This is a genomic window from Novosphingobium organovorum, from assembly GCF_022832435.1.
In the GTDB taxonomy this organism is placed as follows: domain Bacteria; phylum Pseudomonadota; class Alphaproteobacteria; order Sphingomonadales; family Sphingomonadaceae; genus Novosphingobium; species Novosphingobium organovorum.
In genome coordinates, this window is the sequence record NZ_JALHLF010000018.1 from 1 (window position 1) to 54,033 (window position 54,033).

General features: G+C 64.9%; 39 protein-coding genes, 4 tRNA genes and 1 pseudogene. 18 read left to right on the top strand and 26 right to left on the bottom strand.

The window, feature by feature from the left end; genetic code table 11:
* The first annotated feature begins 219 nt into the window (after positions 1-219).
* On the top strand, positions 220-2,961 hold the full coding sequence (gene secA / locus MTR62_RS07140; protein WP_244018433.1) for a preprotein translocase subunit SecA: 2,742 nt from the start codon (positions 220-222) through the stop codon (positions 2,959-2,961).
* A 158-nt stretch (positions 2,962-3,119) separates the two neighbouring features.
* Here secA and MTR62_RS07145 read toward each other — a convergent pair whose 3' ends face one another.
* On the bottom strand, positions 3,120-3,704 hold the full coding sequence (locus MTR62_RS07145; RefSeq protein WP_244018435.1) for a hypothetical protein: 585 nt from the start codon (positions 3,702-3,704) through the stop codon (positions 3,120-3,122).
* Between the two features lie 1,650 nt (positions 3,705-5,354).
* Here MTR62_RS07145 and MTR62_RS07155 point away from each other — a divergent pair.
* Positions 5,355-8,075: a TonB-dependent receptor gene (locus tag MTR62_RS07155; RefSeq protein WP_244018437.1), complete on the top strand. Its 2,721-nt coding sequence runs from the start codon at positions 5,355-5,357 to the stop codon at positions 8,073-8,075.
* Between the two features lie 191 nt (positions 8,076-8,266).
* Positions 8,267-8,788, top strand: a pseudogene (locus MTR62_RS07160) (transposase); the annotation flags it as partial.
* Positions 8,789-9,133: 345 nt separating this feature from the next.
* Here the strand turns inward: MTR62_RS07160 and MTR62_RS07165 are convergent.
* Positions 9,134-9,208, bottom strand: a tRNA-Asn gene (locus MTR62_RS07165).
* Positions 9,209-9,342: 134 nt separating this feature from the next.
* The gene (locus tag MTR62_RS07170) at positions 9,343-10,152 is read right to left on the bottom strand and encodes an NAD kinase (RefSeq protein ID WP_244018439.1); all 810 of its coding nucleotides are present in this window, start codon (positions 10,150-10,152) and stop codon (positions 9,343-9,345) included.
* A 122-nt stretch (positions 10,153-10,274) separates the two neighbouring features.
* Between MTR62_RS07170 and MTR62_RS07175 the strand changes: the two genes are divergently transcribed.
* Positions 10,275-11,624: an EAL domain-containing protein gene (locus MTR62_RS07175; protein WP_244018441.1), complete on the top strand. Its 1,350-nt coding sequence runs from the start codon at positions 10,275-10,277 to the stop codon at positions 11,622-11,624.
* A gap of 75 nt (positions 11,625-11,699) precedes the next feature.
* Here the strand turns inward: MTR62_RS07175 and MTR62_RS07180 are convergent, their stop codons facing one another.
* The 3 genes from MTR62_RS07180 to MTR62_RS07190 all read right to left on the bottom strand — a co-directional run bounded on the left by MTR62_RS07180 (position 11,700) and on the right by MTR62_RS07190 (position 17,193).
* Positions 11,700-13,262, bottom strand: a complete 1,563-nt coding sequence (locus MTR62_RS07180; protein ID WP_244018443.1) for a S10 family peptidase — start codon at positions 13,260-13,262, stop codon at positions 11,700-11,702.
* 108 nt (positions 13,263-13,370) lie between these two features.
* The gene (mfd, locus tag MTR62_RS07185) at positions 13,371-16,844 is read right to left on the bottom strand and encodes a transcription-repair coupling factor (protein WP_244018446.1); all 3,474 of its coding nucleotides are present in this window, start codon (positions 16,842-16,844) and stop codon (positions 13,371-13,373) included.
* Positions 16,845-16,923: 79 nt separating this feature from the next.
* A complete protein-coding gene (locus MTR62_RS07190; protein WP_244018448.1) occupies positions 16,924-17,193 on the bottom strand; it encodes a succinate dehydrogenase assembly factor 2 in 270 nt (89 codons plus the stop codon).
* A 113-nt stretch (positions 17,194-17,306) separates the two neighbouring features.
* Here MTR62_RS07190 and recG point away from each other — a divergent pair, with 113 nt between their 5' ends.
* A complete protein-coding gene (recG, locus tag MTR62_RS07195) occupies positions 17,307-19,364 on the top strand; it encodes an ATP-dependent DNA helicase RecG (protein ID WP_244018450.1) in 2,058 nt (685 codons plus the stop codon).
* 173 nt (positions 19,365-19,537) lie between these two features.
* On the opposite strand, the gene MTR62_RS07200 is transcribed toward recG, so the two are convergent.
* The 7 genes from MTR62_RS07200 to MTR62_RS07230 all read right to left on the bottom strand — a co-directional run bounded on the left by MTR62_RS07200 (position 19,538) and on the right by MTR62_RS07230 (position 30,146).
* Complete coding sequence (locus MTR62_RS07200) at positions 19,538-20,140, bottom strand: hypothetical protein (RefSeq protein WP_244018452.1); 603 nt, start codon at positions 20,138-20,140, stop codon at positions 19,538-19,540.
* Positions 20,137-20,364 carry a hypothetical protein gene (locus tag MTR62_RS07205; RefSeq protein WP_244018453.1) on the bottom strand — a complete coding sequence of 76 codons (228 nt, stop codon included), beginning with the start codon at positions 20,362-20,364 and terminating at the stop codon, positions 20,137-20,139. The genes MTR62_RS07200 and MTR62_RS07205 overlap by 4 nt, the downstream gene beginning before the upstream one ends.
* Positions 20,361-21,152: an N-acetylmuramoyl-L-alanine amidase gene (locus MTR62_RS07210; protein WP_244018455.1), complete on the bottom strand. Its 792-nt coding sequence runs from the start codon at positions 21,150-21,152 to the stop codon at positions 20,361-20,363. The genes MTR62_RS07205 and MTR62_RS07210 overlap by 4 nt, the downstream gene beginning before the upstream one ends.
* A 376-nt stretch (positions 21,153-21,528) precedes the next feature.
* Complete coding sequence (locus MTR62_RS07215; protein WP_244018457.1) at positions 21,529-22,227, bottom strand: pirin family protein; 699 nt, start codon at positions 22,225-22,227, stop codon at positions 21,529-21,531.
* Between the two features lie 502 nt (positions 22,228-22,729).
* A complete protein-coding gene (locus MTR62_RS07220; protein WP_327194388.1) occupies positions 22,730-25,924 on the bottom strand; it encodes a glycosyltransferase in 3,195 nt (1,064 codons plus the stop codon).
* 1,099 nt (positions 25,925-27,023) lie between these two features.
* Positions 27,024-28,628 (bottom strand): GMC family oxidoreductase, encoded by a 1,605-nt coding sequence (locus tag MTR62_RS07225; protein WP_244018461.1) that lies wholly within the window; start codon positions 28,626-28,628, stop codon positions 27,024-27,026.
* Between the two features lie 36 nt (positions 28,629-28,664).
* Positions 28,665-30,146, bottom strand: coding sequence for a benzaldehyde dehydrogenase (locus tag MTR62_RS07230; protein ID WP_244018463.1), 1,482 nt, complete (start codon positions 30,144-30,146; stop codon positions 28,665-28,667).
* A 159-nt stretch (positions 30,147-30,305) separates the two neighbouring features.
* Here MTR62_RS07230 and MTR62_RS07235 point away from each other — a divergent pair, with 159 nt between their 5' ends.
* On the top strand, positions 30,306-31,229 hold the full coding sequence (locus tag MTR62_RS07235; RefSeq protein ID WP_244018465.1) for a LysR family transcriptional regulator: 924 nt from the start codon (positions 30,306-30,308) through the stop codon (positions 31,227-31,229).
* Here MTR62_RS07235 and MTR62_RS21585 read toward each other — a convergent pair.
* The 5 genes from MTR62_RS21585 to MTR62_RS07255 all read right to left on the bottom strand — a co-directional run bounded on the left by MTR62_RS21585 (position 31,143) and on the right by MTR62_RS07255 (position 35,322).
* Complete coding sequence (locus MTR62_RS21585) at positions 31,143-31,550, bottom strand: Arm DNA-binding domain-containing protein (protein ID WP_407672632.1); 408 nt, start codon at positions 31,548-31,550, stop codon at positions 31,143-31,145. The two genes, MTR62_RS07235 and MTR62_RS21585, sit on opposite strands and share 87 nt — an antisense overlap.
* 213 nt (positions 31,551-31,763) lie before the next feature.
* A tRNA-Pro gene (locus MTR62_RS07240) sits at positions 31,764-31,840 on the bottom strand.
* A gap of 51 nt (positions 31,841-31,891) precedes the next feature.
* Positions 31,892-31,967, bottom strand: a tRNA-Ile gene (locus tag MTR62_RS07245).
* A gap of 163 nt (positions 31,968-32,130) precedes the next feature.
* Positions 32,131-33,135 carry a polysaccharide deacetylase family protein gene (locus MTR62_RS07250; protein ID WP_244018467.1) on the bottom strand — a complete coding sequence of 335 codons (1,005 nt, stop codon included), beginning with the start codon at positions 33,133-33,135 and terminating at the stop codon, positions 32,131-32,133.
* A 57-nt stretch (positions 33,136-33,192) separates the two neighbouring features.
* Positions 33,193-35,322, bottom strand: a complete 2,130-nt coding sequence (locus MTR62_RS07255) for a histidine kinase (RefSeq protein WP_244018469.1) — start codon at positions 35,320-35,322, stop codon at positions 33,193-33,195.
* Positions 35,323-35,582: 260 nt separating this feature from the next.
* Here MTR62_RS07255 and MTR62_RS07260 point away from each other — a divergent pair, with 260 nt between their 5' ends.
* Complete coding sequence (locus MTR62_RS07260) at positions 35,583-36,050, top strand: Lrp/AsnC family transcriptional regulator (protein WP_244018471.1); 468 nt, start codon at positions 35,583-35,585, stop codon at positions 36,048-36,050.
* Positions 36,051-36,060: 10 nt separating this feature from the next.
* Positions 36,061-36,585 carry a hypothetical protein gene (locus MTR62_RS07265; RefSeq protein WP_244018473.1) on the top strand — a complete coding sequence of 175 codons (525 nt, stop codon included), beginning with the start codon at positions 36,061-36,063 and terminating at the stop codon, positions 36,583-36,585.
* Here the strand turns inward: MTR62_RS07265 and aroQ are convergent.
* From aroQ to MTR62_RS07280, 3 genes are all read right to left on the bottom strand, one after another.
* Positions 36,549-36,986, bottom strand: a complete 438-nt coding sequence (gene aroQ / locus MTR62_RS07270; RefSeq protein ID WP_244018475.1) for a type II 3-dehydroquinate dehydratase — start codon at positions 36,984-36,986, stop codon at positions 36,549-36,551. The genes MTR62_RS07265 and aroQ overlap by 37 nt on opposite strands.
* A 208-nt stretch (positions 36,987-37,194) precedes the next feature.
* Positions 37,195-37,533, bottom strand: a complete 339-nt coding sequence (locus MTR62_RS07275; RefSeq protein WP_244018477.1) for a hypothetical protein — start codon at positions 37,531-37,533, stop codon at positions 37,195-37,197.
* A 278-nt stretch (positions 37,534-37,811) separates the two neighbouring features.
* Positions 37,812-37,888 (bottom strand) — tRNA-Pro (locus MTR62_RS07280).
* A 329-nt stretch (positions 37,889-38,217) separates the two neighbouring features.
* Between MTR62_RS07280 and yajC the strand changes: the two genes are divergently transcribed.
* The 3 genes from yajC (at position 38,218) to secF (ending at position 41,264) form a co-directional block, all read left to right on the top strand.
* On the top strand, positions 38,218-38,550 hold the full coding sequence (gene yajC / locus MTR62_RS07285; protein ID WP_244018479.1) for a preprotein translocase subunit YajC: 333 nt from the start codon (positions 38,218-38,220) through the stop codon (positions 38,548-38,550).
* Positions 38,551-38,655: 105 nt separating this feature from the next.
* Positions 38,656-40,266 carry a protein translocase subunit SecD gene (secD, locus tag MTR62_RS07290; protein WP_244018481.1) on the top strand — a complete coding sequence of 537 codons (1,611 nt, stop codon included), beginning with the start codon at positions 38,656-38,658 and terminating at the stop codon, positions 40,264-40,266.
* Between the two features lie 11 nt (positions 40,267-40,277).
* The gene (gene secF, locus MTR62_RS07295; protein ID WP_244018483.1) at positions 40,278-41,264 is read left to right on the top strand and encodes a protein translocase subunit SecF; all 987 of its coding nucleotides are present in this window, start codon (positions 40,278-40,280) and stop codon (positions 41,262-41,264) included.
* A 177-nt stretch (positions 41,265-41,441) separates the two neighbouring features.
* Here the strand turns inward: secF and MTR62_RS07300 are convergent, their stop codons facing one another.
* Together MTR62_RS07300 and MTR62_RS07305 are read right to left on the bottom strand one after the other, a co-directional pair.
* Positions 41,442-42,650, bottom strand: coding sequence for a glycosyltransferase (locus MTR62_RS07300; RefSeq protein ID WP_244018485.1), 1,209 nt, complete (start codon positions 42,648-42,650; stop codon positions 41,442-41,444).
* Positions 42,651-42,711: 61 nt separating this feature from the next.
* Complete coding sequence (locus tag MTR62_RS07305) at positions 42,712-44,508, bottom strand: ABC-F family ATP-binding cassette domain-containing protein (protein WP_244018487.1); 1,797 nt, start codon at positions 44,506-44,508, stop codon at positions 42,712-42,714.
* A 207-nt stretch (positions 44,509-44,715) separates the two neighbouring features.
* On the opposite strand from MTR62_RS07305, the gene MTR62_RS07310 reads away from it, so the two are divergent.
* The 4 genes from MTR62_RS07310 to MTR62_RS07325 all read left to right on the top strand — a co-directional run bounded on the left by MTR62_RS07310 (position 44,716) and on the right by MTR62_RS07325 (position 47,718).
* Positions 44,716-45,039 carry a PepSY domain-containing protein gene (locus MTR62_RS07310; RefSeq protein ID WP_244018505.1) on the top strand — a complete coding sequence of 108 codons (324 nt, stop codon included), beginning with the start codon at positions 44,716-44,718 and terminating at the stop codon, positions 45,037-45,039.
* Positions 45,040-45,193: 154 nt separating this feature from the next.
* Positions 45,194-45,871: a response regulator transcription factor gene (locus MTR62_RS07315; protein ID WP_244018490.1), complete on the top strand. Its 678-nt coding sequence runs from the start codon at positions 45,194-45,196 to the stop codon at positions 45,869-45,871.
* Complete coding sequence (locus tag MTR62_RS07320; protein ID WP_456152707.1) at positions 45,804-47,276, top strand: sensor histidine kinase; 1,473 nt, start codon at positions 45,804-45,806, stop codon at positions 47,274-47,276. The genes MTR62_RS07315 and MTR62_RS07320 overlap by 68 nt, the downstream gene beginning before the upstream one ends.
* Before the next feature lie 235 nt (positions 47,277-47,511).
* Complete coding sequence (locus tag MTR62_RS07325; protein ID WP_244018492.1) at positions 47,512-47,718, top strand: hypothetical protein; 207 nt, start codon at positions 47,512-47,514, stop codon at positions 47,716-47,718.
* A 3-nt stretch (positions 47,719-47,721) separates the two neighbouring features.
* Here the strand turns inward: MTR62_RS07325 and MTR62_RS07330 are convergent, their stop codons facing one another.
* Positions 47,722-48,477, bottom strand: coding sequence for a hypothetical protein (locus tag MTR62_RS07330; RefSeq protein ID WP_244018494.1), 756 nt, complete (start codon positions 48,475-48,477; stop codon positions 47,722-47,724).
* Entirely contained in the window at positions 48,474-48,776 is a 303-nt protein-coding gene (locus MTR62_RS07335; RefSeq protein ID WP_244018496.1) for a chorismate mutase, read from the bottom strand. The genes MTR62_RS07330 and MTR62_RS07335 overlap by 4 nt, the downstream gene beginning before the upstream one ends.
* A gap of 109 nt (positions 48,777-48,885) precedes the next feature.
* Here MTR62_RS07335 and MTR62_RS07340 point away from each other — a divergent pair, with 109 nt between their 5' ends.
* Together MTR62_RS07340 and MTR62_RS07345 are read left to right on the top strand one after the other, a co-directional pair.
* Entirely contained in the window at positions 48,886-49,902 is a 1,017-nt protein-coding gene (locus MTR62_RS07340; protein WP_244018498.1) for a polyprenyl synthetase family protein, read from the top strand.
* A gap of 123 nt (positions 49,903-50,025) precedes the next feature.
* Positions 50,026-50,805: an energy transducer TonB gene (locus MTR62_RS07345; protein ID WP_244018499.1), complete on the top strand. Its 780-nt coding sequence runs from the start codon at positions 50,026-50,028 to the stop codon at positions 50,803-50,805.
* Between the two features lie 180 nt (positions 50,806-50,985).
* On the opposite strand, the gene MTR62_RS07350 is transcribed toward MTR62_RS07345, so the two are convergent.
* Positions 50,986-52,887 (bottom strand): putative bifunctional diguanylate cyclase/phosphodiesterase, encoded by a 1,902-nt coding sequence (locus MTR62_RS07350; protein WP_244018501.1) that lies wholly within the window; start codon positions 52,885-52,887, stop codon positions 50,986-50,988.
* 274 nt (positions 52,888-53,161) lie between these two features.
* Between MTR62_RS07350 and MTR62_RS07355 the strand changes: the two genes are divergently transcribed.
* A partial coding sequence (locus tag MTR62_RS07355; protein WP_244018503.1) for a DEAD/DEAH box helicase occupies positions 53,162-54,033 on the top strand: 872 nt, incomplete at its 3' end.

Genomic DNA, 54,033 nt, shown 5'->3' on the forward strand with positions numbered 1-54,033 from the left:
GCGCGCACCGACGCGCCGCTCGCGCCGCGTGTTGCGGCCGCGCTCACCGGGATCGACCGCGCGCGCGAATAGCGCCCCTCAGCAACCCCATCCGCGTCCGCGCGTTCTGGCGCAGCGGACGACGAAGGCCGTCGCGGCCTTTTCGCGTGTTCGCCCCATCGGCCCGGACGCGTCTGCCACACACACTCGTATAATCACGAAAAAACAGGGATTCCCGCCATGCTCGGCGCACTCGTCAAGAACTTCTTCGGTTCGTCCAACGAACGTTACATCAAGTCGGTCCGCAAGGTCGTTGATCAGATCGCCGCTTTCGAGCCCGCCATCGAAGCCATGAGCGACGAGGACCTGTCGGCCCAGACCGCACGTTTTCGCGAACGCCTGGCCAATGGCGAGACGCTCGACGACTTGCTGCCCGAAGCCTTCGCCACCGTGCGCGAAGCCTCGCGCCGGGTCTTTGGGATGCGCCACTTCGACGTGCAGATGATCGGTGGCATCGTGCTCCACCGCGGCGAGATCGCCGAAATGCGCACCGGTGAAGGCAAGACGCTGGTGGCGACCACCGCGACCTACCTCAATGCGCTCGAAGGCAAGGGCGTCCACGTCATCACCGTGAACGACTACCTCGCCAGCCGCGACGCGCAGGAGATGGGCCGCCTGCACAATTTCCTGGGGCTCACCGTCGGCGTGATCGTCCCCAACCTCGACGAATTCCAGCGCCGCGAAGCCTATGCCGCCGACATCACTTACGGCACCAACAACGAGTTCGGCTTCGACTACCTGCGTGACAACATGAAGCACGAGCGCAGCCAGATGGTGCAGCGCCCGTTCAATTTCGCGATCGTCGACGAGGTCGATTCGATCCTGATCGACGAAGCGCGCACCCCGCTCATCATTTCGGGTCCCACCGACGACAAGTCCGAGCTCTACATCGCGGTCGACGCGATCGTGAAGCAGCTGGTCGAGGAGGACTACGAAAAGGACGAGAAGACCAAGAACATCACGCTGACCGAGGACGGCGTCGAGAAGGCCGAGCGCATGCTCGAGGACGCCGGGTTGCTGGTCGGCTCGAACCTCTACGATGTCGAGAACACGCAGGTCGTCCACCATCTCGACCAGGCGCTCAAGGCCGTGGTCATGTTCAAGCGCGACACCGATTACATCGTCAAGGACGGCAAGGTCGTCATCATCGACGAGTTCACCGGCCGCATGATGGACGGGCGCCGCTGGTCGAACGGCCTGCACCAAGCCGCCGAGGCCAAGGAAGGCGTCAACATCGAGCCCGAGAACCAGACGCTCGCCTCGATCACCTTCCAGAACTACTTCCGCATGTACCCCAAGCTTTCGGGCATGACCGGTACGGCGGCGACCGAAGCGGCCGAATTCTACGACATCTACAAGATGAACGTGGTGACCATCCCCACCAACAAGCCGATCCAGCGCATCGACGAGGAAGACGAGTTCTACAAGAACACGCTCGACAAGTTCGCCGCGATCGCCAAGCTGATTCGCGAGAAGCACGAGATCGGCCAGCCGGTGCTGGTGGGCACGGTCTCGATCGAGAAGTCGGAACTGCTGTCGGACTTCCTCAACAAGGAAGGCGTCAAGCACTCGGTGCTCAACGCGCGCTTCCACGAGATGGAAGCGCACATCGTGGCGCAGGCGGGCCGCCTTGGCGCGGTGACGATCGCCACCAACATGGCGGGGCGCGGCACCGACATCCAGCTGGGCGGTAACGTGGAATTCCGCGTCGACGCGGAACTCGCCGAACTGCCCGAGGGGCCCGAGCGCGACACCGCGATCGAGCGGATCAAGGCTGAAGTGCGCGCCGAAAAGGATCAGGTGCTGGCCGCGGGCGGTCTGTGCGTGATCGGCACCGAGCGCCACGAAAGCCGCCGCATCGACAACCAGCTGCGCGGCCGTTCGGGCCGCCAGGGCGATCCGGGCCTGTCCAAGTTCTACTTGTGCCTCGAGGATGACCTGCTGCGCATCTTCGGTCCCGACACGCTGTTCGCCAAGATGATGAACTCGAACCTCGCCGATGGCGAGGCGATCGGTTCGAAGTGGCTGTCCAAGGCCATCCAGACCGCGCAGCGCAAGGTCGAGGAGCGCAACTACGAGGTGCGCAAGCAGGTCGTTGAATACGACGACGTGATGAACGACCAGCGCAAGGTGATCTACGAGCAGCGCTCGGACATCATGGACGCCGAGATGCTCGACGACGTGGTGCTCGACATGCGCCACGACACCGTCAATACGCTGGTTGCCGAGGCGTGCCCGGCAGGCTCGTACCCCGAGCACTGGAACGTGGAAGGCCTCAAGGAGCGCGCGCGCGACATTCTCGGCATCGACGTGCCGGTCGAGGCGTGGATCGAGGAGGACGGGCTCGATCCCGAAGGCCTCGAGGAACGTATGGCCGAAATGGCCGACGCGCACATGGCCGCCAAGATGGCCAACGATGATCCTGAAATCTGGCGCCAGGTCGAAAAGTCGGTCCTGCTCGATCGTCTCGACTTCCACTGGAAGGATCACCTCGCCACGCTCGACGCGCTGCGCCAGGTGGTGTTCCTGCGCGCCTACGCGCAGAAGACCCCGATCAACGAATACAAGCAGGAAGCCTTCGGTCTGTTCGAGCGTATGCTCGAGGCGATCCGCGAGGATGTGACGCGCATTCTGGCGATCAGCGAACTGCGCATGCCCGAGCCGATCGAACTGCCCGAGCTGCCCGCGTTCCTGACCGGGCACATCGATCCGCTGACCGGGCTCGACGATTCGAACGACGGCGACGGTTCGGCGCTCAACCCGGCGCTGTTCGGTTCGCTGGCGGGCAGCCCGCAGGCTCCGGCCAGCCCCGGCGGCGCGGCGGGCGAGGACCCCTACGCGCACATGAACATCAGCCGCAACGCGCTGTGCCCGTGCGGTTCGGGCAACAAGTACAAGCACTGCCACGGTGCGCTGGTGTAATGTTCCTGGTCTGATGCCCCCGATGCGGTCCGCATCGGGCTGGTGAGATGCAAAAAGCCCGGTCCGATCATCGCTGATCGGGCCGGGCTTTTCGTTTGGCCCCCGCGCGCTGCAACGCGCGCGGTACAGGGCCTGGGGGTTTGGGGCCGGGAGTGGGTTCAGGCGGCAATGTCGACGAAGGTTCCCGGTGTCATGTGAAACAGGTAGCTTTCGGCGTCGTCCTGGCCGTAGGCGCTGGCGATGAGCGGCTCGGGCGGGGTGTTGGGGGCCATGGTGTAGGAGACCTGGGTTTCGCTGCTGCCATCGTCGTAGACGATCACCGTGGTCTTGATGCCGTTTGCGATGGTTTCCGAGCGCGAGACCTCGGTTTTTTCCGATTCGCCGCCCGAGCCGCCGCCACCGCCGCTCGGCGCTGCCACGGTGTTGGCTGCCTGCGTGCCGCTGCTTGCTTCTGTCTCGTCGCTGGCGGTGTCGGTGCCGTCTTCGCTGGTCAGGCCGAGCGCCTGCTTGACCTTGGCGGCCTCGCTCTCGCTCAGCTGGCCCGAGGCGACATCCTCGTCGATCCTTGCGGAAAGCGCGGCCTGGAAGGTCGCGGTGTCGAGCGTTCGGGCCGAGACGGTCGAGCCGCTCTGGGTGATTTCCTCGATATCGTCGGAGACGACCGCCAGCGTGCTGAGCGAAAGGCTGGCGCCGCGCAGCAGGCTCGTGACGTCGGTGGAGGCTCCAATGGCACTGATGCTCATGACTCACATCCCTGTCTCTCTCGAACAGGCATAGTGCACCGCAAAAACATTGCGATGTCGCTAGCGCGCGCCTCCGCATATCGGCGGAAGGGTGGCGTCCAGGGGGAGAGCAATTTTCTGGGAGTAGCCCGAGGGCGATGAAGGGAGCGGTACTTCCCTTGAGCCGCTGCTTCCTCGTCAGGCCGTTGGCAGGCTGGAAGGAAGCGGCTCCGAACAGGATTATGACGAATAGAATGTATCATATTGAAATGAATTATTAAAAGTTAAAAATATTCATCAAGAATATGGCATATTCCCCCGGAAATTCCTTCCCTCGGGGGCGGAATGGGGCGAATGCCGCTGGATGACAATACGCCGGGCAAAATTTTCAGCCATGCCATCTTTTGTCCGCGATGCGCCGTGTTTGGACCTCGGCTACTCGCGGCATCTCGTCGAACCATCGATTGTGTTGCGTCCCGGGCTCTTGGCTCCGTGGTAAGCATCATCGGAGGCATCAATGGCACATTCAATCGGTTTGGACGTGTCAAAGAAGACCAGGGCGATCTGCGTGGTCGATACCGAAGGGCGGCGGGGTTGGAGAGGAAGCTGGCCAACGGATCACGCTTCGATTTCGAAGCTCATCTCCAGCTATGGTGGTGCTGACGCGACGCTAGGCGTCGAAACTGGAGCGACGACGCCCTGGCTTGTACACGGCCTGCGTGCCAGCCAGGGCCGGGATGGAAGCCTGCTCCTCAGCGCATCGTTGCGCGCGCGAGGAGGGGGGCGGGCTTTGCATATCAGTATCGGCGATGACTGATTTAATCGCATCCACCGTATCGGAAAGCATGGTCGCTTAACCCAGGTTAAGCTTCGGAAACCTGACAAGATTTGCGTCGTTGTTTGGAGAACGGGGGAAAGCGTCCGGGTAAATGCTCGGCCCTTGATCAAGCGAGGCTCAACCTGGGGTCTGCGCCTATCGCTTTGCTGGTGAAAAGGAGTACGAGGAGGCCTATCTGCACGCCTACGCTTGTGTCAGCGAAGTGCGCAGTTCGATCGGCCGGTACCTGGGCTTCTGCAACGCCCGTAGACCTCACGCGAGCCTCGGTGGGGGTACGCCCGACGAAACCTATTCTGACAATCTGTGGCAGGCCGTGGCCGCGTGAACTGGCCGCGACTTGCGGGGTGTCACACCGGCCGGCCTACGCCCGCCCTTCATGACGCCCCGCAAGCAGCAGTTTGAACAACCAAACCGCAGACGATCAACTGATCAAACGGCAAAGGCTGTTCAGACGAACCGGGCTACCTCTGGAGGCGACCCGAGACAATTTCAACGTAGCTTGGAAAGACTTTTGCCTCTCCTTCGATAGTACCGGCATGAGGCCAGAAAAGCATTGTTCGACGCCGTTGGAAGGGCCTGCCAACCGCATCATTTTACCTTCCAATTCGTAAGCATTCGCATCGGTTTCTGCATTAAAAGTAAGTTATTTCATAAGCTTAAGTTATAATTCTGGGCTGGCAAAATTTATGTAGACAAGGTGCCTCACTTTGGTCAGCATAGGTCCTATCGATGGTTCCTCATTGGTTTCGTACCAGATAAGAAAAAATATCGTACCATTGTGGAGGCAATTTTTGCGTCTCAAGGCGCAGCCTATAGTGGGGGTTTGACAAAAGATGGCGATCGTTCGTTCCGCATTTTTGACCACGACGGCACTTTTTGTGCTTTCTACACCAGCTATTGCCCAGGATGTGGCATCGGCCGACCAGAAGAACGGCGCCGGTAACGAGACGACGTCCGCAGGTGCGGCAAAGGACGACCATGAAATTGTCGTCAGCGGTATTCGCGCGTCGCTGGAGAACGCGCTCAACGTGAAGCGCAACCTGAATGCGGTGGTCGACGTCATTTCGGCCGAAGGCATCGGCAAGTTCCCGGATCGCAACGTTGCTGAATCGCTGGCCCATATTCCGGGCGTAAGCGTGGACCACCAGTTCGGCATCGGCGAGCGGGTGTCGATCCAGGGCACCGATCCCGCGCTCAACCGCATCCTCGTCGATGGTCACGCCATCGCGTCCGCCGACTGGGGTGGCAACTCGGGCGACGTCACCGGACGCACGTTCAACTATTCGCTCCTGGCTCCCGAAGTCGTCGATCGTATCGAGGTCTACAAGTCTCCCGAACCTTGGATCGACGAGGGTTCGCTGGGAGGTACGGTGATCGTACGCACGCGCATGCCGCTTGACCTCAAGGCCAATACACTGAGCGGCTCGATCGGGTACAATTACAACGATCGTTCGAAGATCGGCAATCCGCGCGGTTCGCTGATGTACAGTTGGAAGAACGATTCGGGCACGTTCGGTATCCTCGTCGCGGGAACGTACGACAAGGACTCGCTGGCCCGCGCGGGCATCGAATACTTCGGCTATTCCACCGGCGCCGATTTTCTCACCACGGATGCCGACGGTAACTACGTTCTGAAGAATTCCGCCGCCACGATCAGCGGGGGCAGCCTCGACGACCTTGCCTCGGCCCGTTATCCGGTCGGCATCAACCACGCCTACTTCAAGCAGACGCGCGAGCGTATCGGGGGGCAGTTCGCGGTGCAGTGGGCCCCCACCACCGACTTCGAACTCGCTCTGACCGGCATGCACATTCAGGGCAAGTACAACAACTTCAGTCAATCCGAATTCATCTATCCCGGTTGGGCGACGAGTTCTCTGACCTCCGCAACCATCTCCAACGGCCTCATCTCCAGTGCCACTTTCGCCGACAGCGATTCGACGCAGGCCGAACTGGACATGAACTACCGCAAGACCAAGGTCACGAACGACAGCTACAACCTGTCCACGACCTGGCACGCCAGCGACAACTTCACGCTCTCGGCAAACGGCGGCTGGACGAAGGCGACCGGCGGCAAGAACCCCGAATATCTCATGACGCTGTATTCGACCGGCGGCTACAGCTTGGGCTACAACGGAACATCGACCAATGTTTCGTATAACACCGTCCCGACCGACACCAGCAGCTGGGGCCGCTCCAGCAGTTCGACCATCACCCTTGCTGACGGCAGCACCATCGATGGTTACCAGATCGGGGGCATCGCGAAGGCGCTGCAGAAGGACGAGGAATTCTACGGCCAGGTCGATGGCAAGTGGGACATCGCCGATTCGTTCATTACTGCCGTGCGCATGGGCGTAAAAGCCTCGTCGCACGTCAACAGCCTGATGACCTACGGGTCCAACGTCTATTACACATCCGCGACCACGCTGTCGGACTTTGATACCCATTCGACGCCGTCGGGCTTGTTTTCGGGGCTCAACGACAGCGGCAATGCCAACGTCTTTCAAACCCTCACCGCGCAAGGCGTCATCGATGCCCTCGAGAACGGTATCTACGTCGACACCGGCCTCGACGAAAGTTCCAGCTTTCGGGTTCGCGAGAAGACCGCCGATGCCTATGTCCAGGTTGATTTCGAGAGCGGCCCCATCCGTGGCAACGTGGGCTATCGCATGGCCTATACGCGGGACATTTCACACTATTACCTGACCACGGATAGCGGCTCGACCTACACCCCCACCATCGCCGACAAGGATTATCTCAAAGCTCTTCCGAGCATCAACGTAAGCTGGGACATCACCGATACGCTCAAACTGCGCGGATCGATCGCCGAGGTAATAGCCCGACCGCGCTACGGCCAGTTGGCGGGCGCTTACAGCCGCGACGACACCACTCTTACCGCGAGCACGGGCAACCCGGATCTCGACCCCTACCAGTCGACGAACTACGAACTGTCCGCCGAATGGTATTTCCGTCCAGGCGCAATGTTCTCGGTCGAATATTTCCGGCGCGAACTGTCCTCCTACATCGTCACCAAGACCGTGGAAGAGTACCTGACGGGAACCAGTTCGAGCACGGCGCAGCTCTACTCTGTCAGCAAGCCCGTCAATGCGTCGGGCGCGACGGTTAACGGCATCTCGGCCAATTTCCAGACACCGATCTGGGGTGGGTTTGGTATCCAGACGAACTACACTTACGCGAACGCCAGCGCGGGTACGGACTCCGATGGTGACGTGCTCAACCTGCCTTATCTCTCGAAGCATACCATCAACGTCATACCTTACTTCGAGAGTGGGCCGTTCCAAGCCCGCGTGAGCTGGAATTACCGTTCGCATTACTTCACCGGCATCGGACGGCTCAATTCCGTCGATTCGACCGCCGGCTATCACCAGCTTGATGCTTCGGTGTCCTATAATATCAACGACAATTTCACCCTGCATGTAAACGCGCAGAATCTTCTCGATTACACCTATTATTCCTACAGCGGAAGCAAGTCGGCTCCGACCGCCTTTTACAAAAATGGCAGGGTATTCTCCGCGACATTGCAATTCAATTTCTGATTTTGACGCTGCAGTGGCGTACTTACTCTCCCAAATGTACGCCAAATTGCGCGCCTGCCGTGTCATCCCTGGGACACGGCAGGCGCTTGTTTCGCTCATCTCCGCCGCGCATCTCGATCCCTTCGGCGTGGCTTTGTTGCGCAAATGCCCGAGGGATTCCGTTTGTGAATTCAGGTGGTTAAGGGGCGGAGCTGAGCAAACCGCGCAGGGCCTGCTACCGCACGACAAACTGGAAGTTCTATAACGCAGCGCTGGCGCAGAGAGGTTTGCTTCGGGTTTGGTTTGATCCGGGAATGCAGTGGTTGTCCGCGCCGACCGGCAAGCGGGGGCGACGGCCTATGTTCTGGGATGCCGCGATCCAGGCCTTCCAGCCCCGTTCCGGGCCGTTGCATCGGCTGATCGACAGCACGGGCATCAAGGCCGTTGGAGACGGGGAATGGTGCAGGCGCAAGCATGGTGCGTCCAAACGCCGCCAGTGGCGAAAGGTCGACCTGGGTGTGGACGACGGGTCGCTTGAAATCCACGCCATCGAAGGGACCGGGAGCCGGGTTGGCGATGCGCCCATGCTTCCCGAACGGCTGGCGCAGATACCACCCGACCAAGCGATCGCGACCGTCAGCGCCGATGGCGCTTTTGACACCAAGGCCTGTCACGAAGCCATTGCCGCCCGCAATGAAATCGTTCGCTCAAACCGGCGCTTCGGCAGGGCGATGCTCGGAAGGCCCCAGACTCAGCGGGTCGCGTGATCAATGCCATCAAAGGCCAACTGCTACCCTGTGGTCGATTTGCGCAACAAAGCCGCGCCTGATCTGTTGGCGGTCCTTTTGGGCGGTGCGGCAAATAAGTTTGCGGTAAAGCTTGGATTTCCCAGGAGTACTGGTGCCCGCGCGGTGCGAAGATTGCGGCTTGCCGCAAATGGCCCGAGTGCTGATGCTCTGCACTTTGAGCGCCCATTGGCCGCTGCCAATTGCGTAAAAATATCTGTGGGATCAAATGTGGGGTCGGTTGCGGTATGACCTCACTATCTGCCTGATATTCCTTCCATTTTTGGAAGGAAGTGGCTCCCCGAGTAGGATTCGAACCTACGACAACTCGATTAACAGTCGAGGGCTCTACCGCTGAGCTATCGGGGAGCAGCCAGTCAGTGTTTCCACCGCCGCGGCAGGAGTGCGCCTATACGCAGGGGTTTTTGGGTTGGCAACCCGCTCTGTGAAAAAAGTTCGAAAAAATTTGCGCTGGTGGCTCAGGTCCTTGTTTTTGCGGGTCTTCAGACCTGGAACTGTTCGGCGAAGATGCGTTCCTCAAGCGTGAAGCCGGGATCGAACAGCAGCGTGAGCTCGCGCTCGCGCGAGGCCGAGATGCGCACCGTGGACACGTCGCGCACTTCCTTCTGGTCGGCGACCGCGGCCACCGGGCGCTTGCCCGGCTCGCGGATGCGAAATTCGACTTCGGCGCTCTCGGGCAGGATCGCCCCCTTCCATCGGCGCGGGCGGAACGGGCTGATCGGGGTCAGCGCGAGCATGTTGCAGCCCAGCGGCAGGATCGGTCCGTTGGCCGAGAGGTTGTACGCGGTCGAGCCCACCGGGGTCGCCAGCAGGATGCCGTCGCCCGCCAGTTCGCCCATGCGCACGCGCCCGTTGATGCGAATCTCCAGCTTGGCGGTCTGGCGCGTCTCGCGCAGCAGCGAGACTTCGTTGATCGCGTAGTAGCGGAATTTTTCGCCCGACTGGGTGGTGGCGTGCATGCTGAGCGGGCGGAAGGGCACGTGGCGGGCGCGGGTGATGCGATCGGCGATTGAAACCTCGCCGTGCAGGCCGTTCATCAGGAAGCCCACGGTGCCCAGGTTGATGCCGTAGCAGGGCTTGGAAATCCCGGCATCGAGCATTTCGTGCAGGACGTGGAGCATGAACCCGTCGCCCCCTACGACGACGTAGATGTCGGCGTCCTCGGGCTCGACCCAGCCGTAGGCGCTGCGCAGTTCGTCGGCGCGGTCCTGCGCCTGCGCGCTGTCCGAGATGATGAGAGCCAGACGCAGGTCTCGCGGGGTCGTCCGGTTCGGGGTGGCGGTGTCGCTCATGGCTGCCTTCGTTTGCGCGTGCGGTGTGTACCCGAACGGGACAGCTGTCCCGGTCCGGGCATTTGGGCTGGTAAATTTTGAACCGTTTGGCAAGGGATTTGGGATAAGGAGCAGTAATGGTCGTGACGCATACTTCAGGGCAGGGACACGGGCCGGGGCCGGCTCATGCGAAAGGACTGGAAGACCGCCTGACCGGTATTGCGGGGCTCGAGAGCGTCCACGAGCGCATGGCCGAATGGCGCAGCGGCGCCGCGCAAAACCTTGCGCCAGTGCATGTCCATGCGATGCTCGTCGGGCTCAAGCGGCTCGATGCGATCAACATGGCCTATGGCGCCGCGGCGGGTGATGGCGCGCTGGAGGAAGTGGCCGCGCGCGCAAGCCACTACGCGGCGCAGGAACTCGATGCGCCCTGGGTGCTGGTGCGTGCGGGCGGCGGCCGTTTCCTGCTCGTGGCCAATGTCGCCTGCAGCCGCGAGCGCTGGCAGCTGCTGGCCGACCAGCTGGCCGACATTCTTGCGCGCCCGATTGCGGTGCCTTCAGGCCTGATCCGGCTTTCGCCGCGTTTTGCGTTGATCCGCACGCTGACCGGCGAAGCGGTCGAATCGATGCTCGAGCGGCTCGCCCACGCGCTTCAGACCGCGAGCGAGCAGCAAGGCCAGCGCATGGTCTGGGCCGATGGCGAGGCGATCCTGCCCGGCGTGCCGACCGCCAAGCTCGAGGCGGACCTGCTCGGCGCGATCGACCGCGATGAGATCGAGATCCTGTTCCAGCCGCAGTTCAGCCTGGCCGACGATCGCCTGACGGGGGCGGAGGCGCTGGCGCGCTGGGATCACCCGGAACTCGGCCGGATCGGCGCGGGCGCGCTGTTCAACCTGGCCGAGCGGGCCGATCACGTCGGGCCGCTGTCGCGCCACATCGCGCAAAAGGCGCTTGCCGCCGCGCGGGACTGGCCGGGGAACTTGCGCCTCTCGATCAACGTCACGCCCGAGGATCTGGCGTTCGACAGCTACACCCGCCAGATGCTCGATCTCGTGCGCGAGAGCGGCTTTCCGCTGCGCCGCCTGACGCTGGAGATCACCGAGCAGTCGTTGATCGGGGATGTCGCCGGGGCGGCGCAGATCATGGCGGAATTTTCGGCGCAAGGCATCCGGATCGCGCTCGACGATTTCGGGGCGGGGTTCTGCAACTTCCGCTATCTCAAGGTGCTGCCGATCCATTACATCAAGCTCGATCGCTCGATGATCGAGGGGATCACCACCGACAAGCGCGACCTGGCCGTGCTGCGCGCGATCGTGGCGATGGCGGGCGCGCTCGACCTCGAGGTGATCGCCGAGGGCATCGAGACGGCCGAACAGCGCGACGCCGCCGCGCGCGAGCACTGCCTCTACTATCAGGGTTTCCTGCGCGCCCAGCCGATGAGCACCGCGCTGTTCGACAAGCTGGCGCGCACCGAGCAGTCCCGGCTAGCCTGAGCATCGCTCTTTTGCGCATGAAAAAGGCGCGGATGGAACGATCTATCCGCGCCTTTTCGTGTGCCGTGAACGGGCTCAGTTATGCACGCCCTGGGCGTAGTAGGCCTGAAGGTCGAGCCGCATCTGGTGCAGCGCCTCGGGGTTCAGGTAGATCATGTGTCCCGCCGGGTAATACTTGAATTCGAGGTTGGGGCGCAGCTTCTCGGGCAGCATCATGTGCTTGAGGTCGCGCTCGGTCGAGTGGAACGGGGTGGCCATGTCGAAATAGCCGTTGAGCGAAAGCACGCGCATGTACGGGTTGGTGCGCATGGCGCGGCTGAGGTCGGCGGTGACGTCGACAAGGTTCTGCTGGCTCGAATAGCCGTAGCCGGGCGCGTGGTGCGACCAGTCCCAATCGAACTTGCCGCCCTCGCGCGCGGACTGGCGGTAGGTGAGGTCGGTGTCGTAACCGAAGGTCTTGTGCAGCTGGTCGAGGAAGCTGGAGATGTACAGCCCGCTGATCCCGGTGCTCGAGGGATCGTATTCGGGGCCTTCGCCGGCGGCATCGGCATCGGTGCCGACGTAGCGCGAATCGAAGCGGCCCAGCGTCTCGCGCTCGTCGCGCATCAGTTCCTTGCGGAAGCGGCTGAGATCGACGCGCAGGTTCGCTTCCTTGATGTAGTCGACCGAAAGGCCGGTAAAGCGGCTCATCTCGCGCGCGACGGCGTCTTCCTCGGCGGGGCTCAGGTCTTGTCCCTTGGCGAGCGCGGTGGCGTAGGCACCGTTGGCGAACTGGCGCGCCTGCTCGACGAAATCGGCCAGTGAGGCGGGGCGGTTGGCGATCTTGTTGTGGTACCAGGCGGTGGCCGCGTAGCTCGGCAGATAGCCGATGTAGATCGCATCGAAGCCCGACTGGCGGATGCCGTAGTTCATGATCGAGGAGAGCAGGACGACGCCGTTAAGCGCCATGCCGCGTTCTTCCATTTCCTCGGCCAGCGCGCCCGAACGGGTGGTGCCGTAGCTTTCGCCGAAAATGTACTTGGGATCGCCCCAGCGCCCGTTCTTGGTGATGTAGCGCTGGATCGCGTCGGCAAAGGCGCCCACGTCCTGGTCGACGCCGTAGAAGCTCTCCGGCTTGGTGTCGCCCAGCGCGCGCGAATAGCCCGAGCCCGGCGCATCGAGGAAGACCATGTCGGTCGAACCGATCAGGCTGTCGGGGTTGGGGCCGACCTTGTAGGGGGCGGGCGCGACCGCGACCGGATCGGTGGTCGTCACCTTGGTGGGGGCGAAGCTGCCCATGCGCAGCCACAGGCTCGCCGAACCGGGGCCGCCGTTGTAGAAGAAGGTGACTGGGCGGTTCTTACCGGGCGCGGTGTAGGCGGTGTAGAAGATGCTCGCGGTGGGCTTGCCCTGCGGGTCACGGATGGTCAGCGTGCCCGCGGTCGCGGTGTAGGCGATGGCGCGTCCGTCCACGGTGACCGAACCGCTCGCGGTCTTCGCCACTTCCTGCACGGGCGCGCTGGCCCAGCCCTTGGCGACCGCTTCGGCGGTATCCTTGGCGTGCTGCTGCTGGGCGTCGGGCGCGCCATCCTTCTGCGCCAGCGCGGGCTGCGCGAGCGCGAGGATCGACACGGCGGCGAGCGTCGCGAAAGTCTTCATGGTAGTCCTTGTACGATGGAATTTTCCCTGTCCACTCAGTGTGAGCGGTCACAGGTTCCAATGCAAGGATATATTATATCCCATTCGCGCGATTTTGTGTCCGCGCGCTTACCCCGCCTTGCGCGCGACCGCCGCAAGCCCCTTGGTCAGCTGGAGCAGCCCGTTGAGCCGTGAGCGCGGATCGCCCCAGGCGCGCGCCAGCACCAGCTTGTTATCGGGCCTGAGCTTGATCGTGCCCTGCAGGCGATCGGCATAGGCGATGAGCCCCATCGGGTTGGGGAAATGGTCGTTGTGGAAGCTGACCAGCGTGCCGCGCGGGCCGACGTCGATCTTGGCGATGTGCGCCTGGATCGCCTGGCGCTTGATCTGGATGAGCTGGATGAGGTTGGCGGTCGGCTGGGGCAGGGGGCCGAAGCGGTCGATCATCTCGGCCGAGAGCGATTCCAGCTCGTCCTGCGTTTCCGCGTCGTTGAGGCGGCGATAGAGCGCCATGCGCACCGCAAGGTCGGGCACATAATCGTCGGGGATCATGATCGGGGCTTCGACCGTGATCGCAGGCGAAAGGCCCGAGGTGTCCTTCTCCAGCCCCACGCCGCCCGCGCGCGCGGCCATGATCGCGTCCTCGAGCATCGACTGGTAGAGTTCGAAGCCGACCTCGCGGATATGGCCGGACTGTTCGTCGCCGAGCAGGTTGCCCGCGCCGCGAATGTCGAGATCGTGGCTGGCAAGCTGGAAGCCCGCGCCCAGACTGTCGAGATCGCCGAGCACCTTGAGCCGCTTTTGCGAGACTTCGCTGAGCGCCTGACCGGGAGGCGTGGTGAGATAGGCGTAGGCGCGCAGTTTCGAGCGGCCCACACGTCCGCGCAGCTGGTAGAGCTGGGCCAGGCCGAAGCGGTCGGCGCGGTGAATGATGATGGTGTTGGCGCGCGGAATGTCGATCCCGCTTTCAACGATGGTGGTCGAAAGCAGCACTTCGTACTTGCCTTCGTAGAACGCGCTCATGCGCTCCTCGACCTCGCTCGCCGACATCTGGCCGTGGGCGGAGATCACCTTGACCTCGGGCACGTGTTTGGCGAGCCAGGCCTCGGTCTCGGCCATGTCCGAGATGCGCGGCACGACGATGAAGCTCTGCCCGCCGCGATGGTGTTCGCGCAGCAGCGCCTCGCGCATCACCATGTCGTCCCATTCCATGACGTAGGTGCGCACCGCCAGGCGGTCGACCGGCGGGGTCTGGATGGTGGACAGTTCGCGCAGGCCCGACATCGCCATCTGCAAGGTGCGCGGGATCGGCGTGGCGGTGAGGGTGAGGACGTGGACGTCGGCGCGCAGCTGCTTGAGCTTTTCCTTGTGGTTGACCCCGAAGCGCTGTTCCTCGTCGACGATGACGAGCCCGAGCCGCTTGAAGTCGACCGACTTGGCGAGGATCGCGTGGGTGCCGCAAACGACGTCGACGGTGCCGCTCGCCAGCCCTTCGCGCGTGGTGCGCGCTTCCTTTTCGGGGACGAGCCGCGAGAGGCGCCCGACTTCGAGCGGGAAGCCCGCGAAACGCTCGGCAAAACCGGCGTAGTGCTGGCGCGCGAGCAGGGTGGTGGGGGCGACCACGGCGACCTGTTGCCCGGCCATCGCGGCGACGAAGGCCGCGCGCAGCGCCACCTCGGTCTTGCCGAAGCCGACATCGCCGCAGACCAGCCGGTCCATCGGCTTGCCCGAGGACAGATCGTCGAGCACGTCGGCGATGGCGTGCTCCTGGTCCTCGGTCTCCTGCCAGGGGAACCGGTCGACGAACTGGTTGAAGGCCGATTCCTCGGGCAGCAGCGCGGGTGCCCGGCGCAGCGCGCGTTCGGCCGCGGTCTTCATCAGTTCGCCCGCGATTTCGCGGATGCGCTCCTTGAGCCTGGCGCGGCGCTTCTGCCAGGCCTCGCCGCCCAGCTTGTCGAGCTGGACGCCTTCGGCCTCGCTGCCGTAGCGCGAGAGCACGTCGAGGTTCTCGACCGGAATGTAGAGCTTGTCGCCGCCCGCATAGGTCAGCATCACGCAGTCGTGCGGGCTCTTGCCGACGGGGATCGACTGGAGCCCTTCGTAGCGCCCGATGCCGTGGTCCATGTGGACGATGAGATCGCCCGGCGTCAGCGCGGCCAGCTCGGCCATGAAGGCGTCGGCGTCCTTCTTGCGCTTCTTGCGCCGCACCAGCCGGTCGCCCAGGATGTCCTGCTCGGTGACCACTTCCACCGCATCGTTGGCAAAGCCGGTTTCGAGCGGGAGGATCAGCGCCGAGGAATGGCCCTGGACGGCGAGGCCCAGCGCTTCCTGCCAGCTGTCGGCAAGGCGCGGTTCGGGCGGCAGCGCTTCGCCCAGGATCGAGACGAGGCGCGCGCGGCTGCCCGCCGAATAGGCCGCGAGGATCGCCTTGCGGCCGGTCTTGGCGATCGCGCTGAAGTGCTTTGCCGCGGCTTCGTAGGCGTTGTCGCCGCGCGCGCGTTCGGGGGCGAAGTCGCGCGCGTTGGAAAAGCCGAAGTCGATGACCTTGCGGCTTTCAGGCTGCGCGAAGGGATCGGCCTTGTGCGCGGGCTGCGCCTCGATCAACCCGGCAAATTCGTCCTTGGTGAGATAGAGCGCCTCGACCGCCAGCGGGCGGTACGATCCCGCCTTCTGGCCCGAGGTGTCGAGCCGGGCCTTGTGGTAGTCGGCAATGTCGCCAAAGCGTTCGTCCGCCGCGCTGATCACGGTGCTGTCGAGCACCATGAGGTCATCGCTCGAAACGTGGTCGAACAGCGTGACGAGGCGGTCCTCGAACAGCGGCAGCCAGTGCTCCATGCCCGCCAGACGCCGCCCGTCGCTGACCGCCTGATAAAGCGGGTCCGAGGTCGCGTTGGCGCCGAACATCTCGCGGTAGCGGGTGCGGAAGCGCTTGACGCTGGCCTCGTCGATCAGCGCCTCGCTGGCGGGGACGAGCAGGTGTTCGGTCACGGTCCCGGTCGAGCGCTGGGTGCTGGTGTCGAACAGGCGCAGCGTTTCCAGCTCGTCGCCGAAGAAGTCGAGCCGGAGCCCTGCCTCGAGGCCGGAGGGCACGATGTCGAAGATCGAGCCGCGCACCGCGAACTCGCCCGCGTCGATCGCGGTGTCGGTGCGGTGATAGCCCTGGCGGCGCAGCAGCGCGATCAGGCTCTCGTGCCCGATCTCCATGCCGGGCTTGAGCAACTTGACCGATTCGCGGATGCGGAACGGGGTCAGCACGCGCTGGGTCAGCGCGTTGGTGGTGGTCACCAGCAGCTGCGGCCCGGTGCGTTTGGCCTGGAGACGGTGGAGTGCGGCAAGGCGCCGGGCGCTGGTCGAAAGCGCGGGACTGGCGCGGTCGTAGGGCAGGCAGTCCCAGGCGGGAAACTCGATCACGTCGAGTTCGGGGGCGAAGAAGCGCGCGGCTTCGGCAACCGCGCTCATGCTCGCTTCGCTGTCGGCGACGAAGATCGCCCGGCCCTTCGCCGCGCGCGCGAGGTCGGCCATGACCAGCGGCTGGCTGCCGCGCGTGACCGAAGCCAGCGTGAGCGGCGAAGTGGCGGAAAGAATACGGGAAAAATCAGTCATGGCACGAATCGCTGGCGATAGGAGGAACGGCGGGGGCCGTCGCCACGCTCAGGCCATGAAGAAGGTGGGGCGAAAAGGTTCAGCGCGGAATTTCGACGTAGTCGAGCTGCATCATGCGCTCCATGCGCGCGCCGGCGTACTTTTCGGGGACAGGCTCGGTGCGCAGCGCCCAGGCCATGATCTCAACGTCCTCTTCCTCGATGAGATCCTCGAACCACTGGATGTCGGCATCGTTCCATTCGGTGTGAAAACGGTCGAAGTAGCAGCCGATCATGTAGTCGGCCTCGCGCGTGCCGCGATGCCAGGCGCGGAACCGGAGGCGGGCGAGACGAGGCGAAAGTTCTGTCATGGCCTGCGCCGTTACTATGCGCGCCGGGGAAGGGCAAGGTTCGCGCGCGCTATCCCTCGCCTTGTTGCCCTGCGCTCTGGTGCAATCGCGCCTTCGCGGTTTAAGAGGCGGCCATGCGGCCCGAAGTGCTCAATCCCCTGTTCGTCGAAACCGATGCCCTCGATGGGGTCGGCCCCAAGCTGCGCCGCCCGCTCGAGAAGCTGGGCCTGACGCGGATCAAGGATCTGGCCTATCATCTGCCCGACCGTTTCGTCGAGCGGCGCATGGTCACCCGGCTGGATGAGGCAGGGATCGGCGAGAACGTGATCGTGCGGCTCACCGTGCGCGAGCATCGCTCGCCCGCCGGGCGCGGGCCGTTCCGGGTAATCGCCGAGGACGATGCGGGCGACATTTGCGTCATCGCCTATTTCGGCCGCGCCTCCTACACCGCGAAAAAGCAGCTGCCTGTGGGCGAGACGCGCTGGGTCGCGGGCCGGATCGACGAATACGGCCAGATGCGCCAGATGGTGCATCCCGAGCACGTCTCGGAAAGCGACACCGCGCCGATCGGCCAGCAGCGCGAGGCGGTCTATCCGCTGTCCGAAGGGCTGACGCAGGGGCGCATGAGCGGCCTCGTCAAGCAGGCGCTCACGCATGTGCCCGAACTGCCCGAATGGATCGAGCCGAGCCAGATGGGCAAGACCGGCTGGTTGCCCTGGCACGAAGCCCTGCGCGAGGCGCACAAGGGCCAGAACGAGCCCGCGCGCGACCGTCTGGCCTACGACGAACTCTTCGCCAACGCGCTCGCGCTGATGCTCGTGCGCGCCAGCAACCGGGCGCAGAAGGGCACTCCGCTGCAAGGTGACGGGCGCTTGCGCGCCAGGCTCCAGCTACCCTTCGCGCTGACCGGTGCGCAGGCTCGATCGATCCGCGAGATCGAAGGCGACATGGCGCAAAGCGCGCCGATGCTGCGCCTGCTCCAGGGCGATGTCGGGGCAGGCAAGACGGTGGTGGCGCTCTCCGCGCTGCTGATCGCGGTCGAGGCGGGCGCGCAAGGGGCGCTGCTCGCGCCGACCGAAATCCTCGCCCGCCAACATTACGCGACCTTGCGCAAGATGCTCGAAGGGACCGGGGTGGAGATCGCGCTGCTCACCGGGCGCGACAAGGGCAAGGCGCGCGAGGCAATCCTGATGGGGCTGCTCGACGGGTCGATCCAGATCGTGGTGGGCACCCACGCAATTTTTCAGGACGCGGTCGCCTACCGCAATCTCGCGCTCGTGGTGATCGACGAGCAGCACCGTTTCGGGGTCGGCCAGCGCCTGATGCTCGCGCGCAAGGGCAAACGCACGCCGCACACGCTGGCGATGACCGCAACCCCGATCCCGCGCACGCTGACGCTGGCGCAGTACGGCGAAATGGAAGTCTCACGGCTCGACGAACTGCCGCCCGGACGCCAGGCGATCGACACCCGCGTCGTCTCCACCGATCGGATAGGCGATGTCGTCGGCGCGCTCGCGCGGCATATCGAGACCGGACAGCAGGCCTACTGGGTCTGCCCGATGGTGAGCGAGAGCGAGACCGACGACATGGCCGCCGCCGAAGCGCGCTACGCCGCGCTCAAGGAGCGTTTCGGCAACCGTGTGGTGCTCGTCCACGGCCAGCTCAAGGGCGAGGAGAAGGACGCCGGAATGGAACGCTTCGCCAGCGGCGAGGCCGATCTTCTCGTGGCCACTACGGTGATCGAGGTTGGCGTTGACGTGCCCAACGCGACGCTGATGGTGATCGAACAGGCCGAACGCTTCGGCCTGGCCCAGCTCCACCAGCTGCGTGGGCGTGTCGGGCGCGGCGCGGAAAAATCGACCTGCCTGCTGCTGCGCGGCAAGGCGCTCAGCGAAACCGGGCGCCAGCGCCTGGCGCTGATGCGCGAGACGCAGGACGGCTTTCGCCTCGCCGAAGAGGACCTGCAACTGCGCGGTGGCGGCGAACTGCTCGGCACGCGTCAGTCGGGCGACACGCCGTTTCGCATCGCCAGCCTCGAACAGATCACCAAGTTGCTCCCGCTCGCCCACGACGACGCGCGGCTGCTGATGGAACGCGATGGCGGTGTAAACGGCCCGCGCGGGGAGGCAGCGCGCATCCTGCTTTACCTGTTCGAACGTGACTGGGGTGTGCAGCTGCTTCGTGGGGGGTGAAGAGAAATAATTTTATTCAAGGGGTTAATACCCCTTGCCCCCCAACTGTAGACCGCACCTCCCTCGCGCCACGTTGGCTGAGAGAGGTGTGGTCTACAGTTGGGGAGCCCGAGGGCGATGGCCCTCGGATTCATTCCTCGATGTTCCACGGCCATGCGCTCGAAAGTCCGGGCTCAAGGGGGCGTAACCCCTTGAGCCGCGTCTTTTTCTTCCAACACCTGCGCCATCCCCGCCGCAACCAGCTTCTCGCCCCAGGCGTGAACCTTGAGCAGGCGCGCGGTGTTTTCGCTCAGGGTGTCGAAGTCGGATCGGGAGAGAACGACGGGAGCGGGACCGGATCGCTCACCGCCCGTGGCAGGGTCAGCCGGGGCTGGGGTTGTGGGGTCGCCGGTTGCACCTTGAGCACTGGGTCGGGCCGATGGGTACAGCCCGCCGCCGTCGGCAAAGCGAGCAGCGCGAGCGCGCCAATCTGCGGTTTGATCCTTCGCATCGTCGATCTCCTGGGCAAGTTCTTGCGAGCGGTTTTCCCATTCGAGCCGTGCGGCCCTGGCGGCGGCAGCAGCCTGTTCCTGCGCGGCGGTGTAGGCGGCCCGGGTCCGGGCGTGGCTGGCGGCCTCGGTGGCGGCGTTCTCCCGCCACTTTGCGGCGCGGGTGTGTTCGTGCCAGGTGTAGAGCGCGAGCAGGGCGAGCGCGGCCTGCCAGGGATAGGCGCACAGCGCGGAGAGGCTTTTGCGCGCGGCCAGCCGGGCCAGCGCGAGAAGGGCGGTGACGGTCATGGCAGGGGTCCTTCGTGTTTCTGGCGAAAGTGAATCCAGCCCGCCGCGCCCGCGAAGATCGCGGCGCAGCCGGTTCCCACGCCTACCGGATCGAACTGACCCTCGCGCGCGAGGAGCCAGAACACCCCGGTCCAGAACGCGAGGACCGAGCCGAGCGAGGCCATGCGCGAGATGTCGAGCGCGGCGTTGTCGCGCGTGTAGAGCAGGTCCTTGATGAGCTTCATGCCAGATACTGCCCGTAGACCCAGCGGCTGGGGCCGATCGCGATCCAGTCGCGGTGGACTTCGCCCGGTGTCACCGTGCTGCCCCGCGCGAGGCTGGCGATGACTGGAAAGGCGAGGCCCGGTCCGCTGCGCACGTTGAGCGCTGCGGGCATGACGGTTGCGGTGCGCGGCGCGGCGCGGTGTGCGCCATCCAGCACGGCGGCGCGAAAGGTGTCCATCGCGAAGGCCGGGCCGGGATCGGTCTTGCGGCCGGGCGCGATGTCTTCGTGGCCGACGATCTCGGCGATCGGGAGATAGGCCGCAACGGCGCGCGCAACCTCTTGTGCCGCGGCGATCTGCGCCTCGGGATAGACTTCCCAGCCACGCACCGACCCGCCGTGCTTGTGCGCGGCTTCGATCGCATCGACACGGGCCCCGGCCGGATTGGCCCACCCGGTGCCGCTGGGGTGGCGGACGAGCGGGCCCCAGTTGGCCAGTTCGATGCCGATCGAATGGCTGTTGAGCCCTTCGAGCCCCTTCCACGCCGAACGGCCCGCGTGCCAGGCGCGGTTGTCCAAGCTGACGCACTGAATGACTTCGCCGCTGCGCGCGATCACCGCGTGCGCGGAAGCGCTGGCAGCGGGATCGGCCAGCCAGTTAGCCGAGCCAGTCGCGCTGGCGCCGGCGGTGTAGTGCATGACGAGGATCGCGGGGGGGCGCCGGAACGCGCCCGAATGGTTGGGGCTGGCGATCTGGCGCACCGGCCGCTCGCCGTAAAAAAGGATACCCTTTCGGATTGCGTAGACCATGCCGGAAAGCTCCTTTGCGCACCCCGAGCAAGGCGGGCTGCGGCGCAAGCGAACCCTTGCGGCGGCGCGCGTTTGCACGGCCGATGGTCCTGATGGGCGCGCAGGGTTATGGTGGGGGGAGGGGGCGCTGGTCCGGCCTTGCAGGGGTGGCCAAGGGCGAATCCAGCGCCTCTGCAAAGGTTAGTCAAAAACCGCTGCTGTAGGAAAGTTCTTTTTTTGTTCCATTTTGGCGCGAGCGATGCGGAACGCGCCTTTGCACGCGCTCAAGCGACGGAGAAGGCACAAGAAGAGAAGGCCCATTACGCAAAAAAATAGGCGGACCGGGGGGGGCTCCCGGTCCGCCTATCGAAGGCGCTCTGCGCCCGGCCGGAGGCGATCAGGCCGCGTCGACGAGGACGAGTTCGCTGTCCTCCAGCGCGGTGACGCGGATCACGTCGCTATCGCTGATCGCGGCGCCATCGCGGGCCTTGACCGTCACGTCGTCGATCGAGACCGCGCCGGTGGCGGGCACGAGATAGGCCTTGCGGTCCCTGCCGATGGGATAGTCCGCGCTTTCACCGGCCTTGAGCGTGGCTGCGACGACCCGTGCGTTGGTGCGGATCGGCAGCGCGTCGCCATCGCCGTCATAACCCGAGGCCAGGGTCACGAACTGTCCGGCACGCTCGCCCTTGGGGAAGGGACGCGCGCCCCAACTCGGTGCATCGCCCTGATGCGTCGGGATGATCCAGATCTGGAAGATCCGGGTGGTGACATCCTCCAGATTGTATTCCGAGTGGCGGATGCCGGTGCCCGCGCTCATCACCTGAACATCGCCCGCCTCGGTCCGGCCGGTGTTGCCCAGGCTGTCCTGGTGCGTGATCGCGCCCTCACGGACATACGTGATGATCTCCATGTCGCGGTGGGGGTGCGGGGGAAAGCCGGTCTTGGGGGCGATCGTGTCGTCGTTCCACACGCGCAGGTTCCCCCAGTGCAGGCGGGCCGGGTCGTGGTAGTCGGCAAAGGAGAAGTGATGTTTGGCATCGAGCCAGCCGTGGTTGGCGCCGCCAAGGCTTTCGAAGGGGCGAAGTTCGATCATGGTTGCTCTCCTGGGGGGAGCCGCATGAATAGGGGGCTGCTCCCGTCGAGACACGGTTTAGGTCCAATCTCGCTTTCTGTTCAGGCCGATAAAATGCGCCTGTCTTTTCTAAAAAATAGAAAAAGGCGTTGCGCCGCCGCGACGGCGCGTCAGAGACGGGCATGCAGTTCGCTTCCACCAGGCGCGCGTTCGACGAGCCGGACGCGCAATTGGAAGGCAATCGCTGCGCCGGAAAGGCTCGCCCGTAATAGCGTTCGCGCAACCCTTCGCTCCAATTCGCACTCGCTGTGCGCGACGCTGGGCGAATTGTCCTCGGCGAGAAGGCGCTCGCACAAGCTGACGCTGTAGAGGGTTTCATTCCAGGTCGGGTTCCACAGGAAACGAAGTAGATGCGATCCAAGTCCGCTCCCATCCCGCCATACGGAACAATACGTGGGCCATCGGCCTGCAGACGCCGACGACTTTCCTGCCGGTCCTGCGAGCTTTGTCGCGAATACCCAGATCAAGCTGCGGATTGGATCGACGCCGTGTTTTCGTTCCCGGCCTGCCTTTCCCCATAGGCCTGCACCCGGCCCATCGGTGCCGGGGCGCGCACCGGTGCGGCGGGTGGGCTTTCCGCGAAGTTGCCACTGCGCTGTTGGGCACCCCACCGGACCTTGAGCCCATGCACCGCCGACGCGATCGCATGTATGACCACGGCGTAAAGCAACTGGCGATACCCAAAGCGCATCGCCAGCATGCGCAGCAGCGGCAAGCGCCCCTCGCGCCCGTCGAGACGATAGGCAAGCATCCCGCAGCCACATTCAATCGCACAAAACGCCACCCAGAACGCGACCATCAGCGTGAGGTCATGGGACATGATGCCCCAGCCATGGTTGTAAGTGCGCAAAGCTGCATCGGCGAGGCCAAGGAGCAGCGCCAGATCGATCATCGGCGAAATCAGCCCGAGCCCGATCTGGAAGACCCATGCCTGGGGCAAGCCGAACCAAGCGAGGCCGCGTGGTTCGCTTCGGGCGATGATCCCAGAATGCTTCCACAAGCACTGCAGTGTCCCGAAGGCCCAGCGATACCGCTGGCGGAACAGGGCGCGCACCGTCTCGGGAGCCTCAGTCCAGGCGATGGCTTCGTGATCGCATGCTACGCGCCAGCCTGCGCGCTGCACGGCAATTGTCAGGTCCTGATCCTCGGCAAGGGTATCGGCCGGATAGCCGCCCACCGCATCAAGCGCAGCCCGGCGCCAGGCACCAATCGCTCCGGGCACCACGGTCACGGCGCCCAACGCTTCGAGAGCGCGCCGCTCGAGGTTCTGGGCGGTGATGTACTCAATCGACTGCCATCGCGTCAGCCAGTTGACCCGGTTGCCGATCTTGGCGTTGCCGGCCACGGCTCCGATCGCCGGATCGGCAAACCAGCGCGTCAGCTTGGCAATGGTACAGGGCTCGAAGCGCGTGTCGGCGTCAAGCGCCACGACGACCTCTCCCTTCGCGATGGCCAGCCCCTGGTTCAACGCGCGGGCCTTGCCCCCGTTCTCCAGCGTCAGCAGGCGCACGCGCGGATCGTGGCCAAACGCTTCCTGCACCACGGCACTGGTCCGATCCTTCGATCCGTCATCGATAACGATGACTTCCACCCGCACGCCTTGCGTGCCCAGCGCACGGCGTACCGAGGCCTCGATCACCCGTTCCTCGTTGAAGGCAGGTATCAAGACGGACACAAAGCCGGGAACGTGATGTGGTGGGGGCTTGGCCCCGGCCCGAGCTCGGGCCATGCGCCGGGTCTGCCAGACAGCCAGCGCTGAAAGCGTCAGGACACGGGCCATGCCGAGTCCGATCGCGGCCAGGAACAGCCAACCGATCGAGCGGCGCGCGAGGCGCAGCGCCTCGAACAGCAGCCCCCGTGCTCCGGAGGCCGTCTCCTGGTCATTGCGGATTTGCGGCATGGCCTGCTCGCGGGTCAGACCGGCAAGGGTCGAGACCGGAACAAATTCGTAGCCGCGTGCGCGCAGTTCGCGGATGATGATCGGCAAAGCGGCCACGGTCGCGCTGCGGTCCCCGCCTGCATCGTGGAGCAGCACGATACGACGGGCAAAATCGCCCGTGCCCGCCTCGACTTGTTCGATCGTACGTGCGGCGATGGCAGCGGCATCGGCAGTCTTCCAGTCGAGCGGATCGACGTTGAGGCCGACGGTGAGATAGCCCAGTTCACCCGCGATCCGCGCGATGCGCAGTTCGGCCGGGGTGTCGGGATCGGCATCGCCCAGATAGGGAGGGCGAAACAAGGTCATCGAGCGATCGGTATAACTCTGGACGAGGCGCTGCGTGGCGTTGATTTCCAGTTTGACGGCGGCATCGGGCAAGCGGTCAAGATCGGCATGGGTGGTCGCATGGTTGGCCAGTTCCGAGCCCTGCGCAACGATCCGCCGCACGAGCGCGGGTTCGTCCAGTACATGGGTACCGGTCACGAAGAAGGTCGCCGGCACGTGGTGGCGCGCCAGCACGTCAAGGACGCGCGGTGTCCACACGGCATCCGGGCCATCGTCAAAGGTCAAAGCGACCTGCCGCGCCGCGTTGCCGCGGCGCTCGACGATGTGGCCATGGGTCAGTGCCTCGTAGCGCGCGGATCGGATCACACCATCGGCCGTGGCTTCGAGCGTGCGCCTGCCGACCGTGGCGGACTTGCCGATACGCATGATCTCTCCGCTTCCGTGCAAATCGATATCCTCGGACGCAGGCAGGGTGCGCAAGGCACGGACCGGCGGCTGCGTCCCCGTGCGGGCCGCCTCGAGCGCGGGCCAGAACCCGGGATCCTCGCTGCCCAGACGCCACAAGGCGACCCCGGCCGGTCGCAGTCCCTGCACGGCGCGCAGCTGGTTCCAGGCGCTGATAGCATCGAGCATCCAGACATCGTGGCGGACCCCGGATCGTTGATAGGCAAAGCCCGCGTTTCCGCTCACCCGGTCGAATTGGGGGCGGGTTCCGGCCCTGGCGGCGCGGTTCCAGGCCTGGGCAACGGTAATCGAATCGGCAAGCGGCTGCCCTTCGGCCCAGTCGTAGGCGTAGCTGCCAATCGCAACGATCGCGCGATCCGCGCCGGTGCGCGCCACCGCGCCTTCAACGACCTTGGCGAACCATGCCTGCGAAGCGATCGGGCCGGCCGAACCCGATTGCCAGTGCTCGTCATAGGCCATCAGCACGACGCGGTCGGCGGCGCGGCCATACGCGCCAAGATCCCAGGTGTCATCCGCCACCGGAGCCGCAAGCATCACCGTCACCGCGCTGCCGGCGCGCGCCGGGGCAAGCCCCCTGCGCGCTTCGCTCAGCAATTGGCGGTAATTGTCGTGCGCGCTCGCGGGCAGGTTCTCGAAGTCGAAGAACACGCCCTCGGCGTTGTGCCGCGCGATGACCTTCGCGACCTTTTCGAGCAACGCGGCGCGGCGTTCGCTGCTGGCCAAGAGGCGCGCCATATTCGCACCGTCCCAGCCCTCTTCGCTGTCGTTCTGCACCATGATCAGCAAGCGCGCACGCGGGTTTCGTGCGAGCGTAGCGGCCAGGGTCGGGTCCTCGGCCTCGATCCAGTCGTGGTCCGCTCCGCGCACCGAGACCATACCCGCCGCAACCCAGCTCAGCCGATCCAGATTGGCCCGCAGCGACTGGCGACTTGCCTCGTCCCAGGGCATGTAGAAGCCGAGGGTTTCCACAGGGACGCCGGAGCCCGCCCGTACGGCTGCCGTCGGCAGCCAAGCCTGCGACGCTCCTTCGGAAGCAAGTGCTACGAAAGACGCGGGCCGGTCCTTGCCCCCATCCTGCGCAGAGCGAAGTTGCGGTGCGGATCGCGCTTCGATCGAGGCGATACCCCAAGCAAGCATGCCCAGGGCCGACACTAGCGCGAGCGCTATTCCGGCCACCAGCCACCGCATGCGGCGGCCGCGCTTACCCGATGGATCGTGAAACACTTGATTATGCATGCGCCTGTCCCGCCCGCTGCTGGATCGGGACGCGCTATTAGTGTTCGACAGCCTGCTGCCAGCTTAGACCATGTCTTGGCAAAGGGCCCTGTGCGACGGGAAGGTTCGATTAAGTATGATCGGGATTTTGGCGTAACCATGTTGCGATCGTTGAATGCTATATTCCTGATCGTCTCCGAACTGGGCGACAGAGTTGCCTAGTGGATTGATTTTGACATTTGAGCACGCCCTATCCGATAGGGTACCAAATGTCAGAATCGAACCACTAGAGCGGTTTTCGATCAGATTGCATCGGATCGACCGCTGTAGATCTTTTTTTTAACGCATTTTCTGAGAGCCCGTTTGAAAATTCGCGAAATGCGAATTTTGCGGCACCAGCCCACGCCCCCACCCGACCACCCATTGCCAGTGTCCTGCGGGTGGTCGGGTGGGGGCGTGGGCTGGTGCCGTAATCAAAATGCCTGAAAAGGCATTTTTCAAACGGTCTCTGAACCGTAAGGTGATTCCACCTGACTGGAAAATGCTCTAAAATCGCCTTAGCTAGAATCATTTTCTGGGCGCTACCGCCCCCGACCCTTGTCGACCACTCAGCCGCCAATTTCCGCTCCTCAGGAGCGGACGGTCTGCTCATCGTTGCCGCTTACGAAAGCGGGGCCGGTCGGCGCTGTGTAGCAGGATACAATTCGCGGCGACTTACCCGTAGCAGAAGGGTTCTGGCTTTCCGCCTAAACGGGGAGCCAGAAAATCTTAGATTTCGGTGCCCTTCGCCAAAACCAAGGCGTCTTCACGGCATCGCCTGCCCCGCAAGCCATGCCGTGAGCCCTGGCCAAGATCAGCTGAAATAGCGCGCCACCAGCATTTTGGACGCGTGCCGCGCCAACGCCTGTGTCGGAGCGTTGGTGTTGCCGCTGATGATCCGAGGCATGATCGAGGCATCAATGACGTGAAGCGCCTCGATCCCTCGCACCTTGAGCGAGGCATCAACGACAGCCGTCGGATCGTCCTTGCGCCCCATTTTGCAAGTCCCCACAGGGTGCCACATGGTGGTCGCCACCTGTTTGACGAAGGCACCGAGTTCCTCATCGGTCTGGACCTTGGCCCCGGGAACGAACTCCTCCTCAATCACGTCTGCCAGGGAGCGCTGCTCCATCACCTTGCGCACCGACTTGACCGCCGCGATGCCCACCTTCAGATCGTAGGGATCGCCGATGAAATTGGGATCGATCAGCGGCATCGAAGTAGGATCGGCGTCGGCCAGTTTCACCGTGCCGCGGCTGCGAGGCTGCAAGACGACGGTTGCAAAGGTTACCCCTGATCGCGAGCCCGAAGGATTGAGCCCGTCCTGCGAAATGATCGGCTCATGATAACACTGCACCGTGGGCTCTTCACTCTGCAGATCGTCCGGATCCCAGTAGGAAACGGTTTCAATGCCGTTGCCCGCGGCGGGCCCATCCTTCGCCGTCAGGTAGCGCACCCCCGAGACGAGCATGCCCAGACCCTGCGCAGCAGCCTGATAGCCCATCTTGCCCTTGACGAAGGCAGCGATCGGAATGATCGGGTGATCGTGCAGGTTCTCCCCGACCCCGGCGAGATCCTCGATTACCGGGATTCCGAAAGACTCCAGCTGCGCGCGCGGGCCAATACCCGAGTGCATCAAGATCTTGGGGCTCTGGACCGCACCGGCAGAAAGGATGACGAGATCCGCGTAGATACGCTCCTCCTGCGTGCCATGCAAAACGCAAACGCCTACGGCCTTGCGATTATCGATCAGGATTTTCGTGACCGTGCGGGAGGTTAACAGGGTAACTCGACCACTATCGACCCGTGGATGCAAGTAGGCAACCGCGGCGCTCGCGCGTTTGCCGTTGTCAGTGTTCGACTGGACCGGAGAGACACCGGCCTGGCTTTGACCGTTATAGTCGGGGTTGTAGGAAAGGCCGAATTCCTGGAAGGCCTTCATGCACCGCTGATTGAGCTCGTTGATGCGCCCTGGCAATTCGACCGAAAGCGGCCCGTCGATGCCGTGGTATTCGTTGTGGAAGGTGTCGTTGCGTTCCTGCTCGATATAGGTGGCCCGCATGGTCTCCCACGACCAGTCGCCTTCCTCGCCCACGGCCTCCTGCCAGGCGTCGAAGTCCTGCTTCTGCCCGCGCACATAGCACATCGCATTGACCGAGGTGCCGCCGCCCACGACTTTGCCCATACGAAACCGTCGGCGCTGGCCGTTCACGACCACCGTCTCATAGGGCCAGACCGCCTTGTCCTTGGCGAGCAACTTGGAATAGCCCGCCGGAATATGGATCATAGGGTTGCGATCCAGGGGGCCCGCTTCAAGGACGGCTATCGATTTGTCCGTATGTTCGGAGAGATAGTCCGCAACGACACAACCGGCGGCGCCGCTTCCGACTATGAGAACGTCAAAATGCTTGCCAGACATACACTATTCCTTTTTTTATTATGATCGTAGCCGACTTCAGAACGGGTAAGCCGGCGCCTCTCCCTTGATCGTGACCCACTGCCACTCCGTGAATTCCTCCCAGTTGGCCGGCCCGCCCACAGCACTGCCATTGCCCGAGGCGCCTACCCCGCCAAACGGATTGACGACATCGTCGTTCACCGTCTGATCGTTGATGTGGAGCAGGCCCGTCCGGAGTTGCTCTCCCATGGCCATGGCCCGCGACACATTGCGCGACTGGATTGCAGCCGAAAGGCCATATTCGGTCTGATTGGCCAACCTTATGGCCTCCGCATCGTCGGCGAAGGTCGTGACGACGGCGACGGGGCCGAATATTTCCTCGCGAAAAGCGCTCATCTCGGGCGTGACGTTCGCCAGAACCGTTGGCGTGTAGAACAGCCGGTCGGCCTTGCCGCCCGTGATCAGCGTGGCACCAGCATCGATGCTTTCCTTCACCACTTTGGCCACATGATCGGCCTGACGCTGGTTGATCAGCGGACCGATCGCAATGCCTTCAACGCTCGGGTCGCCGATTGGCAGCGCCGCAGCCTTCTCGCCAAGCGCCTTTACGAAATCGGCCGCGATGGCCTCATGGACGAGCACTCGCCCGGCCGACATGCAGATCTGGCCCTGATGGAGAAAGACACCCCAGGTGACATTGCGCAAAGCAAGGTCGATGTCGGCATCGTCGAGCACGATGATGGAATTCTTGCCGCCAAGTTCAAGACTGACCTTCTTGAGATGTCGACTGGCGTTCTGGCCCACCATACGGCCCGCACCGGTCGAGCCGGTAAACTGGATCATACCGATTTCGGAATCACTGCACAAAGCCTCGCCAGCTTCGCTGCCGCCCGGCAGGACGTGAAGAACGTCAGCTGGCAGGCCCGCCAGTTCGAACAGCCGCGCGATCACCAGCCCGCCGCAGATCGCGGTGCGCGGATCGGGCTTAAGGATCACCGCATTGCCGACCGCGAGGGCCGGAGCGACGGCGCGCACGGCAAGGTAAAGCGGGAAGTTGAAGGGCGCGATGATGCCCACCACGCCGAGCGGGCGGCGACGGGCGAGGCTGACCCGACCGGGCGTCGTCGGCAGGACAAGCCCCTGCGCCTGGTGTGGCATTGCCGCAGCCAACTGGATGGCTTTCAGCGTCACCTGCAACTCGAAGGCGGCCTTGGCGCGGGCCGACCCGCTTTCGCGCACGATCCAGGCAATGATGTCGTCGGCGAACTGCTGGCCAATGGCGAGCGCCTTGAGGAAGATCGCGGCCCGCTCATCCGCAGACATGGCCGCCCAACCACGCTGTGCACTACGGGCCGCCTTCGCGGCACCCGCAACGGTATCCGCGTTGGCAAGGGCAATCGTTCCCAATTCGGTCCCGGTGGCCGGCTCGATGGCTTTAGTCAGATCCTCGCCAGCCACCCATCCGTTGCCGTAGAACATACCAGAAAGATACTTATCGGGGATGAGACTGCCTGCCGGTAATACGCGGGACTGCTCCATGACCTTCTCCATCTTAGAAGCGCCGGTGCAGCGATGGACTGGCCGGCTTGTGATTTTCCAGCTCGAGGTAGGTTTGCAATCCGTCAACGCAAAGACCATGTTGGTTTGGCCTTCATACCAGAATGGTATAATTCCATCTCCGCAGCCGCGAGCCCTTCCATGATCGATACACGACGTTTGCGCTATTTCGTCGCTGTCGCGAGTGAAGGCAGCTTTACGCGAGCGTCCGAAAAACTGAACATCGCCCAGCCCCCGCTGAGCCGGCGGATCCAGGAAATCGAGGAAGAACTCGGCACTTTGCTGATCGAGCGCTCATCGCGCCCCCTGACGCTCACCCCCGCCGGGCACTTGTTCTACACCCACGCGTTGCAGGTTCTCGAACGCCAGGATCGCATGGAACAGGCCATGCAACGCTTCGTCACAGCCGAACGGCCGCGCTTCACACTCGGGCTCGTGCCATCCGAATTCTACGTTCGCCTGCCGCAGATCGTACGGCGCTTCCGCACGCACGATCCCGATACGGAACTGGTCCTGACCGAAATGAACAGTCTCGAACAGGTCGAGGCCCTCAAGGACAGCCGAATCGATGCGGGGCTTGGGCGCGTTCGGATCGAGGATCCCGCACTCCAGCGCGAAGTCCTGCGCGAGGAGCGTCTCCTGGCAGCCCTTCCGCCAGGGTCAGGCCCCGCGAACGAACCGGTTGATCTGGCCGAACTGGCACGTATTCCGCTCATCCTCTATCCACGCCAGCCCCGACCGAGCCATGCCGACCTGGTACTGTCGATCTTTCGCGACCGCGGGCTGGAACCGAGCGAGATCGTCGAGGTCCGCGAATTGGAAACCGCGCTCATCATGGTTTCGGCGGGAGCCGGGGCCTGCCTCATCCCGGCAACCTCGCAATGGCTGGCACATCCCGAAGTCATCTGCCGCCCGGTGCGTCCAAAGGCCGTTAGCCCGATCGTGCTGTTGCACCGTAAGAACGATAGCTCGCAGCCCCTAGCGACCCTCATGCGCACCTTCGCATCGCTCTACGCTGAATGGGGTTACCCGCTCCCGCCACGCTTGTCTCAAGCGCTGGACTAAGGCCACGGCCGCGAAAGTGGTTGGATCGATGCCGCGGGGGGCGTCGCTCGTTTCTACGATCTGAGAATTGGGCAACGCCGTCGGCTCCATGCCGAGCGTAAGTTGCGCCTTGATCGCATTTCGCCAATCCCGAGCCTCACGAAGTGTCACGTGGGGATACACACCGCCGGAGAGAAATTTCGGCTTCTTGCCAGTTCGGCAAGCCAGGCCCCATGATTTTCGGCCTGTGGGATGGACGACGATAAAGAGGCCGCCGCCATCCGACTTCTTATAGGCTTTGGCGTCTGGCTTAAGGGCTTTCAGGGCTACATCAGTCAACATCCCAATGTCTCCTCGCGCCTTCCAATCGTGTTGGTTGGCTGTTGGTTCAAAATTGGTTGAAGCGGATTTCAACCAACAAACTGACAACAACGGGCATGGGCTGCAAGTCCAGTCCCTGGGACGCAGTGGGATGGAAAATCGTTATTTTACAGCTGGGTGGGCTTTCGACTTAGTCCGATTTGGGAGCCAACGAGGCCTCTTCGGAAATCGAAATGGTCGGGGAGACAGGATTCGAACCTGCGACATCCTGCTCCCAAAGCAGGCGCGCTACCGGACTGCGCCACTCCCCGACCGATCGGGTCCGATGATCTGCACGGCGGCGGGGCCGCTACAAGCAGGGATGGTGGGCCCGGCAGGATTCGAACCCGCGACCTAGCCGTTATGAGCGGCCAGCTCTAACCGCTGAGCTACAGGCCCCAACCGTGCCACCCGGCGGCATCGGGACCGTCGGGCGAGAGCCGCGTTAGCTTGGCTCGCGCAGGGAGGCAAGCGCTGCGATGCGATTTGGCTGGTGATGCCGGTTTTGCCCGGCCTATCGCGGCGGTTTCGGCCAGGTTTTGGTAGCGCCCGGGCCCGTCCGTCAGGGCAGGACGACCCCGTTCATGATCTGCGACACGCTCGTGGGGCGCACGCCGCGTGCGGTGAGGTGCTCGAACAGCGCGCGCCACCAGTCGTAAAGCGCATCGAGATCGTCCTCGTCGCGTACATAGGGGGTGTGTCCGGGCGCCAGCGACGGGCTGTGGAAGGAAAAGACGAGCACCGGCAGGCCATCGTCGAGCGCGACTTCGACGCCGCGAATCGCCTCCTCGCACGTGATCCCTTCGGGCGTGAGCGCAATGCGTTCGAGCAGTTTGAGCCGCGCCAGGATCCCGCGCAGGCGCGGCGTGCGCCACAGCCGCGGGTAGATCGAATCGCCCAGCCGCCGCAGCGGGCCCCAATAGATCGTGGTGAGCGGCAATTCGAGCAGCTGGCATGCACCGCCCGACCAGTACGGGGTGAGCGGATGGTCGCGGTAGTTGGGCCCTCCCTCGGCGCTGTAATCGAACCGGGCGCGGACCGAACTGTCGATCGCGATACCGCATTCCTGGAGGATCGCGGCGGTGTGCGGACCCAGGCCATAGCGCCCGGCGCGGTAGATCAGCGGGGCAACGCTGAAAACCGTCTCGATCCGCTCCTTGAGCCGTAGCAGCTTGGCGCGTTCGAGTTCGATCGGCAGATTGCCCGCGAAACTGTTGAAGGCGGTGACGTCCTCGTCGAATGGAGGGCTGACCCAGGGGTGCAACTGGATGCCGACTTCAGCACGGTTCTGGCGCACCGCCTCGCCGATGGCCTGTGCGACCAAGGGCGAATTGGCGACGGGCCAGTCGACCAGATAGACTGGTACGATGCCGAAGCCCTCGCAGAATTCCTGAAACTTGCGCAGCGCCGGGACGGTCAGCACGGTGTGCCCCTCGCGGTCGAGCGGGGCGTCCCAGTCAAACTCTTCCTCGGTATCGACGGTGATCAGGAAGCGCTGGCCGAAATCGGCGTGAAAAAGCGCCCGGTCCTCGTCCGATGGCGGGTCCAGAAGATTGGGCGCTGGCACGTTCGGGGTGTCCTGTCCTTGGTCGAGTGCTGCGCCATCCGCCCTGGCCGCGATCGTCTAGGAACGATGACTTTGCCTTGCGCTGGCTGCCGTGTCGCGCGGCGGCCGCGACAAGGGTAGCGTAAGCGTGAGCCGATTAGCAATGCGTTCGAGACCTCCGCCCGCGGCCGCCGCTTCGGCCGCGGCGAGACGCAGGGTGAAGCCCACGCCGAAAACGCCGGCGGTGAGCGCCTGGTTGCGAAGATTGGTGCCGATCGAGAACAATTCTTCGTCCGCGCGTTCGGCCAGCATGTGCGGCAGGGCAAGTTCGAGCACGGCGCTGGCGCCGGTATCGTGCCAGTCGAGCGCGAGCCGTTCGTCGCTGGCGGAGGCTCCGGCCAGCGCGGCGAGCAGGCGCCAGACGAGGCGCTCGGTTTCGTCATGGTCGAGCGCGAGGGGGAGGTCTGCGGTGTCGAGACCGGGCGCGGGGATGAAGCCGCTGCGGCGCGGCGCGGTCCAGCCGCTCAGGCGCTCCATTGTGCGGCAGGTGACCTGGGCCAGGTTGCTGGCGCCTGGCTCGAGAGTGAGCGCGCCGGTTTCCAGCTTGACCAGCCGATCGAGTTCTTCGAACCCGGCGAGGATATGCGCGCAATCGCCCGCGATCGAGGCCGCCAGCGCGCGGTATTCGTGCGGCGCGGGACCGTAAAGCTGTTGCTGGATGATCTCTGCGGCGACCTGGATCGCGTTGGCCGGGGTACGCAGTTCGTGGAGGACCTGGCGCATGCGGTCAGCCTCGGCATTGAGGCTGGCCGCCGTTGCCGCGCGCGGCATTGGCGCGGGGCGACGCAGGCGGCCGCAGTAGCCGGTGAACTGTCCGGTGGTCCGCTCGAAACAGGCGGCGGCATCGACCTGCCATTCGCCGCTCACCGCACTGGTCCCGACGAGAGCGATTCGGCCAGCGCGGATCGGCAGGCGCGCGCGCAGCGCCGCAGCGATGGCATCGCTCTCGATCTCGTGCGCGGGCAGGCTGAAGCCGGTGAGGGCGGGCGCGTGCGCGCCGTCGGCCCAGGTCACGCGGCCTTCGGCATCGGTCGCGAAATCGAACACGGAGGGGCCGCGCTGCGTATCGGGCAGCGCATCGCCGAGCGGCAGGCGCGGCGAATCGTTGGCCGGTTCGGGCATCGCCGGCTTCTGGCGGGTCCGGCGGAATTCCTCGATCCGGCGCACGATGGCGCCGATACCCGGATCGCTGCGGTGCACGGGCGCGAAGCCCTCTGGCGCGGGCGTGATCGTGCCCGAAGCGCGCAGCCGTGCCCATTCACGCAGCGACGTCGGCACCGCCGGAGCAAAAGGTGCGGCGGGCGGCTCTCCTACAGGCGGCGGCGGCGCAGGGGGCGGCGCACGGCGCGCGGGTGCGGCAGTGTGCGAGGCGGGCGGTGCGGCTGGCGTGCTGGTCGAGACCGTTCCTGAGACCGTGCTTGAGACTGGGCCCGCAGCGGCGCGCAGCGGGGCAAGGCCCAGTTCGCTCGCCGGGGGCATCGCTTCGCCCAGCAGGCTGGTGAGCACCAGTTCCTCGACTTCTGCGGCGTTGGACGGGGCTGCGTTGCAGGACGCACGGCGCGCGCGCAGCGCCTCGGCCGGTTCGCGCCTGTCCTGAGAAGGGGCTGATGGGGCGACTGACGCGGCCGCTGATGCGGCGGGGGGCGCGGGCGTCGGGCTCGCCATCCCGGCGTCGGGATCGGCGCTGTCTGGCGCGGGCGGCAGGATGGCCGGGGGAAGCGCGCGGTCCTGGATGCCGAGCCGATCGAGCAGATCGTTCACGCGCGGGGGAAGGTCACGCCGGTGGCGCAGGATACCGCGCGCGTGGACCGGCAGGCGCGGGATCAGGGCAAGCCATTGCGATTCGGCAAGGCGCGTTTTGGCCAGCGCCGTGCTGGCCACTCTGGCATCGGTCTCGGCCAGGTGCAGCAACAGGCGCGGATTGGTCAACCGAACGAGCGACTGGCGAATCAGGTCGGCCTGGACGCTCGGGCGAATCGCCGTGCCGAGCTCTTCGAGGCGGGCATAGCCCTGCTCGCAGAGCGGGCTGACATGATCGGCCGGAGCCTGGGCGAGAATGTCGACGAGCTGCCTGAACTGGATGCGCGCCAGCGTTCCGCTCGCGGCGGAATGGCGCAAAACCGTGGAAAGGCGATCGTCGAAATGCATTCAGGTTCCGAATGGGCTCCTACACTCAGGATTGCGTAAGAAAGGTAAACAGCCTCGCACAATCGGCACTATCGCATTTTGCGCCAAGGCTTTTCCTAGCAAACCACCCGTTTCGGGAAAGGGGATGCGTTGAAAGCGTTGCAAAGCGGGACGATTACGCTAAAGGACAACATTATTTCATTGCGGCGCCGTTTTGCTTGCGTTTTGCGTTATGCGTGGAACCGGAAACGATGCGCTGGGGGTGTTTGCGGGATTTGAACATGATCAATCTGGATGAAATCGATCGGCGCCTGCTGGCCGAGCTTCAGGACGAGGGCCGAATTACCAACGTGGAGCTCGCGCAGCGCGTGGGTTTGACGGCGCCGCCGTGCCTGCGCCGCGTGCGCAGTCTCGAAGAGGCGGGCATCATCCAAGGCTACCACGCCGACCTCGATCCGTCGAAGCTGGGCTTCACGATTACCGTCTTCGCGCTGGTCAGCCTCAAGAGCCAGGCCGAAGAGGCGCTGCGGGCGTTCGAGGACCACATGAAGGGCCTTCCCGAAGTGCGCGAATGCCACATGCTCAACGGCGAGATCGACTTCATTCTCAAGATCGTCAGCCGCGATCTGCAGAGCTTCCAGGAATTCCTGACCAGCAAGCTGACGCCTGCGCCCAACGTGGACAGCGTCAAGACCTCGCTGACGATTCGCACGTCCAAGAACATTCCGGGCGTTCCGCTCGAAGGCTGATTCGCACGCCATGGCGATGTCCCGAAAGAGCCGGCGGGCGGTGCTCGCCGGTGTCGCGCTGGTGCTGCTAGCGGGCAATCTGTGGTGGTTCACCCGTCCTGCGCCCGTGTCCGCGCCGATCTTCGAACTCGGCGCGGACACGGGCCGTGCGACAGTGAGCGCGCAGCGTGTGCCCGAACTGCCCCGCTTCGACGCGGCGCGGGGTGATTGGCGCGTGTCGGACCGGCCGATTGGCTCCATTGCCGCGCGAATCGAACGTTTCACGCCCGCAGGGGCGGGGGTGCGCGACGGCTTTGTCACCGTTGCGCTGGAGCGCGGGGCTTCGGCCGAAGACATGCGTCGCATGCTGCTCTCGTTGCTCGACACGGGAATTTGCGCCGTGGGCGTGGTCCAGGACGGCGAGCCGGCCGCGGCGGACGGGAGCCATGCGGTTCCCGTCCAGCGCATCGTTTCGGTTCGCGGCCAAGATGGCGCGCGCGTTTTGTGTGTGCCGCGCGATCAGAGCGCGGCGGCGGCGTCGAGCGCCAGCAGGTAGCTGTTCGCGCCGAACCCGGCGATGGTCCCCTTGGCGGCCTGGCCGACCCAGCTCACATGCCGGAAGGATTCGCGCGTGTGCGGGTTGGAGAGGTGGACCTCGATGACCGGCGCGCGGATCGAGCGGATCGCGTCGAGCAACGCGATCGAGGTGTGGGTGTAGGCACCGGCGTTGAGCAGCACCGCGTGCGCGCCCTTGTCCTCGGCCTCGTGCAGCCAGTCGACGAGTTGGCCTTCGTGGTTCGACTGGCGTATCTCGATGGTGCAGCCGTGCGTCTCCGCGCGCTCGATCAGGCTGGCGCCGATGTCCTCGAGCGTCTGCGAGCCGTAGATCCCGGGTTCGCGCTTGCCGAGCCGGTTGAGGTTCGGGCCGTTGAGAACATAGATTAGCTTCGGGATCATCGTTTTGGGCATCCTTGCCAGTTGCGTTTCGGTGGCCGTTGCCGTTCCGGGCAGCGGGACGTGTTCATAGGCGCGGGCTCGTGCTGTGCGCAATCGGGCTTCGCGACGAAGGCGCGCTGGGGTCGGACGCGACGAAGGCGTGCCGGGACGGATGGGAGGCGTGCGACGGGGCGCTGCTGCGCCGGATCGCGCCGGGCGGGCGGCGCGATCAGGGCTGCGGCGCTGGGGTGGGCGAATCGATGATGCTTGCGCCGTCGATCGTGGTGGAGGCGACGGGTTGGCCGTCCGGTGTGGCGGCGTCGGCTTCCTGATCGGCCTCTTGCTGGGGCGGCATCGCGCTCTCCGACTGCGGATCGCCACCGGCGTAGAAGCGCGCCAGTTCGGCCTGGCGGGCTTCTTCGCGTGCCTGGGTTCGCTTGCGTTCGTTGTCCTGGTTGATCGCCGCCTGTTCCGCAGCGGCCGCGCGTGCCCGGATGCGCGCGCGCTCGGTCGGATCGTCGCGATCCGGTCCGCAGGCGCACAGCAGGACGAGCGCAGCGAGCGGCATGAGCGGGCGGGCGCTGGAGCGGGGCAGGCGAGGGCTCCTGGTCAAGGGCGTCAACGCGCGGCAAAAGGCGCGTGTTCGCCGTCCTGCGCGACAAGCCGCGTTCGGGCACCATTCTAAGGGCAAAGCCTTAGCGCTTGGTTACGAGCCTGCGCAGGTGCGCTTGAAGGGAATATCTGTCTGGAAAAACGCGACACCCCAGCGCCATCGGGCGCAAGGGCCCTCTTGGAGGGTGGTGCTGGCTCTCTATAGTTGAGCCTTCAGAGGTGTGCGGAAGAAATTGGTCGGGACGAGAGGATTCGAACCTCCGACCCCCACACCCCCAGTGTGATGCGCTACCAGGCTGCGCTACGTCCCGACCGGAGGGCGCCCTATAGGCAGGACTTTTTTGTAGCGCAAGCCACAATCTGCATCGCGGACAAGGTTTGTTTCCGCAGCCTGCCCAAAGCCTTGCGGCGCAAGGCCGTGGCGGGCCTTGGAAAGGGACGGGGGCGGCCCTATTTTCACGCCGGGGCGGGGCGATGGCGGGCTGGTTCGTTGCCTATTGCGCGCTTTGTTGCTAACCGCCCGCATCCGGTAAAGCCCGTGAGGGCATTTCCCCGCGAGCGCGCGAGAAACGGGCATGAGACGTCCGAATCGCTGTGCGCCCAGCTCGCAGGGGAAGACAAAGAAGGTTTTTTGCGTTCCATGAACAGCTCGATTCTCAACCAGCTTGCCGCCGCTTCGGCGGGTGCGCCCCCCGCCTGGATGCAGTACCTGCCCTTCGTGGCGATGGCCGCGATCTTCTGGTTCCTGATCCTGCGTCCGCAGATGAAGCAGCAGAAGGAGCACAAGACCAAGCTCGCGGCGATCAAGCGCGGCGACGAAGTGCTGACCGGCGGCGGCTTCGTGGGCAAAGTCGTCAAGGTGGACGAGCACTACGTCGAGGTCGAACTGGCCAAGGGCATGATCGTCAAGGCGGTCAAGTCGACCATCAGCGATGTCATCCCGCCCGCTGGCCACAAGCCCGCCAACGATTGATCGAAGGCTGCGCGCGCGGCGTCAAGGCCGGGCGCGCAGAGCCGATCGTGCCGGGCCGGTTCCTTTGCCAGGGCCTGATACCCTTTCGGAGTAAAGCACAAGCCAATGCTTGATTTTCCCATTTGGAAGAAGATCTGGTTCTGGGGGATCGCGCTGGTCTGCGCCGCCCTGGCGCTGCCTTCGCTGTTTTCGCTCGCGGGCCTGCCCTGGCCGCAGGCGCTGCCCAATTCGCAGGTCAACCTCGGCCTCGATCTTGCCGGCGGCAGCCACATCCTGCTCGAAGCGAGCAAGGACCAGGTCGCCAAGCAGCGCATCGAGAACATGGAGGAAAGCGTGCGGGCCCGGTTCCGCAGCGCCGACACCAAGATCGCCATCGGCGACATCTCGCGCTCGAACGGCCGCCTGAGCTTCACCTTGCGCGACGCCTCGCAGGTCGATGCCGCGCGCGAAGAAATCCTGCCGCTGACCAACGGCGCGGGGCTGACCGGTCAGCGTGACTGGGACATCCGCGTCGAGGACGGCAACCGCTTCGTGCTCACGCCGACCCAGGAAGGGCTCGACCAGGCGGTGTCCGACGCGATGGACTCCGCGGTCGAGGTCGTGCGCAAGCGCATCGACGCGCTCGGCACGCGCGAGCCCACGATCATCCGTCAGGGTGAGAACCGCATCGTCGTTCAGGTCCCGGGTCTCGACGATCCGCAGGCGCTCAAGAACCTGATCGGCCAGACCGCCAAGCTCGAATTCAAGCTCGTCGACGAGACTGCCGCGCCCAACGACGTGGCCAAGGGCATTGCCCCTCCGGGGGACGAGATCCTGCCCTACGCCGACCCGGCGAGCGCGCCCGGCGGCGTGAGCGCGATCGCGGTCAAGCGTCTGGGCGGTATCAAGGGCGACCAGTTGACCAACGCCAAGCAGGGCTTCGAGCAGCAGAACAACCGCCCGGTCGTCAACATCACCTTCAACCAGCAGGGCGGCGCCAAGTTCGCCGAACTGACCCAGCAGAACGTCAACAAGCGTTTCGCGATCATCCTTGACGGCAAGGTGCTTTCGGCGCCGAGCATCAACGAGCCGATCCTGGGCGGCAGCGCGCAGATTTCGGGTAGCTTCACCGTCCAGTCGGCAACCCAGCTGGCCATCGCGTTGCGTTCGGGCGCGCTTCCGGTCGATCTCACCGTGGTTGAGGAGCGCACCGTCGGTCCCGATCTTGGCGCGGATTCGATCAAGAAGGGCCTGATCGCGATGGGCATCGGCTCGCTGCTGGTCGTGCTGCTGATGATCGGATGCTATGGCCGCTTTGGCGTCTATGCGACGATCGCGCTGATCATCAACGTGCTGATGATCCTGGGCATCATGGCCCAGATCGGCACCACGCTGACCCTGCCGGGCATCGCTGGCTTCGTGCTCACCATCGGTGCGGCGGTTGACGCCAACGTGCTGATCTACGAGCGTATCCGTGAGGAGCGCAAGCGTGGGCGGCGTGTGGTGACGGCGGTCGAGAACGGCTACAAGGAAGCCAGCCGCGCGATCTATGACGCGAACATCACCAACTTCATCGCCGGTGCGCTGCTCTTCGCGTTCGGCTCGGGTCCGGTGCGCGGCTTCGCGGTCGTGCTGATCATCGGCCTGTTCACCAGCGTCTTCACCGGCGTATCGATGACGCGCATGTGGGTGGCCGGCTGGCTGCGCACCAAGCGTCCTTCCGACCTGAACATCTGAAGGCAGACCCCATGCGCCTCATCAAACTCGTACCCGATAACACCAACATCCACTTCCTGCGCTGGCGGGTGCCGTTCTACATCATGAGCTGCATCCTGATCGCGGCGAGCTGGGGGCTGGTCCTGACGCGGGGCCTGAACTACGGCGTGGACTTCGCCGGCGGTCAGGAAATCCAGGCGACCTTCACCAAGCACACCGAGGCTCCGGTCGAGGGCCTGCGCAAGATCGTGGGTGACCTGGGCTATGGCGATCCGGTGATCCAGCGCTTTGGCGCTGCGAACGACGTGTCGATCCGCTCCAAGCTGCCCGCCTCGGCCGAAGGCAACGCGGGCGCGGCGGACACGATTTCCAAGCAGATCACCGCCGCAATCACCAAGGCCTACCCCGATGTGCGCATCGACGGGGTGAGCACGGTATCGGGCAAGGTCTCGGGTGAATTCCGCACCACCGCGCTTTATTCGCTCGGCCTCGCGATGCTCGCGATCTCGATCTACATCTGGGTCCGGTTCGAATGGCAGTTCGGTATCGGCGCGCTCTTCGCGCTGTTCCACGACGTGTCGCTCACGCTGGGCATGTTCGCGCTGTTCCAGCTCGAATTCTCGCTCCAGATCATCGCGGCGATCCTGGCGATCATCGGTTATTCGCTCAACGATACCATCGTCGTCTACGACCGTATCCGCGAGGACCTGAAGAAGTTCCGCAAGATGCCGCTGCCCGAACTGCTCGACATGTCGGTCAACGAGACGCTGGCGCGCACGGTGATGACCTCGGCGACGCTGCTCGTCGCGCTCATCCCGCTGCTGTTCTTCGGACCCGAGAGCCTGTTCGGCCTCGTCGCCGCGATCACGCTGGGTATCTTCATCGGCACTTACAGCTCGATCTACATGGCCGCGCCGATCCTGATCTGGCTGGGCGTTTCGGGTGAAAGCTTCGTGCCCACCGAATCGGCGATCGACCGTCAGGAGCGCCTCGCGCGCGAACGTGCGGCCAAGCCTTGAGGTAAAAGGAAAAGCGAGGAGTTCGAGGGCCGTGGCCCTCGGACTCCCTGAATGGCCCAGGACACCGTCCTCGCGCGACGGAGCAGGCGAAACGTGCGCTCGACAGTCTGGGGTCAAGGGGTGTTAACCCCTTGAATCTTCGCTTTTTGAAAAGGCCGCCTGCAAGCGGCCCTTTTTTTAGGCCCCGGTAAACACCGGCCGACCTTCGAGCACGTCGCTCCAGAAGTGGACGAGGTTTTCCGCGTTCTCGCCCCAGCTGTAGTCCTTGACCAGCGCGGCCACTTCGGCCTGCGCGGGGGGATGGTCGAGGATCGAGCGGATCGCTTCGGCGATGGCGTCGGCGCTGCGCGGGGCGATGCGCCCGGCGGTATCGCTGCGCACCACTTCGCGCGCGCCGCCGATGTCGGGGACGACGATCGGCGTGCCCGAGGCGAGCGCCTCGATCCACACGTTGGCGAGCCCCTCGCTGGCCGAGGGCAGGACCATCACGTCGGCCGCGCAAAGCAGCGTGGGCAGGATGTCGTGGCTGACCTGGCCGAGGAAGTGTACCCGGTCGGCCACGCCCAGGATCTGCGCTTCGGCCTTGAGGCGGGCTTCGTCTTCCCCGGCGCCCGCGAGCGCGAGGCGCGCGTCGGGCAGGTGGATGAGCGCCTGGAGGACGAGTTGCTGGCCCTTGCGCGCGATCAGCGCGCCGGGGGTGACGATGAGTGGTCCCTTGCTCCAGATCTCGAGCCCCGGCATCGCCGAGACGAGCGTGCGCGCCGCGCTGCGTTCGATCGGGTGAAAGCGTTCGCGGTCGAGCCCGGTGTAATGCACGCCGATGCGCTCCTCGGGCATGCCGAGCGCGATCATGTCCTCGCGCAGCGCGCGGCTGACCGCGAGCAGGGCGGCGGCTTGCTGCGCGGCCTGTTGCATCTGTTCGAGCGCGCTCGACCGGCGGCCCCAGAAGTGGATGTCCGCGCCGCGCGACTTGATCGTCAGCGGCAGGCCGAGTTCGCGCGCGAGGATCGCGGCGGCAGGTCCGTCGGGAAAGAAGAACTGCGCATCGACCAGATCGAACGGGCGTTCTTCGTGCAGTCTGCGCACCAGCGGCAGCACGGCCCTGGCGATACGTCCCGGATTGCTGTCGCCGCCGATGCGGGGAATGGTCAGGAACTTGGGATAGTGGGCGCGGATGCCCACCGCATCGCTCGTCTCGGGCACTTGCGCCAGCTGCCGGTAGGGCTCGCGGCGCGAGAGCGGCCAGGGCGGAATGCCGATCGGGCTGACGATCGTCAGATCGACATCGCCGCGCGCGGCGACCGCGCGCATCTGGTTGCCGACAAAGATCCCGAAGGACGGCTTGACCGGGTTGGGAAAGAGCGTGGCGATGGAAAGGATGCGCATGGGGCCTGCTTGTATCGGGGGGCGCGGCCTGCGGGAACCGCTATTCGCGCGCGCCTTGCGATCAACCCTCGACCTGCTCGGCCAGTTCCAGCCAGCGTTCCTCGGCCGCTTCCTTTTCGCCGCGTGCGGTTTCGATCGCCTTGCTCAGCGCGGCGAAGCGCGCCGGGTCCCTGGTGTAGAGCGCGGGGTCGGCGAGCGCGGCCTCGTCGCGTGCGATCGCGGCTTCGAGCTCCTCGATCCGGCCGGGCAGCCGGTCGTAGTCGCGCTGGTCCTTGTAGGACAGCTTGGTGCTCTTGGGCTTGGGCGGGGGAGGGGGCGCGGCGTCCTCGCTGCGCGCCTTGGCCTTGCCCGCGCTGGTGCGCTGGCGGCGCTTGGCCTCCCAGTCGGCATAGCCACCCGCAATCACGTCGATATGACCCGATCCGTCCAGCCCCAGCGTCAGGTTGACGGTGCGGTCGAGGAAGTCGCGGTCGTGGCTGACGATGAGCACGGTGCCCTCGTAGTCCGAAATCACTTCCTGCAGGAGATCGAGCGTTTCAAGGTCGAGGTCGTTGGTCGGCTCGTCGAGCACGAGGAGGTTCGAGGGCCGGGCGAACTCGCGCGCCATCAACAGGCGCGACTGTTCGCCGCCCGACAGCGTGCCGACCTTGGCGTCGATCAGCGAGGGATCGAACAGGAAGTCCTTGAGATAGCCCTGGACGTGCTTGCGCACGCCGCGCACGTCGACCCAGTCGCTGCCCTCCGCGATGACGTCGCGCAGCTGCATTTCGGGCTTGAGGAAGCTGCGCTGCTGGTCGAGCACGATCGAGGTCATCGTCTGCGCCTGCGTGACGGTGCCTTCGTCGGGCTGGATCTCGCCGGTCAACAGCTTGAGCAGGGTCGACTTGCCCGAGCCGTTGGCGCCCACGATGCCGATCCGGTCGCCGCGCTGGATGCGCAAGGAGAAGTCCTTGATGACGGTGCGTTCCTTGTCGCCCGTGCCAAACCGCTTGGTGACGTGTTCGGCGACGATCACCGATTTGGTCTTGGCCCCGTCGCCGGTGACCGCGAGCTTGGCGGTGCCGGGGGCGGCCATCATTTCGGCCCGCTGGGCGCGCAGTTCCCACAAGGCGGCAAGGCGGCCCTGGTTGCGCTTGCGCCGCGCGGTGACACCGCGCGCGAGCCAGTGGTTCTCGATCTTGAGCTTCGCGTCGAGCCGTTCGGCGGCGCGCGTCTCTTCCTTCTGGACTTCCTCTTCCCACGCCTCGAACCCGCCGAAGCCCACTTCCTTGCGGCGCAGCGCGCCCCGATCGAGCCACAAGGTGGCCTTGGTCAGGCGGGTGAGGAAGGTGCGGTCGTGGCTGATCACGACGAAGGCGCCGTTGTAGCGCTGGAGCCAGGATTCGAGCCATTCGATCGCGGCAAGGTCGAGGTGGTTGGTCGGTTCGTCGAGCAGCAGCAGGTCGGGCTCGCTGGCCAGCGCGCGGCACAGCGCGGCGCGGCGGCGTTCGCCGCCCGAGGCGCTTTTGGCTTCGCGCGAGAGGTCGATGCCAAGCTGGTCGGCGATCGCTTCGACTTCGTGGACCTCGGGGCCGTCCTCGCCGTGGATGGCGAAGTCGAGCAGGGTATCGTAGCCCGTGAAGAAGGGGTCCTGTTCAAGCGTGACGACGCGCGTGCCGGGCTGGACCGAGCGCTTGCCCCGGTCGCCCTCGACCTGGCCGGCGATCAGGCGCAGCAGGGTGGACTTGCCCGCGCCGTTGCGCCCGATCAGGGCCAGCCGGTCGCGCGGGGCGATGGTGATGTCGAGGTTTTCGAAGAGCCAGCCAGTGCCCTGGACGAGGCCCAGGCCCTCCCAGCTCAAAATCGGTGCGGTTGCCATAACGCACGCGCCCTACAGTGGGGCATGGGGGGCTGGCAAGCGGGACGGTGGGGCCGGGCGCGGTTGGCGGTGCGGCAACGATCCGTGGCGGGCGGATCGCGGCGTGCGGCGCTGTGTTGTCTTGTTGCCACAGGTTGAAGCCTGCTGCCACCTTCGTGCCACATTCAGGGCTTGTTCAATCCTTCGCGGTTAGGCACCCAGACCGTGATGAAAGAGATTTTCCATTCCCCGCGGGCGAACCTGGCGATCGCTCTAGCCCTGACGATCGGTTCGTTAAGCGTCCTGCCTGCCAGCGCGCAGGCGCAGAACGGCGAACAGGGACAGGTGCGCAAGGAGCGCAAGGCCGGCAACATCCTCTCGAGCCGCGAAATCGAGAAGATCGTGCTGCCGCGCATGGGCGCGATGCAGTATCTGGGGCCGGAATATATCCCGGCGGCCATGGCCTACCGCCTCAAGTTCATCGACAACGGGCGGGTCCACTTTGTCGACGTCGATGCGCGCACCGGCCGGATCATCGGCGAATCGCGCTGAGCGCTGCGGCTGAGCACCGGGGCTGCGCCAGGGTTGCCATCGTGACGCCTGCGGTCCCCGCCGTATCCTCGGCGGGAACCGCAGGCGCCTTCCATCGCTTGACCCTCAGCGGCTTTGAGCCCATTTCGAACGGGACCCATAGGGAGAACCTGAATTGCGCATCCTGATCGTCGAGGATGAACCTACACTCGGCAACCAGCTCAAATCCACGCTGGAGCAGAACGGCTATGCCGTCGATCTTTCGGTCGATGGAGAGGATGGCCACTTTCTTGGTTCCACGGAAGACTACGACGCGGTGATCCTCGACCTCGGCCTGCCCGAGATCGACGGGCTGACCGTGCTGGGCATGTGGCGCAAGGAAGGGCGTTCGATGCCCGTGCTGGTGCTGACCGCGCGCGATTCCTGGTCGGACAAGGTGGCCGGGCTCGATGCGGGCGCGGATGACTATCTCGCCAAGCCCTTCCAGACCGAGGAACTGATCGCCCGTCTGCGCGCGCTGATCCGCCGCGCTTCGGGCAACACCTCGAGCGAACTGACGGCCGGGCCGGTGCGTCTCGACACCCGTTCGGGCCGCGTCACGCTGGCCGGAGAGCCGGTCAAGCTGACCGCGCAGGAATACAAGCTGCTGTCCTACCTCATGCACCACAAGGGCAAGGTGGTCAGCCGCACCGAGCTGATCGAACATATCTACGATCAGGATTTTGACCGCGATTCCAACACGATCGAGGTCTTTGTCACGCGCATCCGCAAGAAGCTGGGTGCCGATGTCATCACGACGATCCGCGGCCTTGGCTACAGTCTCGACGACCCCGCAGAGCCGAACCGCGCCTGAGGGCGCGGCGCGCGAGCCCGAAACGGCCGGCATCACGCCCGTGAAGCCGGTCAACACCGGCTCGCTGGCGCGGCGCATGATGCTGATCGCGGCCGGGTGGATCCTGGTCCTGCTGCTGGGCGGTGGTCTGGCGCTCAACAGCGCGCTGACCGGGCTGGTCACGCGCAATTTCGACGAACAGCTCAGCTATATGCTGCTGGGTATGATCGGTTCGGCCGAGATCGGCCCGGACGGCGAGATCTACTTCAACCGTCCGCCCGCCGACCAGCGCTTCCTTGAGCCCAACTCGGGCCTCTACTGGCAGGTGCGGGCCAAGGGGCATGAGGATTTCTCCTCGCGCTCGCTGTGGGACCAGAGTCTCAACGTTCCGGCCGATCACTACGACGCGCAACCCCACGTCTACGATTCCAAGCAGTTCGCGGGTGAACCGCTGCGGGTGATGGAGCGTTCGATCATCCTGCCGGGCAGTTCCACCAAGTGGATGTTCACGGTCGCCGCCAGCCGTACCGAGCTTGACGACCAGATCAAGAGCTTCCGCTCGATCCTGATCTACAGCTTCGCCGTGCTGGGCGTGGGGCTGTTGTTCATGGCGGGCCTGCAGACCTGGTACGGGTTGTTTCCGCTGCGCCACGTGCGCCGCGCGATCAAGAAGCTGCGAACCACGGGCGTGGCGCGCGTGGCCGATCCGCTGCCGCTCGAAGTGGCGCCGCTGGTTGAGGAGCTCAACGCGCTGCTTGCCCATACCGAAAAGCAGGCGGAAGAGGCGCGCACCCACGCGGGCAACCTTGCCCACGCGCTCAAGACGCCGCTCACCGTGGTGACCAACGCGGCGACCGCGCAGGCGCCCGATCTCGACAAGACGGTGATTCGCGAAGTCGCCAACATGCGCCGCCACGTCGATCACCATCTGGCGCGCGCGCGCGCGGTCGGGCGGCGCGCGGCGGGCATGTCGCGCAGCGACGTCTGGCCGAGCCTGGAGGCGGTGTTCCGTGCGGTTGAACGTCTCTACGAGACGACCCGCTTCGATCTCGACGGCGATCGCACCGCGACCGTGGCGCTCGAAAAGCAGGACCTGGAGGAATTGCTTGGCAATCTCATCGAGAACGCGGCCAAGTACGGCGGGGGCAGCGTGTTCGTCACCGTCGATCCCTTGCCGGAGGGCAACCGTGACCCGGCGCTGTGCGAGATCTGGATCGAGGATGACGGCATGGGCATTCCCGAGGCCGAGCGCACGCGCATCTTCGATCGTGGTGCACGGCTCGATACCGGCAAGCCGGGCACGGGGCTTGGCCTGGCGATCGTGCGCGACGTGGTGGAAATATACGGCGGCTCGGTTGCGCTGGCCGAAAGCGAGGATCTGGGCGGTTTGCTGGTCAAGCTGCGGTTGCCGCGCGCGGCGGTCTAGGATACCCCGTCGCCCGACCCGGTCCCGCGCCTGTTCGGCGGGGGAAAGATGGTCCGCTCGCGGTTGCCGCAGCGCCCGGAGCGGCTAAGGCGGGCCTTAGAGCATTTTCCAGTCAGGTGGATTTACCTGACGATTCAGAAAATGCGTCAAAACAAAGGACTGGAGCGGTCGATCGGATGCAATCTGATCGAAAACCGCTCTGGTCCCGAAAACCGATTGGCCCAGGAGAGCCGAGATGAACGAAGAAATCACCCTGAAGCTGACCTCGGACGAGGTTTCCATGATCGTCGATGCGCTTGAGGTCGACCTTGAAGGCTACATCGAATCGGCCAAGGAAGCGCAGTCCACCGGCAACCGCGCCGAGACCAAGACCTTCAACGATGCCGCCACGCGCATCCAGACGCTGATGGCCAAGCTGCAGGAACTCGTTCCCGAGGAATGAGCGCTATCGGGGCGAGGGTGCGCCGCCGTGCGACGGGCCCTCTTCCGGCGTGTCGTCTTGGGATGGCGCCGGGCCCAGCCAGGCCAGCGTGCCCAGGACCGGCTTTCGCGCCATCGCGCGGGCAAAGGCGATCAGGTCCTCGCGCGTGTTGATCGCGCAGTAGCGCGTTTTCCAGATATCGATGGGGACGCCCTGACGCTGGAACCGCGCCGGGCAGTGGCGCTGGAGCACTTCGAAACGCTTGATTAAGCCGGACCCGATGGCCGGGTCACGCAGGAGCAGGGTATGCGCGCTGCCGGTACGCGCGCCCGATTGCAGATCCCACAGTTCCCATTTGCGCCCTTTGTGCGAAAGCGTGCCGATCCGCACGATCCAGCTGTAATCGACGGCGAGCGCGGCGCGCTCATCGGAACTCAGGTCCGCAAAGGGCTGGTCGGACCGCTGCTCGACAAACGCGCAATGAAACACGCCGTAATTGGCAAGCCGCCACCATTCCGCGGCGAATTCAGTGCCGTCGCCAAAGACTGCGGAATTGGGCGCAAAACGCCAGTCGCCGATGGCGATACGGCTGGAGCGGCCCCAGCTGTCTTTTCCGGTGAAGTTCTGCGGGTAGAAGTCGGGATCGCCGGTGCCCCACAAGGGCACGTCGGAGTGGACGAGATCGGTGCCCGGATCAATCGGGGCTGGCGCCCGCGCGCTGACCGGACTTGCCGCCAGAAGGCCCAGGGCAAGCCCGGTGAGGGCGCGCCGCGCGATCAATCGGCCTGCTTGGCGCGTTCGTGGTGGCGGATCACTTCCTGGATGATGAAGCGCAGGAACTTCTCGCCGAAATCGGGGTCGAGATTGGCGTCCTCGGCCAGCTTGCGCAGGCGGGCGATCTGGATGTCCTCGCGCCCCGGATCGGAGGCGGGCAGGTCATGCTCGGCCTTGTAGGCGCCCACCGCCTGGGTGATGCGGAACCGTTCGGCCAGCATGTGGATGAGCGCGGCATCGATATTGTCGATGCTCGAACGGAAGCCGGCAAGAACCGGATCGGAAGCGGGGGTGTCCTGGGTCATCGTTTGCGCGCGCTAGCACGGGACTTGCGTATCTGCCAACCGCGTGATTGCTGCGAATGGAGCCTTTTGCTCTTGCGTCGCGGGCCACAAGCTTCCATTGCCCCCATCGATGAGTGCACAAGTCATATCCCTGCGTGAACACGGGGCCGAGCCCTCCCTTGCACCTATGCTGGCGCTGACCGCGCCGGGCATGAACAGCGTCAACGCCGTCATCCTCGACCGGATGCAGAGCGAAGTCCCGCTGATCCCGGCTCTGGCCGGCCACCTGATCGCGGGCGGGGGCAAGCGCATGCGCCCGATGCTGATGGTCGCTGCGGCCGAGCTGTGCGGCTATCAGGGCACGCGCCATCACAAGCTGGCTGCGGCGGTGGAATTCCTGCACACCGCAACCCTGCTTCACGACGACGTGGTCGACGGTTCGGACATGCGCCGCGGCAAGGCGGCAGCGAACATCGTCTACGGCAACCCGGCGACCGTGCTGGTGGGCGATTTCCTGTTTACCCGCGCCTTCGAACTGATGGTCGAGGATGGCAGCCTCAAGGTGCTCAAGGTCTTTTCCAAGGCCAGCTCGATCATCGCCGAGGGCGAGGTCGACCAGCTCACCGCGCAGCGCCGGATCGAGACGAGCGAGGAGCACTACCTCCAGATCATCGGATCGAAGACCGCCGCGCTGTTCGCCGCGGCGACGCGCATTTCGGCGATCGTTGCCGAAAAGTCGGAAGCCGAGGAGCTGGCGCTCGACGCCTATGGGCGCAACCTGGGCATCGCGTTCCAGCTGGTGGACGATGCGATCGACTACGATTCGGAAAGTTCGGAATCGGGCAAGGACAAGGGTGACGATTTCCGCGAGGGCAAGATGACCCTGCCGGTGATCCTCGCCTATGCGCGCGGCAGTGCCGAGGAGCGCAAGTTCTGGGAAGAAGCCATCGCGGGCTTCCGCTGCGAGGATGAGGATCTGGCGCACGCGATCGACCTCATCAACAAGCACAAGTGCGTCGAGGCCACGCGCGAGCGTGCGCGGCTCTACGCCCAGCGGGCGATCGATGCGCTTTCGATCTTTCCGGCGGGCGCGGCGCGCGATGCGATGGGCGAAGCGGTGCAGTTCGCGGTCGCACGCCGCTACTAAGTCTTCGCTCTGGCGTAAATTTCCGCTTTGTTGCGGGGAGATGCGCAAAAAATGGGTTCTCGCGACAATTGGTGACGGTCGCTGCAATTGCGGCGACGGGTCGAGCAGGTTAAGGCACGCCCGATGAGTGATCGCCCTTACCGCGTTGCATACGGCTATCAATCGGGCGGGTACCATTCGGGCTCCCCGAGGCAACGCGCCGTTTCCGCGACGCTCTCGGCGATCATCATCCTGCTCGTCCTGCTCGCGGCGATCTACCAGACCCAGGTCGCCCCGCGTCTGGAGAAGAAGGAACAGACGGTCACCACCTTCGACGTCCAGGGCGACAAGCACGACAAGGGCGACAAGAAGGCCGAGGCCGCCAAGCCGGCGCAAGAAAAGAAGGCGCAGCAGAAAAAGCCACAAAAGTTCGTCCAGCCGGTCGAGACCCCGCCCAAGGACACGCCCAAGGCGCCTTCGGACAAGCCTGCCTTCACCTTCCTCAAGATGTCGAGCTCGGACATGGCCGCGGCCGACATCGGCAAGATGTCGAGTTCGGCGCCGTCGGGCGAGGAAGCCGGTGGCGGCAAGGTCTATGGTCCGGGTGAGGGGCCGGGTGGCGCGGTGCTCTACAAGGCCGACTGGTACCGCCGTCCGACCGATGCCGAACTTGCGACCTATCTGCCGCCCCAGCACCCCGATACGGGCTATGGCCTGATCGCCTGCCAGACGATCCCCGACTACCGGGTCGAGAATTGCCAGATCCTGGGTGAATCCCCGCGCGGCTCGGGCTTTGGTCTCGCGGTGCTCAACGCGGCCTGGCAGTTCCGCGTCAAGCCGCCGTCGAAGAACGGCAAACCGATGATCGGGGAATGGGTGAGCATCCGCATCGACTACGGGATGCGCCGTCTTTCGGCGAACTAGGGCTTCGTGGGGATTGGGCCCTTGGGGGGCAGTCGAAAGGCGGCCTTTTGCGCCTTCGATAAAGCACGCGGCGCGCCGGTTATCGAAATCCTCCCTTCTCGTTGAATTCCAAGAGACCCTGAAGACCTAAAAGGCGCGGGTTGTCCGGTTCGAAGGTCCGGGCCGCTTGCCCGCCTGCGCTCAGTGCAGGGGGGCTGCCTTGGAGAGCGGGCTGAGGTTCGGCACGACGCTGCGCAGCAGATCGTCAAGTGGCATCGGCTTGGCGATGAGGTAGCCTTGCGCCAGCGGAAAGCCCGCGAGCCGTGCGCTGATGAGCTGGTTTTCGGTCTCGATCCCCTCGATCACGCATTCCAGGCTGAGCGAGCGCGCCAGGTTGCGGATCGCGGTGATCAGCCGACGCCCGGCCGCCTCGTCGAGCTGCGAGGCGAAGCTGCGGTCGATCTTGACCATGTCGAGCGGAAGCTGGTGCAGCGAGGAGAGGCTTGAATAGCCCGTCCCGAAATCGTCCAGCGCGATCCGTGCGCCGGTCTGGCGCAGCCGTTCGAGCGCGCCGCGCGCGATCTCGAGTTCCTCGATCAGCGAGGTTTCGGTGATCTCGAAGAGCAGGCGTGCGGACGGGAAGGGGGCACTGGCGATGCGTTCGAGCAGCGCCGCGATCGTGCTCGCATCGCACAGGTCGTGCCCGGAAAGGTTGAAGGACAGGCGCAGGTTCGCCGGCAGGCGTTCGAGCGCGTCGAGCGCCTTGTCGAACAGCGTGAGCGTCACCTCGCGCGCGCGGCCGAGCCTTTCGGCGGTGGCGATGAGCTGTTCAGGCGAAACCTGCCCGATCAGCGGCGAATGCCAGCGGGCGAGGCATTCGACTCCCAATGGTTCGAGCTCGGCCGTCTCGACGATCGGCTGGAAGGCGAGCGAGAGCTCGCGGCGCAAGTCGGCGGCCTGGAGCGCGGTGTCGAGAGTCTGCTCGGAGCGGATCAGCGCCTCGAGCTCTTCGGTGAAGCGCACGCACTGGCCGCGCTTGTGGTTCTTGGCGTGGTAGAGCGCGAAATCGGCCCGGTCGAACAATCGGTTGGCGGTCACCGCCGCTTCGGGGAACGAGGCGAGACCGGCCGAACAGCCGACCGAAACGACCACGTCGCCCAGTTGGCCCGGCTTGCAGATCTGCTCGCACAGGCGCAGCGTGACCGCTTCGGCCTGATCGAGGTCGCCCATCACGATCAGCCCGAATTCGTCGCCGCCAAGCCGTGCGAGGATCGCGTTGTCGGGCGCGGCGGCGGCCATGCGCTCGCCCAGGATGGTCAGCAGGCGATCGCCGTTGGCGTGGCCGTAGGTGTCGTTGACGGGTTTGAAGCGATCGAGATCGATCAGCCCGATGCAGAACGGGTCTTGCGTGCCCGAATGTTCGAGCAGGCTTTCGAGCATGGCGAAGAAATAGCGCCGGTTGGGAAGGCCGGTAAGCGCGTCGGTCTGCGCGAGGTGGGCGTTTTCCTCCCCCAATGCCTGCGCCTGGCGGCGTTCGGAGTTGAGCGCGCGCTGCGAAATTTCCAGCTCGACGAAGGCGTTGAACGAATCGCGCAGCAGCTTGAGGATGACCGCGGCGACCAGTGCGAGATTGATCGCGATCGCGATCAGCACTTCGGTGCCCTTGACCGCGCTGTAGATCAGGAAGGCGGCGATGACCGTCAGGCAGACCGCTTCGGCGGCCTTGGGCAGGAAGCCGAGGCAGAACACGCAGCCCAGCAGCGTGACCGCCACGAAGATGGCGACATGGCCGTGCTGTTCCGCTCCGCCATACTGGTCGAGCGCGAAGGCCCAGCACACGAAAGCGATGCAGAACACGATGGCCAGCACGCTGGTCTTGCGCAAGTTGCGCGCGATGCGGGTCGGGTCGAGGGTTTCGACCTTGACGGGGCGCATCCACATCAGCATGCGGATAAGGCAGGCCGAAATCAGCACGGCGGGCACCGACAAGGTCAGCATGCCCGGTGCTATGCCGCGGTGGGTATAGGCCAGAATCGCGGCGTTGATTGAAAGCAGCCCGTAGAGCGGCGGGACCTGCTCGCGCAGGCGCAGAAACTGGGCCACGACGAGCGGATGCTGGCCGGGCTTGCCGGAAATCAGGGCAGGGTGCGTTTGGCGTGGCAAATTCGTAGTCTCCGCCAGCTGTGCTAAACGCCAATGATTGACGAAGTGTAGATGGTGACAAATCAATCTGGCGGTCGATGAGTAAAATGGCGCATGGAGCATCGGGCGTGGCGGCGCGTGAATTCGTTTTTCTAGGTATTTTCTACTTGGCCGGAAATTCGGTCGCGGCCGCTGCGAATTGGACCGTGTGCGCGGTTTTGACCGGAGCGTGGGCATGAGCGATCTGCCGATCAGCCAGGTTCTGGACAGGCTCCTTGGCCACCTCACACAGGGGACGGGCTGTGTGCTCATCGCGCCGCCAGGCGCGGGAAAGACGACCGCGGTCGCGCCTGCGCTGCTCGGTGAGGCCTGGTGCACCGGAACCGTGATCCTGCTGTCGCCGCGCCGCGTTGCTGCGCGCGCGGCGGCCGAACGCATGGCGCAGGCGCTGGGCGAGGAACCGGGCGAGACCGTGGGCTACCTCACCCGTCTCGACACCCGCCGTTCGGCGCGCACGCGCATCCTGGTCATGACCGAGGCGATCTTCGTTTCCACGCTGCTGTCCGATCCCGAATTGCAAGGCGTCTCGGCGGTCTTGTTCGACGAGGCGCACGAACGCCATCTCGACAGCGATCTGGGCCTTGCGCTCGCGCTCGAATGCCGCGCGGTCCTGCGCGAGGACCTGCGCGTGGTGGTCATGTCCGCGACGATCGATGGGGCGCGCTTTGCCGATCTGCTCGGCCCCGAAACGCCCGTGGTCGAAAGCGAAGGGCGGGCCTGGCCGCTCGCGCTGCGCTGGCTTGGCCGTTCGCCCGACCAGCGCATCGAGGACGCGGTGGCCGCCGCCGTCACGCTCGCCTGGCGGGAGGAGACGGGAGATATTCTGGCCTTCCTGCCCGGCGTGCGCGAGATCGAACGCGTGGCCGAGCGGCTGGAGGCGCGTTTGCCCAGCGCGCGGCTTCACCGTCTGCACGGCCAGTGCGAGCCCGCCGCGCAGCGCGCCGCGATCCGGCGCGAGAGCGATGGCGCGCGCCGGATCGTGCTGGCCACCGCGATCGCCGAAACCTCGCTGACGCTTGATGGCGTCTCGGTGGTGGTCGATGCCGG

Excerpts from the sequence above, each read along its gene's own strand:
- secA (WP_244018433.1), top strand. The coding sequence starts at position 220 with ATGCTCGGCGCACTCGTCAAGAACTTCTTCGGTTCGTCCAACGAACGT.
- MTR62_RS07145 (WP_244018435.1), bottom strand. The coding sequence starts at position 3,704 with ATGAGCATCAGTGCCATTGGAGCCTCCACCGACGTCACGAGCCTGCTG.
- MTR62_RS07155 (WP_244018437.1), top strand. The coding sequence starts at position 5,355 with ATGGCGATCGTTCGTTCCGCATTTTTGACCACGACGGCACTTTTTGTG.
- MTR62_RS07170 (WP_244018439.1), bottom strand. The coding sequence starts at position 10,152 with ATGAGCGACACCGCCACCCCGAACCGGACGACCCCGCGAGACCTGCGT.
- MTR62_RS07180 (WP_244018443.1), bottom strand. The coding sequence starts at position 13,262 with ATGAAGACTTTCGCGACGCTCGCCGCCGTGTCGATCCTCGCGCTCGCG.
- mfd (WP_244018446.1), bottom strand. The coding sequence starts at position 16,844 with ATGACTGATTTTTCCCGTATTCTTTCCGCCACTTCGCCGCTCACGCTG.
- MTR62_RS07190 (WP_244018448.1), bottom strand. The coding sequence starts at position 17,193 with ATGACAGAACTTTCGCCTCGTCTCGCCCGCCTCCGGTTCCGCGCCTGG.
- recG (WP_244018450.1), top strand. The coding sequence starts at position 17,307 with ATGCGGCCCGAAGTGCTCAATCCCCTGTTCGTCGAAACCGATGCCCTC.
- MTR62_RS07200 (WP_244018452.1), bottom strand. The coding sequence starts at position 20,140 with ATGACCGTCACCGCCCTTCTCGCGCTGGCCCGGCTGGCCGCGCGCAAA.
- MTR62_RS07205 (WP_244018453.1), bottom strand. The coding sequence starts at position 20,364 with ATGAAGCTCATCAAGGACCTGCTCTACACGCGCGACAACGCCGCGCTC.
- MTR62_RS07210 (WP_244018455.1), bottom strand. The coding sequence starts at position 21,152 with ATGGTCTACGCAATCCGAAAGGGTATCCTTTTTTACGGCGAGCGGCCG.
- MTR62_RS07215 (WP_244018457.1), bottom strand. The coding sequence starts at position 22,227 with ATGATCGAACTTCGCCCCTTCGAAAGCCTTGGCGGCGCCAACCACGGC.
- MTR62_RS07225 (WP_244018461.1), bottom strand. The coding sequence starts at position 28,628 with ATGTCTGGCAAGCATTTTGACGTTCTCATAGTCGGAAGCGGCGCCGCC.
- MTR62_RS07230 (WP_244018463.1), bottom strand. The coding sequence starts at position 30,146 with ATGGAGCAGTCCCGCGTATTACCGGCAGGCAGTCTCATCCCCGATAAG.
- MTR62_RS07235 (WP_244018465.1), top strand. The coding sequence starts at position 30,306 with ATGATCGATACACGACGTTTGCGCTATTTCGTCGCTGTCGCGAGTGAA.
- MTR62_RS21585 (WP_407672632.1), bottom strand. The coding sequence starts at position 31,550 with ATGTTGACTGATGTAGCCCTGAAAGCCCTTAAGCCAGACGCCAAAGCC.
- MTR62_RS07255 (WP_244018469.1), bottom strand. The coding sequence starts at position 35,322 with ATGCATTTCGACGATCGCCTTTCCACGGTTTTGCGCCATTCCGCCGCG.
- MTR62_RS07260 (WP_244018471.1), top strand. The coding sequence starts at position 35,583 with ATGATCAATCTGGATGAAATCGATCGGCGCCTGCTGGCCGAGCTTCAG.
- MTR62_RS07265 (WP_244018473.1), top strand. The coding sequence starts at position 36,061 with ATGGCGATGTCCCGAAAGAGCCGGCGGGCGGTGCTCGCCGGTGTCGCG.
- aroQ (WP_244018475.1), bottom strand. The coding sequence starts at position 36,986 with ATGATCCCGAAGCTAATCTATGTTCTCAACGGCCCGAACCTCAACCGG.
- MTR62_RS07275 (WP_244018477.1), bottom strand. The coding sequence starts at position 37,533 with ATGCCGCTCGCTGCGCTCGTCCTGCTGTGCGCCTGCGGACCGGATCGC.
- yajC (WP_244018479.1), top strand. The coding sequence starts at position 38,218 with ATGAACAGCTCGATTCTCAACCAGCTTGCCGCCGCTTCGGCGGGTGCG.
- secD (WP_244018481.1), top strand. The coding sequence starts at position 38,656 with ATGCTTGATTTTCCCATTTGGAAGAAGATCTGGTTCTGGGGGATCGCG.
- secF (WP_244018483.1), top strand. The coding sequence starts at position 40,278 with ATGCGCCTCATCAAACTCGTACCCGATAACACCAACATCCACTTCCTG.
- MTR62_RS07300 (WP_244018485.1), bottom strand. The coding sequence starts at position 42,650 with ATGCGCATCCTTTCCATCGCCACGCTCTTTCCCAACCCGGTCAAGCCG.
- MTR62_RS07305 (WP_244018487.1), bottom strand. The coding sequence starts at position 44,508 with ATGGCAACCGCACCGATTTTGAGCTGGGAGGGCCTGGGCCTCGTCCAG.
- MTR62_RS07310 (WP_244018505.1), top strand. The coding sequence starts at position 44,716 with ATGAAAGAGATTTTCCATTCCCCGCGGGCGAACCTGGCGATCGCTCTA.
- MTR62_RS07320 (WP_456152707.1), top strand. The coding sequence starts at position 45,804 with ATGTCATCACGACGATCCGCGGCCTTGGCTACAGTCTCGACGACCCCG.
- MTR62_RS07325 (WP_244018492.1), top strand. The coding sequence starts at position 47,512 with ATGAACGAAGAAATCACCCTGAAGCTGACCTCGGACGAGGTTTCCATG.
- MTR62_RS07335 (WP_244018496.1), bottom strand. The coding sequence starts at position 48,776 with ATGACCCAGGACACCCCCGCTTCCGATCCGGTTCTTGCCGGCTTCCGT.
- MTR62_RS07340 (WP_244018498.1), top strand. The coding sequence starts at position 48,886 with ATGAGTGCACAAGTCATATCCCTGCGTGAACACGGGGCCGAGCCCTCC.
- MTR62_RS07345 (WP_244018499.1), top strand. The coding sequence starts at position 50,026 with ATGAGTGATCGCCCTTACCGCGTTGCATACGGCTATCAATCGGGCGGG.